Here is a 55,034-nt window from a genome sequence, read left to right as displayed (position 1 = left end):
GGTCGCCGTGCTCGGCAACCACGACCACCACTCCGACAAGCCCGCCGAGATCGCCACGATGCTGAAGGACGCGGGCATCTCGGTGCTGCACGACGACGCCGTGGTGCTCGACGTCAAGGGAGTGCGGCTCGGGGTGGTCGGCGGAAAGGGGTTCGGCGGCGGGTTCGCGGGCAAGTGCGCCAGCGAGTTCGGCGAGCCGGAGATCAAGGCCTTCGTCAACCACACGAAGCGGATCGCCGACCGCTGGAGGGTGGCCCTCAAGGAGCTCCAGGCGGACCGGCGCGTCGTCCTTTCGCACTACTCGCCCGTCAACGACACCCTGGCCGGCGAGCCGCTGGAGATCTACCCGTTCCTGGGCAGCTATCTGCTGGCCGAGGCGGTCGACTCCGAGGGAGCCGACCTGATCCTGCACGGCCACGCGCACATGGGGACCGAGAAGGGCATGACGCCCGGGGGCATCCGGGTGCGCAACGTGGCCCTGCCGGTGCTGGGCCGCGCCTACGGGGTCTACTGCCTCGGCGAGGACGGTGAGGACCCCGACCACTGCTGAGCCCGGCCGCCGGGGCGTACGGCGCCGCAGCACACCGGAACACACGGAACACACGAAGCGGGCCGGGGGTAACCCGGCCCGCTGAGTCTTGTCGTGGGAAATTCGGGGCGACTTTGTGATGCTGGTTTTCCGATCGCATGCGAGCCGTGGCTCGCATCAGACATTGAAGATGCTCACACCCCCGGGACCGACGAGGAAACCGAGGACGATGAGGACGATCCCCCAGAGGAGGTCGCGACGGGCGAGGATCACGTAGATCCCCGCGATGACGAGTACGACTGCGATAATCCAGAGCAGAGTAGCCATAAACGGCAACTGCCCCTAGGAATGGCTAATTAACATCCTTCGTTCGATAAAGATCGGTGATCGGCTGGAGGAACCAGAACCATGCGCTGAGCAGGCCGATGACACCGCCGAAGACCGCCGCCGGCCAGCCGGCGATGACCGTCTCCGTGACGAGGGCCACGGCGCTGGTCATCGAGACCGCCAGTCCGAGGGCCCCGGCGACGCCGAGCTCGTTGGCGCGGTGCAGCATCCTCTCCTTCAACCCGGTCCGGAACAACAACCGGTGCTGGGCGGCGGGAGTGATGAAGCAGACGGAGGCGAGGGCGGCGCTCAACAGGGAGATGAAGAACAACCACCGGCCGAGGGTGTCGACTTTGTTGAAACCCGCGGCGAACGGGAGCGTCAGGAGGAAGGCGAACAGCACCTGCACACCGGTGACCGCGACGCGCAGTCCCTGCAGGAGCTCAGCCAGCTCTCGGTCCACCCGTTCCTTGTGGCTTTCGCCAGGCTGGGGCCCTTCCGTTTGGGCATCCGAAGGCTGAATCATCCAGGTCATTTACCCCCGGTTTAAGGTGATATGCCTGGTGACTAGCAGGCGGATCAGGGGGTAATCCTCCGCTATGGGAAGCCACAGCCACGAGGTCACAGACGCGATTCTGGAGACGTTGAAGCGGGCGAGCACCGCACTGAAAGACGCTGATGTCCGGTTTGCTCTAGCCGGAGGATGCGCCGCGTACGCCCGCGGCGCGGCTCCGTCGTTGCACGACGTGGACTTCGTCCTGCCGCAGGAGGACGTTCCCACGGCCTGGGAGGCACTGCGGGATCTGGGCTTCGAGACGGTCAAACCCCCGGAGGACTGGCTGGTCAAGGCATATGACGATGGCAGGCTGGTCGATCTGATCTTCAGGATCGCCGACAACGAGGTGACCTCGTCCCTGCTGGACCGGGCCGAGCCGCTGAAGGCGTCCGCGGTGATCGTCCCCGTCCTGGAGGCGACGGACCTGGTGATCTCCTGGCTGCTGCCGTTGTCGGAGCACGCCTGCGACTACGGCTCCCTGCTTCCCCAGGTCCGCGCGCTGCGCGAGCAGGTCGACTGGAACCGGGTCGCGGCGGTGAGCCAGTCCTCGCCGTACGCGTTCACCTTCCTGACCCTGCTGGAGCGCCTGGGCGTGGTGGACGGCCCCGTCGACCCCTCGGGGGACCCGTCCTGGCCCTGAGTGGTCCTGGTCCTGAGTGTCCTGGTCCTGATTGAACGACCCGGGTCCGGCCCTCCGAGCGGGCCGGACCCGGGAACGCGGAAGGGCCCCGCCGGGAGGCGGGGCCCTTCCGCGTTCCCGTCGGATCAGTAGGTACCCGGGCCGCCGCCATAGGGGAAGCGGCCGTAGTACTCCCCGACACGGTCACGGTAGGAGGTCTCCTTGAAGGTGGACTCGTCGAATTCCGGCGCGTCCTTGATCTCCTGCTTGGTGCGTGCCACGTAGATCTTCCGCTCCTGCGGGTCGATCTGCGTCACCGTGCTGGCCGGGAGGAGGACCTTCTTGCCGAAGATCCAGGGACCCGTGTCGACCACGAGGTAGCTCTCGCCGACATCGTAGGTCGCCTCGTCGACAGAGCCGATCTTGCCGTCGGTGGCCTCTACGTCGTAGCCGGCGACGTCAAGGCTCTTGTTGGCGTCGTAGACGTCTGAACGGTAAGTCCACAGCTCAGGCTGCATGGTGCTGTCTCCCTTCGGGTTGAGTCTCCGGGGGCCCAACTCCCGTACCCACACAAAAGCGGGTAAACGGAATTTTGCTCATCGATCCGGCGCCGGGCCCCGTAGACGATCACCGAGAGAGGGGCGATTCCCAGGTCAGGAGGCTCTTCGATCACGAAATTTCATCTCATGGACAGACCACTGTCCGGTGTCCGGTAGTCTTGTCGAGGTCAAGCGCCGCTAGCTCAGTTGGTTAGAGCAGCTGACTCTTAATCAGCGGGTCCGGGGTTCGAGTCCCTGGCGGCGCACCGGCACCGGAAAGCCCGGGTCACCACTGGTGGCCCGGGCTTTCCGCGTTTTACGAAGATCTCGCAGTCCTCCGGCGGGGTGACCTGCTCGATGACGAAGCGGAGAACGGTACGGCGGCGCCTGCCGGGCGGGTCGGCCCACCCGCTCGGCCCGCGCTGCCGTACCCGGGGGTCATGACGGCCGGGTCTCTCTCGCGGCGACGATCACGACGGCCCCCAGGAACGCCATGACCAGATTCGCGAAGATCTCGTAGCCCTCCAGGAGGGCGACCCGTTCGACGACGAAGCGGTTGAAGAAGTTGAGGACGGGGCCGAAGAAGGGCTGGACGGCGAGTTGGTCGATGGTCCCGCTGACGCCCTGCACGAGCATGACGATCCCCGCCATCCGAAGGACTGCACGCATGCCGCAACGCTAGTGACCCGCCGGTGCCGCGCGGATCCCTCCCCGGGCCCCTCCGCCTGCGACCGAAGTCCCCGGTATCCCGGTGGGGGAGCGACGAAAGTATGCGCTCCGGCCGACTTCGGTATCGCCTTGCCGCCCGGTGTCCCGGACCCGTTGACGCCCGGCCGGTCGCGTCCTACGGTTCATTACATAAGTAATGAACCGAAGAAGCAGGTGCCATGTTCGACGACCGGAGCCCCATCTATCGGCAGATCGCCGATCGCATCAAGGCCGACGTGCTGAGCGGGGCGTTGCGGGGCGACGAGCAGGTCATGTCGACCAACCAGTACGCCGCCTTCTACCGGATCAACCCGGCCACCGCGGCCAAGGCGTTCCAGCAGCTGGTCGACGAGGGCGTCCTCTACAAGAAGCGAGGTATCGGCATGTTCGTCAGTCCGGCCGCCCCCGACGCGCTGAGGGCGGAGCGGAGAGAGAGGTTCTTCGCCGACGTGGTCGACCCGATGGTGGCCGAGGCCAAGGCCATCGGCATCCCCCTCGGTGACGTCGTCAAGCGGATCGACGAGCTGGAGGGGCGCGGATGAACGTCGAGGTTCGCGATCTAAGGGTGGACTACGGCGAGGTCAGGGCCGTCGACGGCATGACGTTCTCGCTCGACGAGGGGAAGATCTACGGTCTCCTCGGCCGCAACGGGTCGGGCAAGACGACCCTGATGTCGGTGCTGGCCGGCTTCCGCAGGGAGTCCGGCGGCACGGTCCGGGTCGGCGGCCGGCCGGTGTTCGAGAACGGGAAGGTCACCAGCGAGATCTGCCTGATCAGGGACGCGGGCGAGACGATCGACATCGACAAGGTCGACGACGCCCTCTACTTCGCCGAATGGCTGCGCCCGCGCTGGGACGCCGCCTACGCGGACGAGCTGCTGGAGCGCTTCGGCCTGCGGCGGAAGATGAGCGTCAAGGCCATGTCCAAGGGGCAGCGCTCGGCGCTGGGCGTGGTGGTCGGGCTGGCCGGCAGGTCACCGCTGACCATGTTCGACGAGTCCTACCTGGGCATGGACGCGCCCTCCCGCTACGCCTTCTACGACGCGCTGCTCGCCGACTTCATGGCGCACTCGCGCACGATCATCCTCTCCACCCACCTGATCGAGGAGTACAGCTCGCTGTTCGAGGAGGTCATGATCATCGATCGGGGCAGGCTGGTCGTGCAGGAGGAGAGCCAGACCCTGCTGTCGCGCGGCACCGCCGTCACCGGGCCCGCCGACCGCGTCGAGGAGTTCACCGCCGGGCTCACCGTGCTGAACACCAGGCGGCTGGGCCCGACCGCGTCGGCGATGGTCTACGGCGACCTCGACGAGGCCCGGCGCAGGAAGGCACGCGAGACCGGGCTCGAACTCGGCCCGATCGCCATGCAGGACCTGTTCGTCCACCTCACCGAACCCTCCGGGGACGCCGCGCGGGCCGTACCGTCCGAAGACGCCTCCGCCGACCGGTCTGGAGACACCCGATGAGATTCCCCAGCCGTCTGCTCGCCGCCAACCTCTTCTTCGCGGGCATGGTGTGGGCGGCCTTCTACGTGGTCACGACGCTGATCACGGTCGCCATCGCGGTCTTCGGGACGCTCACGCACAGCGTGTGGGAGGGGGCGACGCAGGTGCCCCGCTGGTTCGCGTTGTTCGTCGGCGTCGCCATGATCAGGGAGTTCCTCCCGCTCTACATCGCGCACGGGCAGACCCGCAGGCAGTTCGGCGCGCAGGCGGCGGTGACCATCGCGCTGTACGCGCCGGCCCTGTCCGCCCTGCTCGTCCTGGGTTACCTGCTGGAGACGCTGCTGTACAACGTGGCGGGCTGGCCGCAGGAGCTGGCCCGGGCGCACCTGTTCGCCTCGCCGACCGACGTGCCGCTCGTCTTCCTCGAGTACCTCGTCGAGTTCCTCGCCTGGATCGTCGCGGGGACCTTCATGGCGGCGGCGTTCTACCGCTGGCAGGGCGGCGGGCTGCTCTCGATCCCGCCGGGCGTCGGGCTGATCCTGCTGGGCGAGGCGGCCATCGGCACGGAACTGCAGCTGCCCTTCATCCAGATCCCGCTGGACGTCACCTCTACACCGGCCGTCCTGACGGCCCTGGCGGGCGGGATCGGCTGCTTCCTGCTCGGCCTGGCGATGACCTGGTCGATCATCCGCGACGTCCCGCTCCGCAACAGGCTCGCCTGATCCACGGCGAGCGATCCGACAAGCCACGACACGCTCCCCGCAGGAGGCCGCCGTGCCGGTTCTGGAAGTCACCGGATTGCGCAAGAGCTACAAGGACAGGCTCGCCGTCGACGACGTCGGCTTCGCCGTGGGGGAGGGCGAGACCTACGGGCTGCTCGGCCCGAACGGCGCCGGCAAGACCACGACCATCTCCATGGTGGTGGGGGTCCTGGCCCGCGACGCTGGCGAGGTGCGGATCGACGGGCGGCCGCACGACACCGCGAGCACGTCGACGAAGTCCGTGATCGGCTACGTCCCCCAGGAGCTCGCCCTCTACCCGGACCTGACCGCCAGGGAGAACCTGAGGTTCTTCGCCGGGCTGTACGGCATGCGCGGAGGCGAGGCCCGGCGCAGGATCGAGGAGGTCCTGACGACCGTCGGCCTGGCGGACCGGGCCGGTGAGGCGGTGGGGAAGTACTCGGGCGGCATGTCCCGGCGGCTCAACATCGGCATCGGCCTGCTCAACCGGCCGCGCCTGCTGGTGCTCGACGAGCCCACCGCCGGGGTCGATCCGCAGAGCCGCACCGCCATCCTCGACAACGTGCGGAGCCTGGCCTGCGACGGCATCGCGGTCCTCTACACCACGCACTACATGGAGGAGGCGGAGCGCCTCTGCGACCGGGTGGGGATCATCGACGGCGGCCGGATGCTGGCCGAGGGCAGCCCGCGGGAGCTGGGCGCGCCCGACCTGGAGGCGGCCTTCCTGCAGCTGACCGGCAGAGCGCTGCGGGACTGAGGGGGCCGGGACGATGCGCGCGCTGATACTCATCCTGCTGAAGGACCTGCGGCAGCGGCTGCGGGACGGCACGCTTGTCATCTACGCCGTGGCCCTCCCGCTCGGCCTGGCCTTCCTGCTCAACCTGGTCATGGGCGGGTCCGCGCAGCGGCTCGACGCCCGCTACGGCGTCGTCGGCCTGCCCGCCTTCACCGAGCAGGTACTGCGCCCGATGGAGGCGGCCGGGCACATACGGCTCAGCCGGGTCGCCTCGGCCGAGCAGGGCAGGGAACTGGCCGGGCGCGGCCGGCTGGACGCGGTCTTCGTCGGCGGGCCGGAACCCTCGGCGGCGGCCTCCGAGTCCTCCGAAGCGAGCCGCGACCCCTCCGCCGGGAGCCCGGAGCCGGCCTCCGCGGGGGCCGGGTCGATCGAGGTGATCGGGAGCGTCGACGCGCCCGTCGCCGTGCAGGTCGCCCGGGAGCTCGCCGAGTCCTACGCGGCGGCAGAGCGGGGCGAGCGTCTCGCCCTCTCGGTGGCGGACGCCGGGCCGGAGGCCGTACCGGACCTGCGCGCCCTGCCGGAGCCGATCCAGCTCCGGCAGGACACGTCCCTGTCCGTCAGGCAGCTGGACACCAGGACGTACCACGTCGCGGGCATGGGCGTCTTCTTCCTGTTCTTCACCGTCATGCTCTGCGTGGCCGGCATCTTCGCCGAGCGGGACTCGGGCACGCTGGCCAGGATCATGGCCGCGCCGGTCCCCGGGTCCCTGATCATGGCGGCGAAGCTGGTCGGCGGCGTGCTGACCGGGCTCATCGGGATGGCGGTCCTCATCGTCGTCTCCGGCCCGCTGCTCGGCGCCCGCTGGGGAGATCCCGCAGGCGTCGCGGCACTGGTGACCGCGGTCGTGCTCGCCGCGACCGGGCTGATGGCCGTGGTGGCGACGTTCACCCGCACCGCGGAGCAGGCCGCCAACTGGCAGTCGGTCGTGGCCACCGTGTGCGGCATCGTCGGCGGGGCGTTCTTCTCGGTGGGGCAGCTCGGCGGGCTCGCCGCGTTCGGCGCGGTGACTCCGCACCACTGGTTCATGGAGGGCCTGGCCGACCTGCGCGGCGGCGGCTCGGTGGCGCTCCCCGTCACCGTCCTGCTGGGCTTCGCGGTGGTCGGCATCCCCGTGGCCCTGGCCCGGCTGGGAAGGATGGCCCGCGCATGAAGATCATGTCCATCGCGATGCTCAACCTGCGCCGGGTCTTCAGGGATCGGACGAACATCTTCTTCGTGGCCGTCGTGCCGTTCCTGCTGATCCTGGTGATCGGGCAGCTGTTCGGCGGCGGGGAGCGGCTCCGGCTGGGGGTGGCGGCCGAGGGGACCGGCCCGCTGGCCGGCCGCCTGGTCGCCGCGCTCGGCTCCGGGCCGCGCATCGCCGTGGAGCGGATCGGCGGCGAGGAGGACCTGCGCGTCGCGGTCGAGCGCGGGCGGGTGAACGCGGGGCTGGTGATCCCCGGAAGCTACGACGCCGACCTCGCGGCCGGCCGCCCGGTCCCGCTCGGCTCCCTCATCCGCCCGGACGACCTGAACGCCCAGGACGTCGCCATGTGGACGCGCTCGGTCGTGTCGAAGGAGGCGGCGCTCGTGCGGGCCGCGCAGTTCGGCGCGGCGCGGGGTTCCGGTTCCTTCGACCAGGCCCTGCGGGCGGCGGAGACCTCGCCCGTGCCCGGGATCGGGGTGCGGGTCACCACCGCCGGTGACGCGATCTTCCCCGAGGGGCTCGGGGCGTTCTCGATCGCGGCCCCGCCGCTGCTGCTGATGTTCGTCTTCCTCACCGCGCTGACCGCCGGGGTCGGGCTCGTGGAGACCCGCATGCTGGGGGTGTCGCGGCGGATGTACGCGACCCCGACCCCGGTGCGGACCATCGTGCTCGGCGAGATGCTGGGCAGGATCGTCATCGCGCTGGTCCAGGGAGTGCTGATCATGCTGGGCTCGGCTCTGCTGTTCGGCGTGGAGTGGGGCGACCCGGTGGGCGCGACCGTCCTCCTCCTGGTCTTCTCCCTGGTCGGCGGGGGCGCCGCGATGCTGCTCGGCTCCGTGTTCCGCAGCCCGGGGCCGCCCGGCGCGGTCGCGCTGGTCCTCGGGCTCGGCCTGGCCGGGCTCGGCGGCTCGATGATGCCGCTGGAGTCGTTCGGGGAGACGATGCGCACCCTGGCCCATCTCACCCCGCACGCCTGGGGCTACGAGGGGTTCGCCAGGCTGGTACGGCACGGCGACACGCTGCCGGGCATCCTGCCGCAGCTGGGCGTCCTGTCCGGCTACGCCGCCGTGCTCCTCGCCCTCGGCGCCTGGCGGCTGCGCCGGGCGCTCTGCCAGGCCGCGTAGACCAGGTAGGCGAACCCGGTCAGGATCGCGAGCCGCTGCAGCAGGCCCGCCGGGGCGGGCGACCACACCCCCGCGTGGTCCATCCCGTTGAGGGCGCCCGCGGCCAGCCAGAACGCGATCGTCCCGATCCCGCCGGCCAGGCCGTAGCCGCGGCCGAACCGCCGGGACAGGACGATCGCGGCGGCCGCGACGGAGAAGAACATGATCGGACCGAACACGTCGTGCAGGATCCCGTGCCAGGTGGTGACCGCGGGGCTCCCGCCGGGGTTGTAGAGGCCGGGGTCGATCACGAAGACACCCGCGAGGAACAGCGCGACCCCGGCGACCGCGATCAACCGCGGGCCCCAGCCCGGGACCGTGCGGCGGAGCGTGAGGCCGAAGGCGGTGATCAGCGCGCCGCTGAGCAGGAAGGCGGTGATCTGGATCCAGCCGCGGCCGGACAGCGCCAGCTCGCTGACCCAGTGGCGCATCGGGTCGTACCCCGGCCGGAGTGCGCCTTCGACGAGCCAGACGAGGACGAACAGCACGGGTCCGGCGGTACCGAGGAGGCGTGGCCACATTTATCTTCTCCTAGAAGAATCTGTCTTATGCAGATAATTTATCGGGAAGATTATGCGTCGGTAAGATGACCGCGTGTCAACCCCTGAACCCGCCGGACGCGAGGAGCTCCAGGCGCGTCTGCAGGCCGAGCTGGAGCAGACGATGGCCGCCGGAATCCTGCTCCAGCAGGCCGTGGCCGACCGTCTCGGGCTGAACCTGGCCGACTTCAAGTGCCTGACCGCGCTGAGCGGCATGGACGCGGCCACGGCGGGGGACGTCGCCGCGAGCACGGGGCTGACCACGGGGGCCGCCACACGGATGATCGACCGTCTGGAACGCGGCGGCTGGGTGCGGCGCGAGCAGGACCCCGGCGACCGGCGCAAGGTGATCGTCCGGCCGGTGCCCGAGAGGATGGCGCAGATCGGCCCGCTCTTCGCCGGGATGTCGCAGGCGTGGGCGCAGGCGCTGGCCGAGTACGACGAGGACCAGATCGCGATGATGCTGGACCTCTTCCGGCGCATGCGGCGGGTCGCCGGGCAGCAGGCCGCGATGATCAGAGAGGGCTCTTGAGGTGGGGCCTCCGGCCCGCTGAAGGCCGACGTTCTGTACATGCCCCAGCCGGGCAGGTTCTCGAAGGGTGGGTACGGCGCGAAGGGTGGGTATGGCACGCAGTGCAGCGCAGAAATGCCCTACTTATCCGATACGCGGCTTTTCCCTGGACAAAACCGCCCGGCGGCTACGGTGAGACGGGGGGCACACATTGAGGGCATTCATCTGCGCGGCCGCACTGCTCACGGCAGGGCTCATGACGGGCGGCTGCGGGGGCACGGGCGGGACGGCCTTCACGGCCGCGGCGGTCACGACGGGCACGGCGGGCGCGACGGGGGAGACCCGCGCCTCGGCCGCGGCGGTCACGACGGGGGAGGGCCGCATCCCGGCGGAGGTGAGCGGCGAGCAGTACCGGATCCTGACCGGGCAGTGCCGCTACGCCGACACGGCGGAGCTGCGCGAGCGGTGCGCGCGGGATGTCGGCCGCGACTACCGGGTGGGCGAGCGCGACGACGCGCTGGACTGCCGGACGTACTCCGGAGTCAGCGTCTGCGGGCCGCTCCCGCTCAGCGAGCGGGAGCGGCAGTGCGTCACGGAGGCCGTGGCGGGCGGTATGACCGCACGCCGTGCCGAGGTCGAGTGCTACGTGTTCTCCTGACCCGCGCCGCCCGGCGTCCGGTCGCCGGGGTCAGCCGGCCAGGGCCTTGACCAGGTCGTCGAGCACGACCTGGGCGGCGAGCGGGGCGCCGCGGGTGCTCCAGACGGAGCCGTCGACGGACACCACGTGGTCGTTCTTGACGGCCTTCAGCTCCTTGAAGGCCGGGGTCTCCTTCACCTCGGTGAGGGCCTTCTCGCCGTCGGCGGTGAGGGTGGACAGGAACAGCCACTCGCCGTCGATGTCGGACAGGGCCTCCAGGCTGAGCGGCATGGAGTGGGCGGTGCCGTCCTTGTCCTGCGCCTTGGGGCGGGTGAGGCCGAGGTCGGTGGCGACGAAGCTGGAGAACTGCCGCTTCTCCATCCAGCTCGGGCCCTGCGGGTTCCAGCGCACGATGCTGACCTCGGCGGGCTTGATCCTGGCCTTGGCCTCGGCGACCTTGGCGTCGTAGTCGGCCAGGACCTTCTTGGCCTCGTCCAGCTTGTTCAGCGCGTTGCCGACGCCCATGAACGACAGCTTCCAGTCGTCGGTGGGGGCCATCGTGACCAGGGTCGCCGGGGTGATGGTGCGGAGCTGGTCGAGGATCTGCTTGTCCTGCATGTCGCCGGCGAGGATCAGGTCGGGCTGGACCTCGACGACCTTGTCGATCACGGGCTGCAGGAGGTCGCCGACCACCGGGATGCCCCGCACCTTGTCGGCCAGGTAGGCCGGCGGCTTGTCCAGGCCCTGGCCGTTGGTGATGCCGACGGGGGTGACACCGAGGGCGAGGGCGGCGTCCAGGTCCTCCTGGGTGAGGGTGACCACGCGCTTCGGCTCGGCCGGAATCTTGATCAGGGTGCCGGTGGCGTCCTTCACCTCGCGGGTGGCGGGGGCCGCGGGCTGCGAGGCGGCGGCCGGTGCCACGGACGAGTCTGTGGACGAGGTGCCGCACGCCGCGACGGTCAGGGCGGCGAGAGCGGCGGCGAACAGACCGCCGACCCTGCGGAGGGGGGACATGTGAACTCCTGAACACATTAGGCAAGGCTTACCTACTTTAGGTTAGCCTTACCTTATGTTTACGCAACCCCGGACCTCCCCCCTGGTCTTCGGTCTGTGCGCCGCGGCACTGCTCGGGCTGGCCGCGCTCTCGGTGCTGACCGGAGCCGGCCGGATCGCGCCCGGCCAGGTCGTCGACTATCTGCTGGGCGCCCGGGGTGACGAGCACCTGGAGATGGTGGTCGCCACGCTGCGGCTGCCCCGCACGCTGGCCGCGGTCGCGGTGGGCGCCGCGCTCGGGGTCTCGGGGATGCTGCTGCAGTCGGTCACGCGCAACCCGCTGGCCGAGACGGGCCTGCTCGGCGTGAACTCGGGCGCCGCGCTGGGCGTGGTGGTGGGAATCGTCCACGCCGGAGCGCAGACTGGCGGGGCCTACCTGGTCTGGGCGCTCGGCGGCGCGTTCGCGGCCACCGGTGTCGTGCTGCTGCTCGGCTCGCGTTTCTCCCCGCTCAAGCTGCTGCTGGCGGGCGCGGCGCTGTCGGCCACCCTCACCGGGATCACCTCGGCCCTGCTGGTGGCCGACCCGGTCACCTTCGACCAGTACCGGTTCTGGGTGCTCGGCTCGCTCGCCGGGGTCCCGCTGGAACGCGTCCTGGCCGTCTCCCCGGCGATCCTGGCCGGTCTGGGCATGGCCGCCCTGGCGGCGAGACCGCTGGCCGCGCTCTCGCTCGGCGACGACGTGGCGGTGACCCTCGGCCACCGGCCCGGTCGCGTCCGGATCACGGTGACCGTGGCCGTCACGCTGCTCAGCGCCGCCGCGGTCGCCGTGGCCGGGCCGGTCGGCTTCCTCGGCCTGCTGGCCGGTTACGTGGCCAGGACCGTGCTCGGCGGCGGGATCGGCCCGCAGATCGCGCTGTCCGGCCTGGCCGGGGCCGTGGTCCTGCTCGGCTCCGACGTGCTCGCCCGGGTGGTCATCCGCCCGTACGAGGCCCCCGTCTCACTGCTGATCGCCCTGCTCGGCGCGCCCGTGCTGATCGTGGTCGCGCGCTCCAGGGCGGTGGCCGCCGGGGCGGGGGACCTGATCGCGGAGAAGTCCGCGCGCGGCAGGGGGATCCTGCGGTCTCCGGCGCGGTGGACCGGCGGGTCCGCGCCGCTGCCCTCCGACGCGCTGCCGGTACGGCTCGGCGCCTTCTCGGTCCTGCTCCCCCTGCGCTCCTCCATGGCGGCCGTCGTCCTCGCCGGGCTCGCCGCGGCGGCGGGAGTGGTCGCGATCACCGCCGGGCAGTCGGCCATGACCGCGGGCCAGGCCCTGAACGCGCTGCTCGGGACGGGGGAGGGCGGGCAGATCCTCCTCGTCCAGCAGATCCGCCTGCCCAGGATCGTCGCGGGGCTGACGGCGGGCGCGGCCCTGGGCCTGTCCGGCTGCCTGACCCAGGCCCTGGCCCGCAACCGCCTGGCCACGCCGGACATGCTCGGCATCAACCAGGGCGCGGTCATCGCCATCATGCTCGCCGGGCTGGCCTCGTCCGCGGCGACGCTCTTCGAGCACTGGTGGACCGGCCCGCTCGGGGCGCTGGTCGCGGCCGTTGTCGTCTTCGGCATCTCCGGCGGGATCGGCACCCGGGGCTACCGGTTCATCATCACCGGCCTGGCGATGACCACCCTGGCCGGTGCGCTGGTCCAGTCGCTCCTGGCCTGGCGCGGGCTCAGCGCGGCCACGGCGGTCCACGCCTGGACCGTCGGCAGCCTCACGGGCCGCGGCTACCCGGTGGCGCTGCCGGTCGCCGTGGGCCTGGCCGTCCTGCTGCCCGCCGCGCTGGCCCTCGCCCGGCGGCTGGCCGTACTGCGCTTCGACGAGGACGTCAGCGCCGGGCTCGGGGTGAGCCCGCGGACGACCAGGCTGCTCATCCTGGCGCTGGCCGTCGTCCTGGCCGGGCTGGGGATCGGCATCGGCGGGCCCATCGCGTTCGTCGCCCTGGCCGCCCCCGTCATCGCCGCCCGCCTGTCCGGCCCGGCCCGTCTCCCGCTCATCGGCGCCCCCCTCACCGGCGCCGCGCTCGTCGTGACCGCCGACACGGTCGGCCGGGTCGTCGCCGACGGCGCAGAGATCCCCGCCGGTGTCGTGACGAGCATCCTGGGCGGCCCCTTCCTGCTGTGGACCCTGCTGTCAGACCGGAGGTAGTGAGATGCCCTTCACCCCCCACGCACACGACGCCGGGCCGGCCGGCCCCGCCCGCGCCGGGCAGACGCCGGGCCCGCTGATCGAGCCGTCGCCGACGCCGGGCAGGCACCGGGTGACCTTCCGCTGGCGGGCCGGGTCGGCGGACGAGCGGGCGGTCGTGCTGATCAACACGCTGACCGATCGGGACCGTCACGCGGGCGACATCGGCGGACATGTCATGAGCCGGGTTCCGGGCACCGACCTGCTCCAGCTGACCTACGAGCTCGACGCCGACCTGCGGGCCAGCTACCAGATCCTGCCGTGCACGGAGATCCCCGGCACCGACCGCGACTCCTGGCTGCGCGTCATGATGACGGCGCTCCCCGACCCCGGCAACCCCCTCCGGGTCCCGGGCAGCCACGGCCGCAACCCCTCCTCCCTGCTGGAGCTGCCCGGCGCCCCCGCGCAGCCGTACCGCGACCGGCGGCCCGGCGTCCCCGAGGGCCGGGTCCACGAGGCTGAGGCGGCCGGGCGGCGGGTCTGGGTCTACACGCCCCCCGGGCACGACGCCGGGGCGGACCCGGCCGTGCCGTCCGGGACGCGGCCGGTCGCCTCGCCCGGGGCGTATCCGGTGATGGTCCTGCTGGACGGAGACGTGTGGGCCGGGCGGATCGCGCCGACGATGGACAACCTGATCGCCGAGGGACGGATACCGCCGACGGTCGTGCTGTTGCCCGACGCGGTCGACCGGCCGACCCGGCTGCGGGAGATGGCCTGCCACGAGCCGTTCGTCCGGCACCTGGCCGGGGAGCTGATGCCCTGGGCGGCACGCGGGTGGCGGGTGACGGACGACCCCGCGCTGACCGTCGTCGCCGGGCAGAGCTTCGGCGGGCTCACCGCCTCCTACGCGGCCTTCGTCGCCCCCGAGCGCTTCGGCAACGTGCTGTCGCAGTCGGGCTCCTACTGGTGGAGCGACGAGGACCCGGAGTGGCTGACCCGGCGCTACGAGCGGTCCCCCCGGCTGCCGGTCCGCTTCCACGTCGAGGTCGGCCGGCAGGAGTGGATGTTGCTGGAGGAGAACCGCCGGTTCGCCGAGACCCTCGCGGCCAAGGGCTACGAGGTGACCCTCGCCGAGTACAACGGCGGTCATGATCCGGCCTGCTGGCTCGGCGGTCTCGCCGGCGGGCTCACGAGCCTGGCGGCGGGGTGGCTGTGATGGAGGGCATCGGGGTGCGGGGCGTGACGGAGACGACCGCGGCGGGGGACGCCGGGGTGAAGGCGGCGATCCGTGAGCGGGTCATGGCGCACGCCGAGGTGCTCGTCGGGCTGAGCCACCGCATCCACGCGCGTCCGGAGACCGCCTTCGAGGAGCACCGGGCCGCGGAGTGGACGGCGCGGGTCTTGGGCTCGGCCGGGTTCGAGGTGACCGCGGGGGCCGGCGGGCTGCCGACCGCGTTCTCGGCCTCGTACGGCTCCGGCCCGGTGACCGTGGCGTTCTGCGCCGAGTACGACGCGCTGCCCGGGCTGGGCCACGCCTGCGGGCACAACGTCATCGCCGCGGCCTCCGCCGGGGCGGGCCTGGCGCTGGCGCCGTTCGCCGACGGGCTGGGCCTGACCGTCAAGGTCGTCGGCACCCCCGCCGAGGAACGGGGCGGAGGCAAGGCCCTGCTGCTGGAGGCGGGCGTCTTCGACGGCGTGGACGCGGCGATGATGGTGCACCCGGGGCCGTTCGAGACCGTCAGGTTCCGCTCGTTCGCCCTGGGCACCCTGGACGTGGAGTATCTCGGTCGTCCGGCCCACGCCACCCTCGCCCCGCACGAGGGCCGCAACGCCGCCGACGCGATGACGCTGGCCCAGGTCGCGATCGGGCTGCTGCGCCAGCAGCTCCCGCGTGACTGGCACGTCCACGGCGTGGTCACGGCGGCGGGCGAGGCGCCCAACGTCATCCCGGCCCGCGCCGCGGCGAGCTACGAGATCCGCGCCACCAGGGCGGAGGACCTCGCGGCGCTGCGCGCCCGGGTGGAGGCGTGTTTCCGGGGGGCCGCCGTGGCGTCCGGCTGCGAGCTGAGGCTGACCCGCCCGGAGCCCGACTATCTCGACTTCCGCGACGACGAGGAACTGGCCGGGCTGTACGCGGCCAACGCCGCCGCCCTCGGCCGCCCCGCCCCCGTCGAGCGCGAGCCGTTCGCGATGACCGACATGGCCAATGTCTCCCACGCGGTCCGCGCCATTCATCCGATGCTCGACATCGGCGCCGGCGGGGCCGTACCGCACGATCCCGCCTTCGCCGCGGCGGCGGCCACCCCGGCTGCGGACCGCGCTCTCCTGGAGGCCGCGGTGATCCTGGCCTGGACCGCCGCCGACCTGGCGGGAGGCGGGGACGGCGGGCGGGGAAAGCCGTCATTGTGAAGGGCCGGGAGAGGCCTGTCATTCCGTTTTCCCGGCCCGTGGAAAAGGAGAAAAGCGCCTTTCATCTGCGCCGATGAAGAAAGTCCGTTGAAGATTCAACTTCTGGGTATTTCGACGCGGACGGAGATCCCGGGTGGCGGGTTACATGAAGTCCGTCCGAGAAAATCATGTCCAGAAAAGGACTTCTCCCATGTCGCGTATGCGTCGCAACATCATGATCCTGACGATGGCCGCCTCCGCCGCCACCGCCGGTGCCACCGCCGTTCTGACCAGCCCCGCCCAGGCGGCGGGGGCCACCGTCACGGTGGGGTCGTTCCAGAACATGTCGGTGGTGGGCACGACCGGGAACGACAGCGTCGACATCAACCTGTTCAACGGGAAGATCACCGTCAGCTCCGTGCTGCACTCGGTGACCGCCGGGGCCGGTTGTGTCCAGCAGGGGCCGAGCACGGTCTCCTGCGCCGGGGTCAAGAACATCACCGTCAACGTCAGGGGCGGTGCCGACACCGTCCGCAACAACACGTCGCTGTTCGCCGAGATCTTCGGCTCGGCCGGCGCCGACCGTCTCACCGGCGGTTCCGGCCGTGACGTCCTCGTCGGCGGCAGCGGGAACGACATCCTGACCGGCAACGCCGGCAACGACACCACCGACGGCGGTGCCGACGTCGACACCTGCAGCGGTGAGACCGAGGAGAACTGCGAGATCTAGGGTGCGCCGCCCGGAGCCCCGTCACGCGGGGGCCGGGCGGAGCGTCCCGGCGGGACCGCCCGCCCGTCACCCATGCGGGGGTGACGGGCGGGTTCCGCCTGCCGGCGCGGCCAGGGCGGCGGCCAGCAGGAAGGCCGTGGCGACGAGCATCGCGGCGGGATAGCCGGAGGGGACGGCCAGGGCGCAGACCGCCACGCCCAGCGCGCCGCCGAGCATGCGCAACGACTGGAACAGGGCCATCGCCCGGCCCATGGTCGGCGGGGCGACGGTGGTGAAGGAGGAGATCTGGACCGCCGTCACCGCCTGCCCGAGCACCAGTCCCACCGAGAACATGATCGCTCTGAGCGTCCACGGGCCGGGCTCGGTCAGGGCGAGCGCCGCGAACAGGGCCGCGCCGCCGAGCATGCCGAGCACGATCACCGCGCGCTCGCCCCACCGCGCGCAGGCCCGGTCGACGAGGAAGCCGGCCGCCATGAGCCCCAGCGCCTCAGGGAAGATCACCAGCCCGGCGTCCGCCGCCGAGGCGCCCCGCCCGTCCTGGTACATCAGCGGGAAGACGAACAGCATGCCCATCAGGCCGGCCGCCGACAGGGACGCCGAGACCGTGCCGCGAAGGAAACCGCGCTCGGCCAGCAGCCGCAGGCCCAGCAGGTCCACCAGGCCCCACAGCCCGCGCGGGCCGCTCCCGGCCTGACCGGAACCCGGCGCCGGGCCGTCCACCGGTCCGCCCACGGGGCCGTTTACCAGACCGTCAGCCGGGCCGGTGGTCACGGCCGCGGCCGCGGCCGCGGGCACCGGGCGCAGGACGCCCGCGGTCACCGCGCCCAGCAGGATCACGGCCAGCCCGAAGGGGACGTTGAGCAGGAACGCCCAGCGCCAGGAGAGGTGCTCGGCCAGCAGACCGCCCAGGACCGGGCCGAGCACGGGAGCCAGGGCCGTCGGCACCACGATGTAGCGCGACAGGCTCATGCGCTCCTCGGGCCGGTACGCGGTGAACAGCATCGTCATCCCGGCGGGGGTCAGCACCCCGCCGCCGATGCCCTGCAGCACCCGGAAGCCCACCAGGGACCCCAGGTCCCAGGCCGCCCCGCACAGCGCCGACGCCGCCGTGAACAGCGTCAGCGCGGCGAGGAACACCCGGCCCGCGCCGTACCGGTCGCAGAGCCAGCCGGCCAGCGGCATGGAGACCGACAGGCTCGCCAGGAAGGCCCCCTCCACCAGGTTGCTCGCGGCCGGCGTCACACCGAGGTCGGCGGCGATGACGAACAGCGCCGGGTTGACGATCGTCGCGTCGAGCCCGTTCATGCACATGGCCGTCACGTAGACGACCAGCACCGCCGCTCTGGAGGAGACCCTCACCGGGTCAGGCTGCGCGGGCGCAGGTCGGTCCAGTGGGCCGCGACGTAGGCCAGGCATGCGGCCCGGACGTCGGGGCCGAAGCGGGCCGTCCAGCCGGAGGGGACCTCGGCGAAGGACGGCCAGATCGAGTGCTGCTCCTCGTCGTTGACCAGGACGAGGAACTCGCCGTCGGGATCGTCGAAGGGGTTCACGGGGTGGTCTCCTCGAGTCTGGCCGCGACGATCGCGCCGATCTCGGCGATCGGTCCCGGCCGGGTCATGTCCTTGTGGCTGCACGCCACGTCGTGGTTGTCGATCACGCCGCCGACGTGGGGCCGCCAGGTGTCGGCGGTGAGGGCGTCGTCGATCGTGTCGACGGTGGCGCGGAAGAACAGCACGTCGCCGTCGAACACCCGGGTGTCGAGGCCGCGCACCAGGTGGTTGGTGTTCAGATAGAGATCCCGCAGGGAGCGGAGGGTCTCCACCGTCAGGCCCGCCAGCGGGCTGCCCTCGCGGCGCAGCACCTCGATCGCGTCCTCCAGGGTGGGGGCGGCGTCCGGGGCGAAGCCGCCCATGGTGAGCAGCGCCTCCAGTGCCTCGGCCTCGTCGGAGACCGGCAGGTCCCGCAGCCCCTCGGCCGGGTAGGCGTCCAGGACCGCCAGCAGCGCGACCTCCTGCCCGGCCAGGCGCAGCTGCACGGCCATCTCCTGGGCGATGACGCCGCCGGTGGACCAGCCCAGCAGGTGGTACGGCCCGGCCGGTTGGACCGACCGCAGCTGCTCGACGTAGTCGGCCGCCAGCTCCCGCAGCGAGGCGGGCAGCGGGTCGTGACGGGCCTGCAGGCCGTAGATCGGCCGGTCGGGGACGTGCCGGATCAGGCCGCTGTAGCACCAGCTCAGCCCGCCCGCCGGATGCACGCAGAACAGCGGGGGCCGGGAACCGGACTCGCGCAGCGGCAGCAGCACCGCCAGCGGGTCGGTCCGGGAGCCGCTCTCGGTGAGCGCGGCGAGCCCGGCGGGGGTGGGCGCCTCGAAGAGCGCGCCGATGGTCACCTCGGCGCCGAGCACCTCCTTGACCCGCGAGACCAGCCGTACGGCCAGCAGCGAGTGCCCGCCCAGGTCGAAGAAGCCGTCGTCGGGTCCGACCCTGGGCAGGTCGAGGACCTCGGCGAACAGCTCGCAGAGCGTCTCCTCGCGCGGACCGGCCGGCGGCCGCCCCTCCCCGGCCGCCGCCGCGGGCGCGGGCAGCGCCCCGCGGTCGAGCTTGCCGTTGACGGTGAGCGGCAGCTCCGCCACCTCGACGATCGCCGAGGGCACCATGTAGTCGGGCAGCGACCGGGCCGCGAACCTGCGCAGCCCGGCGGCGTCCGTCACGGCGTCCCCCGGAGCGTCCGGCCCGGTCGCGGCCTGCGGGGTCTCCGCGGGCACGACGTAGCCGACCAGGCGCTTGTCACCGGGCCGGTCCTCGCGGACGATCACCGCGGCCTGGGCCACCGAGGGGTGGACCAGCAGCGCGGCCTCGATCTCGCCGAGCTCGATCCGGAACCCGCGGACCTTGACCTGCTGGTCGGCGCGGCCGACGTAGTCGAGGACGCCGTCCGGCCGCCAGCGGGCCAGGTCGCCCGAGCGGTACATGCGGGAGCCTGGCGGGCCGTAGGGGTCGGCGACGAAGCGCTCGGAGGTCAGCCCGGGACGCCCGAGATAGCCGCGGGCCAGGCCGTCCCCGGCCACGTACATCTCGCCCACCACCCCCGGCGGGACCGGCTGCAGGGCGTCGTCCAGCAGATAGACCCGCAGGTCGGGGATGCCCCGGCCGATCAGGCTGCCCTCCCGGTGGTCCGGGGAGAGCGGCATGTGGGTGACGTGCACGGTCGTCTCGGTGATGCCGTACATGTTGACCAGCAGCGGGGCGTTCGGCGCCGGACCCGGGTGCGAGGAGTACGGCCTGCGGGCGTACCACTCGGCCAGCCGGGACAGCTCCAGCGCCTCCCCGCCGAACACCACGTACCGCAGCGCCAGCTCGCGCCCGTCGTCGGCCGCGACCAGCTGGTAGAAGGCCGAGGGCGTCTGGTTCAGCACGGTGACGCGCTCGCGCTCCAGCAGGGCGAGGAAGTCCTCGGGGGACCTGCTCACCTCGTAGGGCACCACGACCAGGCGCCCGCCGTACAGCAGCGCCCCCCACAGCTCCCACACCGAGAAGTCGAAGGCGTAGGAGTGGAACAGCGTCCACACGTCGTCCGGGCCGAAGCCGAACCAGTGGTCGGTGGCCGACAGCAGCCGGACCACGTTGTGGTGCGAGACCATCACGCCCTTGGGGCGCCCGGTCGAGCCGGAGGTGTAGATGACGTAGGCGGCGTTGCCGGGCTCCAGCGAGCGCTCGGGGTCGTGGTCGAGCCAGTCGTCGAGGTCGGCCAGCCAGCCCTCGTCCACCACGCAGACCGGCCCGGCGTCGGCGACCATGTAGGCGAGCCGGTCGGCCGGGTAGGTGGGGTCCAGCGGCAGGTAGGCCGCGCCCGACTTGACCACCGCCAGCAGCGCGACGACCAGGTCCGCCGAGCGGGGCAGCGACAGCGCCACGACGGCCTCCGGCCGCGCCCCGTGCGCGATGAGCTTGTGCGCCAGCCGGTTGGCCCGCGCGTTCAGCTCGGCGTAGGTGAGGTTCTCCACGGCGATCGCGTACGGCGTGCGCCGCGCCTGGGCCTCGAACAGCTCCGGCAGGGTCGCGCCGGGCTCGCTGACCAGGTCGCCGTTCCAATCCTCGATCAGCGTCCGGCGCTCGGCCTCCTGCAGGATGTCGATCCTGCCGATCGGCGTGGAGGGGTCGGCGACGGCCTGCGACAGCAGCCGGACCAGCCGCCCGGCGACGCCGCGGGCCGTGGCCCGGTCGAACAGGTCGGTGCTGTACTCCAGGAAGCCCGTGCCGGTCGTGTCGAGGTTGAGGGTCAGGTCGAACTTGGCGGTGCCGGTGTGCACGACCTCCACCCCCGGGGCGGGGGCGTCGGTGTGCACCAGCATCACCTGGAACAGCGGGTGCCGGTTGCGGGCCCGCGGCGGGTTGAGGACCTCCACCAGCCGGTCGAACGGCAGGCCCGCGTGGTCGAAGGCGGCCAGGTCGGCGGCCTTGACCCGCTCCAGCAGCTCGGCGAAGGACGGGTCGCCCGAGGTGTCGGCGCGCAGCACGAGCGTGTTGACGAAGAACCCGACGGCGTCGTCCAGCGCGCTGTCCTCGCGGCCCGCGACCGGCGTGCCGATCGGGATGTCCGTACCCGCGCCGAGCCGGGTGAGCAGCGCCGCGAGCGCGGCGTGCAGCACCATGAAGACGCTCGTGCGGCTCGTGCGGGCCAGCCCCTCGACCGCGGCCATGAGCTCGGGCTCCAGCGTGACGGGGACCGTGCCGCCCGCGCCGCTCGACACCGCGGGCCGCGGGCGGTCGGCCGGCAGCTCCAGCCGGTCGGGCAGCCCGGCCAGCGCCGCGGTCCAGTGGCCGAGGTCGGCGTCCGGCAGCTCGCGCTGCCAGAGCGCGTAGTCGGCGTACTGCACCGGCAGCGGCTCGAAGGCGGGGGCCGCGCCCGCCCGGCGGGCCCCGTAGGCGGCCAGCAGGTCGCGCACGAGCGGCCCGGTCGACCAGCCGTCGCCGGCGATGTGGTGCAGGACCATCATCAGCACGTGCTCGCTCGCGCCCAGCCGCAGCAGGTGGGCGCGGAACGGCGGCTCCTGCGCCAGTTCGAACCCGCGCCGCACGATCGTGCGCATTGCCTCGGCCGCGTCGTCGGGCTGCCAGACCGGCAGGGGCACCGGCCCCGGGTCCAGGATGTGCTGGCGGGGCACGCCGTCCCGCTCGGGGAAGACGGTGCGCAGGATCTCGTGCCTGGCCACGACGTCGCCGAGGGCGGCGCGCAGCGCGTCGCGGTCCATCGGCCCGTCCAGCCGGACGGCGAGCGGGATGTTGTAGGTCGGGTTCGGGCCCTCGATCCGGTACAGGAACCACAGCCGGGCCTGCGCGGACGACAGCGGGATCTCCTCGGGCCGGGTACGGCGCCGCAGCGCGGGCCGTACGGCGTGGCCCTCGGGCAGCAGGGCGGCCAGCCCGGCCGGCGTGGGCGCCTCGAAGATCGAGGCGATCGGCACGCGGACCCCGAGGGACTCCCGGACGCGCACCGCCAGCCGCGCCGCGAGCAGCGAGTGCCCGCCCAGCTCGAAGAAGCCGTCGTCGGCGCCGACCCGGGGCAGCCCGAGCACCTCGGCGAAGAGCGCGCACAGCGCGCGCTCCACGGGGCCGTCGGCCTCCCGCCCCGGCCGCGCGGCCACCTGCGGGTCGGGCAGCGCGGCCCGGTCCAGCTTCCCGTTCGGAGTGCGCGGCAGCGCCTCCAGCCAGGTGATCGACGAGGGCACCATCCCGGCGGGCAGCCGGACGGCGGCGAACTCCAGCACTTCGGCGGCCCCGTCCGTCGCGGACGCGGCCGGGAGGGACGCGCCGGAGGCCGTCGCGGGAGCGGGCCCGCCGGGGGTCTCCGCTGCGGGGAGGGAGGCGCCGGGGGTCTCCGCGACCGGGACCGCGTAGGCGGCCAGCCGTTCTCCGCGTACGGCCACGGCCGCGGCGGCGACGCCGGGGTGCTCCTCCAGCACGGCCTCGATCTCGCCGGGCTCGATCCGGACGCCGCGCACCTTGACCTGGTCGTCGGCCCGGCCGAGCAGCTCCAGCCGCCCGTCGGCCGTCCAGCGGGCCCGGTCGCCGGTCCGGTACAGGCGGGAGCCCTCAGGACCGGCCACGAACCGCTCGGCGGTCAGCTCAGGGCGGCCCAGATAGCCCAGGGCCAGCCCGTCCCCGGACAGGTACAGCTCGCCCGCGACGCCGGGCGGGGCCGGCTGCAGGGCGTGGTCGAGCACGTGGGCGCGGGTGCCGGAGGTGGGCCCCTCGGTGCCGTCGCCGAGCCAGGTGTAGGCGTCCACGGCGGCCTCGGTGGGACCGTAGTGGTTGACCGCGAGGGTGCTCTCGCGGAGCCTGCGCCACAGGGGATCCGGTACGGCCTCGCCGCCGACGACCACGATCCTGGGCGGCGCCGCCAGCAGGGCGGGCATCTCCTTCAGGTGGGACGGGGTCAGGTCGAGATAGTCGATCCCGCGCTCGCGGACGTAGGCGGTCAGCGCGTCGGGGTCGCGGTAGGCGTCGTCGCCGAGCAGGTGCAGCTCGTGCCCGCCGATCATCCAGAGCACCGGGTCGAGGGAGGCGTCGAAGGAGAACGACGCGGTGTGCGCGACCCGCAGCCGTTCGCCCGTCGGGAACAGCCGCTCGCGGTGGCTCGCCAGCAGGGCCGCCAGTCCCCGGTGGGTGGCCACCACGCCCTTGGGGCGCCCTGTCGAGCCGGAGGTGTAGATGACGTACGCGGGGTCGTCCGGCCGGGGGAGCGCGAGGGCGTCCGTCTCCCGGGCCCGGTGCCCCCCGCCGGGGCCGGCCGTGTCCCGGGCCCGGTGTCCCTCGCCGGGGGCGTCCGTGTCCCGGGCGCCGCGGGTGCCGGGCGCGGGGATGTCGCCGATGCCGTCGGCGCTCCCGGCGATGTCCCCGGCGTTGCTCTCGGCGGCGATCCACTCCGGGGTGACCACGATCGCCGGACGGGCGTCGGTGAGCATGTACTCCCGCCGCTCGGCGGGGTAGGCGGGGTCGATCGGCAGGAACGCCGCACCGCTCTTCAGCACGGCCAGCAGCGCCACGACCAGGTCGGCCGAGCGGGGCAGCTCCAGCGCCACGATCCGGCCGGGGCCCGCGCCCCGGGTGAGGAGCCGCCGGGCCAGCCGGTCGGCCCGCCCGCCCAGCTCCCCGAAGGTCAGCGACTGCTCCCCGCAGGTCAGCGCGGTCTCGTCGGGCGTCAGCCGGACCCGCTCGTCGAGGACCTCGACCACGCTCGGCGGGACGGACCGATCGGGGGCGGGCCGGGTGGGCCGTGATGCCGGGGGCAGTGATCCCGGGGGCAGGGCCGCCTCGTCGTCCCCGGTGAGCAGGGACAGCCGGCCGATCGGAGTGTCCGGCGGAGTGAGGGCCAGGGACGTCAGGAGCCGGGCCAGCCGGCGGGCGTGGACGGCGAGGTCCTCGCGCGAGTACAGGGCGGCGTTGCCGTCCAGTTCGAGGGTGAGCCGGTCGCCGTCGAGCAGGAGGGCGACGGCCAGGTCGTCGACGGGACCGGCGGCGAGGTTGCGGACCGTGGCCGAGGACCCGGCGAACTTCACGTCGGCGCCGAAGGGCTTGATGTTGAGCAGCGGGCCGAACAGGGCCCGCGAGCTGCCGGACAGGCCGAGGTCGCGGCGCAGGTCCTCGATCCGGTAGCGGGAGTGGCGGCGGGCCTCGGCGACCCGCCGGGCCGCCTGGCTGACCAGGTCGCCGAGCCGGACGTCCGGGCGCACGTCGAGCCGGAGGGGCAGCACGTTGACCGTCAGGCAGGGCACCCGCAGGGCGGCGCCGGAGCGGTTCATCAGCGGCAGGCCGATCAGGACGTCGGCGGTCCCGGTGAGCCGCCCGAGATAGACGGCCAGCCCGGCGGCGGCCACGTCGGCCCAGGTCGCGCGGGCCTGGCGGGCGAGCAGCTCCCAGTGCCCGGTGGCGGGCAGCGCCTCGCGGTGCCGTACGACCTCCCGCGCGGACATCGCCGGCACCCCGGCCAGGCCCGCCGGCTCGGGGGCGCCGGCCATGCGGTCGAGCCAGTAGGCGCGGTCGCGCGCGTGGCGCTCGGAGTCGCGGTAGGCCGCCTCCTCCTCCAGCACGGGCAGCAGGCCGCCGAACGGGCTCGGGCCGGGCGGCAGGCCCTCCACCAGCGCGCTGTAGATCTCCGCCACCCGGTCGACCAGCATCGTCAGCGCGTAGGCGTCGATCAGGATGTGGTGCGCGCGCAGGTACCAGACGAAGTGGTCGCCGGCCAGGCGGATCAGGGCGTGGCCGGACAGCGGGCCGGTCACCACGTCCACCGGGGTCCGCACGTCGGCGCGGATCCACTCCCCGGCCGCGGCCTCGGGGTCGGCCTCGCCGCTCAGGTCGAGGACGGTGACGGAGTCGCGCAGCGAGTCGCACTCCGGCAGGTACTGCGCGGGCTCCTCGGTGAAGCGCAGGCGCAGCGGCTCTGCCTCGGCCAGGCCGCGCCGCAGCGCGCGTTCGAGCACGGCCGGGTCGACGGGACCGCGGATGTCGACGCGGTCGGCGGTGTTGTAGACGGGGTTGTCCGGGTCCAGCCGCTGGGCGAACCAGATCCCCGCCTGCGCCCCGGTGAGCGGGAACGTCTCGGCGGGCGGGCCCGCGAACCCGGCGGGCAGGGGGGCGACGCCCTGCCCGCCGGGTCCGGTCCCCGTCCCGGCGGGCGCGGGGGTCTCGGAGCTCATCCCAGCAGCTCCGCCCAGGCCGCGACGGTGGGCTTCTCCACCAGGTCGGGGAAGCCGATCTCGCGGCCCTCGCGGCGCCAGCGCTCGATGAGCGTCATCACCCTGATCGAGTCCAGCCCGGCGTCGATGAGGTTCTCCTCGAAGCCCAGCTCCTCGGGGTCGACGTAGAGCAGCTCGGCGATCTCGGCGCGCAGCCGTACGGCCGTCTCAGACACCGGCCACCTCCTGGGAGAGCGCCCGGCTGACCTGCCGGGTGGTGACGGTGACCGCGCAGCGCTCGGCGGCGTAGGTGAGCGCCATGCGGTGGTGGTCCAGCGAGAAGTCCGCCACGGCGTCGGCGACCACGAAGGTCTGCACGTCGCGCATGAACGCCTCGCAGGCGGTCATCAGCACGCCGATGTGCGCGTAGATCCCGCAGATGACGAGCTGGTCGCGGCCCTGGGCGGCCATCAGCTCGGCCAGGCCGGTCCGCTGGTAGGCGCTGTAGCGCCACTTGGTGAGCAGCACGTCGCCCGGGCGCGGCGCCAGCTCCTCGACGATCCTGGCCTCCTGCGGGTCGTGGCCGATGCCGCCGCCCCAGAAGTCCAGCAGCAGCCCGCGCTCCTCGGGGCTCTGCCCGCCGGGCTGGGCCGAGTAGACGACGGGCACGCCGAGGTCGGCGCAGTGCTCGCGCAGCGCCAGGACGTTGGACATCAGCTCGACCAGCGGCGACTGCCCGGGGGTGAAGGCGCGCAGGAAGTAGTTCTGCATGTCGTGGACGAGCAGGACGGCACGGCGCGGGTCCGGGCGCCAATCGACCCGGTTGGCGGGCAGGTCGCTCGGCATCGGGTACGGCTGGATCGGGGGGATCGCCATGATCGTCATGTCCTTTCGCGAAGGTGGCGCTTGCTGACCTTGCCGACCGCGGTCTGCGGGAAGGCGTCGACGAACTCGAACCGGTCGGGGATCTTGAACGCGGCGATGCCGCGGTCGCGCAGGAAGGCCCGCAGCTCGCCCTTGGCCGGAGCCTCGCCCTTGCAGATGAGGTAGGCGCAGGAGCGCTCGCCGAGATAGGGGTCGGGGACGGCGACCACGCTCGCGTCGTGGATCGCCGGGTGGGCCAGCAGGTGGTTCTCGATCTCCTCCGCGGCGATCTTGTCGCCGCCCCGGTTGATCTGGTCCTTGGCCCGGCCCTCGACGACGAGGTATCCGTCGGGCCTGCGCCGGACGATGTCGCCGGTCCGGTAGAAGCCGTCGTGGGTGAAGGCGATCTTGTTGTGCTCCTCGGCCCGCCAGTAGCCGCGGATGGTGTACGGCCCGCGGGTCAGCAGGTGGCCGTGGTCGGTCTCGCGGTCGTCGTCGTCCACGATGAGGATCTCGTCGTCGGGCGAGATGGGACGGCCCTGGGTGGAGACGACGACCTCCTCGGGGTCGTCCAGCCGGGTGTAGTTGACCAGTCCCTCCGCCATGCCGAAGACCTGCTGCAGCGTGCAGCCCAGCTCGGGCCCGACCCGCTTGGCCGCCTCCGCGCTGAACTTCGCCCCGCCCACCTGGAGCACCTCCAGGCTGGACAGGTCGTGCCCGGCAGTGGCGGCGGCGTCCAGCCAGACCAGCGCGAGCGGCGGGACCAGGGCGGTGATGGTGACCCGCTCGCGCTCGATCAGCGGGAAGCAGGTGCCGGGGCTGGGGTCGGGCGCCATGACGCTGGCGGCCCCCGCGCTGAGCGCGCCGAACACGCCGGGCGAGCTCATCGGGAAGTTGTGCGCGGCCGGAAGCGCGCACAGGTAGACGCTGTCCGGGGTCAGCTCGCAGATCTCCGCGCTGGCCCGGAAGCTGTAGATGTAGTCGTCGTGGGTCCGGGGGATCAGCTTGGGCAGGCCGGTGCTGCCGCCGGACAGCTGCAGGAACGCCACGTCCCCGGCGGAGGGCTCGGGCAGCTCGATCGGGTCGGCCTCGGGCAGCTGTCCCAGGACGAGCGCGGGGGTGTCCGGGGCCAGGGCGCGGTGCTCCTCGTCGGGGCAGATGTAGGCGGCGGCCTCGGTGAACTCGCAGAAGTAGGAGATCTCCGCGGAGCGGTGCGCCGGCAGCGCGAACACCGGCCAGGCGCCGATGCGGAACAGCGCGAAGCAGACCTGGTAGAACTCGGGCACGTTCGGCAGCTGCGCGACGACGCGGTCGCCGCGCCGGACGCCGAAGGCGTGCAGCCCCGCGGCGAGCCGGTCGGCCCGCTCGTCCAGGTCGCGGAAGCTCCAGCGGGCGCCGGAGGCCCCGTCGACCAGCGCGGGGCGGGAGCCGTACCGGGCGGCCAGGTCGCCCAGCATGCGCCCGAAGGTCTCTCCCCGCCAGTAGCCGGCGGCCCGGTAGCGGGCGGCGACGTCCTCAGGCCAGTGCATCGCCGCTCACCCCCAGCGCGCGCAGCATGGTGCGGAACTTGGCGGAGGTCTCGGCGAGCTCCAGGGCGGGGTCGGAGCCGGTCACGATCCCGGCGCCCGCGTACAGCCGCAGCGTGCGCTCCTCGATCTCGGCGCAGCGGATGGCCACCGCCCACTCGCCGTCGCCGGTCGCGTCGGTCCAGCCGACCATGCCGGTGTAGAAGCCCCGGTCGAACGGCTCCAGCTCCTCGATCGCCTCCCGGGCCGCCTGCCGGGGCGTCCCGCACACGGCGGGGGTGGGGTGCAGCGCGCGGGCGAGGGCGAGGACGGGGACGCCGGGGTCGCGCAGCACGCCGGTGACGCGCGTGGACAGGTGCCACATCGTCTCGGTGGAGGTCAGCTCGGGTGCGGCGGGCACGTGCAGCTCGGCGCAGTACGGCCGCAGCGCCTCGGCCACCGCGTCCACCACCAGACGGTGCTCGTGCAGGTCCTTGGCCGAGGCGGACAGCTCCTCGGCCCTGCGGCGGTCCTCGGCCGGGTCGGCGCTGCGGGCGGCCGAACCGGCCAGCGGGTTGGAGATCACACTCCGGCCCCGGCGGGAGACGAGCAGTTCGGGGCTGGCGCCGACGAGCGCGCGCCCGCCGGGCAGCGGGGCTGCGAAGCAGTGGCCGTGGCCGAGGAGGGGACGCAGCAGGGCGTGCGGGTCGAGGGGGCCGTCGGAGACGAGTTCGAGCGTCCTGGCGAGCACCACCTTGTCGAGGCGACCGGCCGCCATGTCCTCCAGCGCGCGCCGTACCGCCTTGAGGTAGTCGTCGGGGTGCGGGACGGGCCGCACCCGCCAGTTGCCGGGCTCGGAGGTCCCGGCCGGGGCGCCGGGGCCCACCGGTCCCGACCAGGAGGCGGCCTCCGGGACGATCAGGCCGGCCGCGCCGCCGAACCCGACCGCCCCGGCCGCCACCTCGTCCGGGCCCAGCGCCGCGGTCACCCGCTCGGGCAGGGTGCCGAGGTCGCCGCCGAGGACGGCGCGCGTGCCGCGGGTCAGCAGCGTGCCGCCGGATGAGGAGAAGAACACCGACTCGCCGTGTTCGTACCCCGCGAGGGGATCCACAGCGGTTGTCAGCAGTGACATCGAAATCCAATCTCGTCAGGCGCGGAGAGTCGCGCCACCGTCCACCAGGAGGTCGTGCATGGTGATGTGCCGGGCCCGGTCGGAGACCAGGAAGAGCACGGCGTCGGCGATGTCGCGGGGGTCGGCGACGCGGCCGAGGGGGATGCCGACCCGGAAGGCTGCGGGGTCGCCGTCGAGGGTGGCCTCGCGCGCGCCGGCGGGGTCCGTGCCCTCCCACAGGGCGCGCAGCATGGAGGTGTCGGTCGAGCCCGGCGAGACCACGTTGCAGCGGATCCCGTGGCGGGACAGCTCCAGGCCCAGGCACCGGGTGAACATGGACGCGGCCGCCTTGGAGGCGGCGTAGGCGGCCATGCCGATCCTCGGCACCGAGGCGGCGTTGGACCCCACGGTGACGATCGCGCCGCGCCGCCGGGGGGTCATCCGGCGGGCCACCGCCCTGGACACGTGGAAGACGCCGTCGGCGTTGACCGCGAAGGTCTGCCGCCACCGGTCGTCGGCGGTCTCCCCGACCTGGCCGGGCAGCAGCACGCCCGCGACGTTGACGAGGATGTCGACCGGTCCCAGGTCTCGCTCCACGGCCGCGACCGTCTCCTCGACCGCGGCGGGATCCCGCACGTCCAGGGTGTACGGCACCGCGCCCCCGGACGCCGCACCCTCGGGTGCCGTGCCCCCGGACATCGTGCTCCCGGATGCTGTGCCCCCGCTCGCCGGCTGCGGCGTCGTGTCCGTTCCGTCCGCCGGCCGCAGGGCCGTGTCCGCCTCCCGTCCGGTCGTCCACAGGTCGGCGGCGGCGACCCGCGCCCCCGCCGTGGTCAGGGCCTCGCACACCGCCGCCCCGATGCCTCGTGCCGCGCCGGTCACCAGGGCGACCCGGCCTACGATCCCGTCCACTCCTCGCCTTCCGCTCAAATTAGGTAAACCTAAATTAGGTTAGCCTTGCCTAATTTGATACGTCCGCCATGATCTGTCAAGCCGGATCTCTGACAGGTGAGCTCCGGCCCTGGTGAGGGCACGGGTAAGTAACGGGGACCTCCGGCGGCGTGACGTCACCGGCCGGGGCCTTACGGCACACCCGATACGGCTGTCGGAACGCGGGCCGGTGCTCCGGTCTTCAGAGCGGAGAGCGCGTCAAGGGTGGAGATCGTGCACCGAGTCCCGCGCGGGGGAAGCCGGAGGGGACGGCAGGGAGAGGCGTTCCTGCTCCTCCTGGACGATCCGGCGGGCCAGGGACTGCTCGGAGATGTCCACGGCGTCGGGGGTGGCGGCGGCGACGTCGCTGTGGCGGGCGTAGTCGTCGAACAGGCGGGTCTTGGCGCCGAGGATCTCCAGCATGCGCTGGTCGACGCTGTCGGCCACCAGCAGGCGGTGCACCTGGACCTTGCGGACCTGGCCCATGCGGTGGGCCCGGGCCACCGCCTGGCTCTCGATGGTCGGCTTGACCTGGGGCTCGCACAGGATCACGACGGAGGCGGCCTGGAGGTTGAGGCCGATCCCGCCCGCCTGGATCTGGCCGAGCAGCACCGCGTGCCCGGACACGGAGGTGAACTCGTCGATGATCTGCTGCCGCCCGGCGGGGGTGACGTCCCCGGCGATCGGCCCGTGCGCCCGCCCGCCGAGCGCCTGGCCGACGACGGTCAGGACGTCGCGGAAGTGGGAGAAGACCACGACCTTCAGGCCGTTGGCCGCCGCCTCGGCCACGAGCTCGCGCAGCCGCTGCAGCTTGGCCGACTTCTCGGGCACGGCGTAGGCGGCGCGGCGCATCGCCATGAAGTTCCCCGCGGCCACGGCCTCGCGGTAGGCGGCCAGGTCCGCCGCGCTGAACTCCTCCCACTCCTCCACCTCGACCAGGTCGGGCAGCTCGGTGAGGACGTCCTGCTGGTTGCGGCGCAGGTAGACCGGGGCGACGGTGCGCCGGAACGTCCGGGGGCCCGTCAGGGTGTTGTTGCGCTGGACATCGGACAGCAGGCCGGGCCGCAGGTGGTCGACCAGGTTGCGGAACTCCGCGACGCGGTTCTCCATCGGGGTGCCGGTCAGGAAGAGCACCCGGTCGACGCGCCCGCACCAGGCGGCGACGGCGCGGGACCTGCGGGTCTGCGGGTTCTTGACGTAGTGCGCCTCGTCGACCACGACCATCGCGACCGCGACGTCCGCCGGGACCTCCAGGCGGTGCAGGGTGTCGATCGTGGTCACGGCGACGCCGCCGGTGCGGATCCACTCGGCCAGGGCCATGAGGCGGTCGGGGCCGTGCACGGGGTAGGCCCGCAGTCCGCTGCGGTTCTCGATCTCCCGCAGCCAGTTGATCAGGACGCTGGCCGGGCAGGCCACCAGGAAGTGCGTCGCGCCGCGGGCCCGAAGGTGCGCCATGGCCGCGATGGCCTGCACGGTCTTGCCGAGCCCCATCTCGTCGCCCAGGATCACCCGGCGCTGGACGAGCGCGAAACGGGCGCCGAAGGACTGGTAGCCGCGCAGGGAGACCCGCAGATGGGTGTCGTCGAGCTCCTGCGCCTTGACCCGCGAGGCGATGTCGTCGGGCAGGAAGCCCTCGGAGGCGGCGTGGTCGGGCTCGGAGACGGCGATCTCGCCGAGGACGCCGTAGTACTCGGGGGCGCGCAGCTCGAAGTCGATCCACGCCTCGTCCTCGGAGGGCAGGGGGCGCAGCAGGTCCGTGGTGGCCTGGGCGAGGAGCAGTTCGAGCTCGGCCTCCCGCGCCTCGTCGAGCACGGCCCTGATCTGGGAGACGGCCTCGCGGGCCCGCTGCCGGGCCTTCCCGCCGGAGAGCAGCATCCGCAGCCGCCCGCCCGCGGGCCGCGCCTGGGGAAGGAGCGGGAGCAGCCTCTTGCCGAGCGCTCCGGCGCCCTCCCGCGCGCGGGCCAGATCGGGGCCCGCGACCACCAGGCGGTACAGGGCGACCAGCAGCGCGGAGGTCTCGGGGTCGCGCCGGTCGGGGTCGATCCGGACGGCGACGGTCTCCCGCGCGGCCCGCGCGATCTGCCGGGCGGCGGCGTGCACCTGACCGGCGGTGTGCGCCCCGACTCCCGGCAGAAGGTGGAGCTCGTACGGCGTGGCGTCCAGCACGCGCAGGACCGTCCCGTAACCCGCCTGCTCCAGGGCCCCCAGCCGCAGCCGCCCCCCGGTGACGTCCTTCAGCCGCGCGACGGGGATCGAGCCGAGCTCGTCCCGGGCCCGGTTCACCCGCAGCTCCGCCACCGCCTCGCGCACCGCGGCGCGGGCCCGCTCGTCGTCGTCCAGCAACCCGCGGGCCGCGGCCAGCAGCGCGTCGGCCTTCGACAGCAGGGCTCTGACCTGGCGGGGCGCGAGTGGGTCGGTCCTGTGCACGGTCGCGTCCACGCCACACCCCTTCTCCGCCCGCCGGCCGGACATTCGAAAATGTTACCGATCGGGCCCCTGCGAGTGGTGAAACGTGGCGATATGGCCATCACGATCAGGGTCGTCACGACCCGTCGAGCGAGAGGGGGAAGGAGACCGGGCCGCCGGAGGTGCGGACGGTCACCGTACCGCCGGAGCAGGTGATCTCCGGGTCGCCCGCGCCGGGGACGATGAGGGTCAGCACGGCCCGCGCCGGAGGGGAGAGCACCGTCGCCGCCCGCGCCGTCCTGAGGTGCCCGGTCGCGATCTCCCGGTGCTCCACCGCCTGGCCGCCGACCGGCAGGCCCGAGGGGAAGGCGAGCTGGGCCAGGGTCACCCGCCAGTCCCCGTCGGCCAGCACCACCCGGCCGTCGTGCCCGCCGGCCACGGTGAGCGACGGGGCGAAGTGCCACAGGCTGCGCAGCGCCGATCCGGCCGGGACCGCGTCGAGCACGGCCATCAGGTCGGCGCCGTGGCCGACCAGGACGGTGCGGGTGCGGCCGACGCCGTAGGCGTCGTCGGTGAGCCGGTAGCACTGCCGGTCCGCGGCGACGGACGAGCCCACCAGACGCGTCGCCGTACCCTCCCGGAAGCCCGCGCCCACCACGACGGGGACGTTGTGCGCCTCCGGGGAGATCGTCCACTCCCGGTACGGCGTGCGCTCGTAGGAGTGGAAGCCCGCCTCCACCAGGATGCCCCGGCCCTGGGCCCGGTAGGTGACGCCCAGGTGGTCCTCGTGGCCGTGGAGCCTGCGGCCGGGGCCGAACCTGATCGAGTAGTACGCCGAGTCCGGGTCGTCCCAGGCGGTCCTGCCGAAGACGTATCCGGCGTCGAAGACCTTGACGGTGTCCTGCGGGCGCGGCAGGTGCGGCGGGCGGGTGTCGGCCGGGCTGTCGCCGATCGGGACCAGGCGGCCGTCGGGCTGGGTGGCGTGGCAGATGTAGGCCTCCAGCGACCGGCGCCGGGCGGCGAGACCGGGCGGGACCGCGGCCCCGCACCGCTCGATCGTCTCCAGCGCCACGCCGAGCCGCCGGTGGACGTAGAGGCCGTAGCGCGGGGCCTGCTCGTGCAGCACGCCCTGCGCGTCGATGGAGATCTCCGCCGATTCGGCCATCCGCCGGATCGCCAGGTCCCTCCAGGCCGCGTGACCGAGGCGGCAGCCGACGGTCAGCAGCGCGACGTCCTGGTCGAGGCCGTGGTTGTGCCCCTGCCTGTACCGCGCCGGGTCGGCCAGGATCTCGCCGTGCCGTACGAGGCTGTCACGCAGCCAGGCGGCCCGGACGTGCGCGCTGAGGCACACCAGCGCCGGGGCGCGCAGCGCGACCGGGTGCTCGGCCCAGGCCCAGGGACTGACGCCCTTCCCGCCGAGGGGGTTGCTCCGCACCCAGTCCGCGGCGATCGCGGCGGCCCGGTCGAGGAACTCCCGGTTCCCCGTGCGCTCGTACTCCGTCACCAGGCTCACCGTCCAGCGCAGCGCGTGCAGGTTGAGCGCCCAGGACCGGCTCTGGTGCGGGTCTGTCCGCCAGTCGACGTCCCCGGTGCCCAGCTCCACGGGCGGGAGCCCGGCGAACGCGACCCGGCCCCGCATGATCTCGTCCGCCTTGACCGCGGGGAAGCCCCCGGCCACGCAGATCGCGGGTCCGTCGCCGGCCGGGAAAGGAGGTACGGCGGGCCGCCCCGCCCGACCGGTGAGGGGGGCGAGCAGCGTGGCGATGTTTTTGAACAAGCACTTGCTCCAATCGGAGGCGTGGAGGGCTCGGGCGCTCACCGGTCGCGGGCATGGGTCACCCGGGCACGGGGCGCCTGAGGAACGGCGTGCGGGGGGCGGCGGAGGGCCCGTGGAGGTCCGCGCGGACAGATTCGGTCCGGGCGGACCGGAAGATCACCCGGCGAGGGGCCGGGGAAGGGTCCGGAGAGGGGCTGGGGGAGGCGTTACCAGCGGTCCGGGAGGGGCGCGGAAGGCCGGAGAGGGTTCACGGGAGACCGGGAGGGGCCGGTTCGTCGTCCGTCCAGCCCGCCGACAGGACCACCTCGACCCGGTCGCCCGTGCTCCCCGGCAGGCCGGTGAGGGTGGAGGACAGCACCTGGGAGTCCCGGGGATCGATGATCAGCGTCCTGCGCACGGCCCCGCCGGCGCGCAGGTCGAAGGAGAACGCCACCCCCCGGCGGCCCCGCTCGTCGGAGGTCTCGCCCAGATAACGGACGTTCGGCAGGTCCGCCAGGGCCCGGTAGGCCGCCGCCCGCACGGCCGGCGGCGACGGCTTGCTCCACAACAGACCGCTGAGCGCGTCGGCGACCATCCCGTCGAGCGCCCCGGACGCGAGGTCCCCCGGGCCCGCCGTGTCCTCCGGGCCGGCCGTGTTCCCCGGGCCGGCCGTGTTCTTCGGACTCGCCGTGTTCTCCGTGCCCGCCGTGTCCTCCGGGTTCTCCGTGCCGTCGTCCGCGGTCCCGGCCGTCGCGGCCTCCTGACGTACCACCGCGCTCACCCAGTCCCTCAGCGCCGCGGCGTCGGACGGGAGCGCCTGGATCTGCTCGAAGGTCAGCTCGCGGCCCGCCATGCTGAACGGCACCCTGCCGGTCGCCGCCTCGAGCCGTCCCCTCTGCGGGGCCGTCGACAGCACGGACCCCTGGCTCGACCAGGTGGCAGGGGAGCCGTCACGCCGCCAGGCCGCCTCGTCGGCCGCGCTCCGCGGCTGCGCCCCCAGCGTCCGGGAGCCCGACCAGACCCGGCCGTCCCCGGCGACCCACTGCTCGGTGAGGCGCGACTCCACCAGCCAGTAGCGGTTGGCGCCCCGCCCGAGCCGCTCCGGGTGCGTCTCCCGGTACAGCTTCCTGACCCGCCAGTACGCTCCGCCCGCCGCGGGCTCGGACGCGGCCGTGCTCGCCGCCGCGAGCAGGACCGACCGCCCGGAGACCGTCGTGACCGGCGCCCGTGACTCCGGGACCTGCGATCCCGGGAGCTGTGATCCCGGTGCCCGCGACCCGGGGGCCTGCGGTCCCGCGGCCCCGGTCCCCGGCGCCCCGGCAGTTCCCGGGACCACGGCCGCCACCGCCACCGCCACCGCCGCGGCCACTGCGGCGAGCCCGGCCACGGCCGGCGCCCACGGCAGTCGTGGACGGCGCCGCCGCAGGGATCCGGCCTCCACCCGGGCGCGCACCTTGGCCCTCACCCTGGCCTTGAGGAACGGGTCGGCCTGCGGCTCGCCGTACAGTTCGCGGAGGGCCTCGACCTCATCCACGGGCGGCCTCCTCCGGGTCGAGCATCGGGTTGCTGCCGCCCAGCGCGGCGCGCAGCTTCTTCCTGGCCCGGTTCAGCCGGGAGCCGACGGTGCCGTACGGGATGTCCAGGGCCGTGGCGATCTCCTCGTGGCTCAGCCCGGCCAGGGCCACCAGCAGCACCACGTCGCGCTCCCGCCGGTCGAGCCCCGCCACGGCCGCCGCCAGGCTCGGCCGCAGGCTCTCCGCGCTGACCCGCGCGGTGACGCGCTCCTCGTGCCCGGGGGCGTCGGCGTCCGGGCCGTGGCGCCCGAGCGCCCGCAGGGTGCGCACCTCGACGCGGCGGTGCCTGCCGACGAGGTTGGTGGCGATGCCGTACAGCCACGCCCGCACGCTCGCGCGGGCCGGATCGTAGGACGCCCGCTTGCGGAAGGCGGTCAGGAAGGTCTCGGCGACGATGTCCTCCGCGTGGTCGGGCCCGAGCCGCTGGGCGACATAGCGGTGGATCTCCCCGAAGTAGCCGTCGAAGACCGCGCCGAACCGCTCGGGATCGTCGAGCGAGCCGAACCCGGCCATGAAATCCTCCCCGGCCTCCCCGGCCCCCGTGTCCTGCCGGGCCTGCACGCCCTGCCCGGCCCGGGACAGCGCGGTCACGATGGTCTCCCCGTCATGGACACCCTCTCGAAAGCGAACGGCGGTCGTCTCTTATCACCCGATCCGCCGGATCACTTTCACGACGCCCCGCCGCGGCGCCGGGGAGTCGCCGACCCGACCGTTCCGGGCACGGAATGTCGGGCCCGGTGGGATGGGGCTCGCCTAGCGTGGGTGCACGGGAGGACCGAGTGCTGGAACGGCTGAACAGGGCCATGGAGTACATCGAGCAGCATCTCGATGGGCAGATCGAGACGGCCGAGCTGGCGCGGATCGCCGTCACCTCGGAGTACCACTTCCGGCGGCTGTTCTCCGCGCTGGCCGGGATGCCGCTCTCGGAGTACATCCGCCGCAGGCGGCTCACCGTGGCCGGGGCGGAGGTCCTCGCGGGCGAGGAGACGCTGCTCGACATCGCGCTGCGCCACGGCTACGGCTCGGGCGAGGCGTTCGCCCGCGCCTTCCGCGCCGTGCACGGAGTCGGCCCCGGCGAGGCCCGGCGGCGCGGCGCGGCGCTGTACGCCCAGCCGCGGATGTCCTTCCGCCTCATCGTCGAAGGGAGCAGCGGCATGCGATATCGGATCGTGGAGAAAGAGGAGTTCCGCCTGGTGGGCAGGAAGGCACGCGTCCCCCTCGTCCACGAGGGGATGAATCCGGCGATCGTCGCCTTCATCCGGAGCATCGACCAGGAGACCCTGCGGCTCCTGGAGAGCCTCTCCGACCAGGAGCCCCGCGGGATCGTCAACGTGAGCGACAACCTCGCCGGCAGCCGTGCGGAGGGCACGGAGCTGGACTACTACCACGCCGTGGTGACCGGTGCCGAGGTGCCCGAGGGCATGGACAGCCGCGCCGTCCCGGCGGGGACGTGGGCGGTCTTCGAGAGCTCGGGGCCGTTCCCGCAGGCGGTCCAGTACCTCTGGCGGGACGTGTTCACGCAGTGGTTCCCCTCCAACCCGTACCGGAGCAGGCCCGGCCCCGAGATCTCGCGCACGCGGCTCTCGCCGGACGGCAAGGAGGCGGAGTCCGAGATCTGGATCCCGGTGGAGCCCGCCGGGAAGTGATCCCGGACGGGACCGGGCCCGCCGGCGGGGGTCAGGAGCCGCCGCGGTGGACGATGAAGCTCAGGGCGGTGCTCTGGCGGCCCAGGCGGGAGTCGTAGGCCGTGACCCGGATGTGGTCCGCGGGGTGGTCCGCGCGGCAGGCCAGGACCTTCCGGAGGGCGTGGGCGGGATCGTCGAGGTCGAACATCGGCATGCCGTACATCTCCCAGAAGGTGTTGCGCGGCCGGGGATCGTCGGTGTGCTCGACCGCGACCGCGTAGCCCCGGTCCGTCGCGCAGGCCAGCTGGGCGGTGATCTCGTCGTCGGTGAGGTCGGGGAGGTAGGAGAAGGCTCCCTGGGTGATCCGGGGCGGCGGGGCCGCCGGGGAGGGAGGCGTGGGGGAGGTCATCGGACGGGCTCCTCACCGGGGGTGGCGGGGTCGGGGACGTCGGTGGAGGCGTAGTCGAACTCGACCGCTCCCCAGGTGTCGAGGGCGGCGGCCAGCTCGGGGGAGTGCTTGGCGGCCGACCGCAGGATGTCCGGTCCCTCGGCGGCGAGGTCGCGGCCCTCGTTGCGGGCCTTGACCACGGCCTCCAGCGCGACCCGGTTGCCGGTGGCCCCGGCGGCGACCCCCATGGGGTGGCCGATGGTGCCGCCGCCGAACTGCAGGACCACGTCCTCGCCCAGGTGGTGGACGAGCATGTGCATCTGCCCGGCGTGGATGCCGCCGGAGGCGACCGGCATCACCCCGGGCATCGAGCCGTAGTCCTGGTCGAACAGCAGGCCGTCGCCGATGCCGTGGGCGGCGGCCCGGCAGGTGGTGTAGTAGCCGCGGGTGGCCGAGACGTCGCCTTCGAGCTTGCCGACCACGGTCCCGGCGTGGATGTGGTCGACGCCGAGCAGGCGGCACCACTTGGCGACCACCCGGAAGCTCACGCCGTGGTTCTTCTGCCGGGTGTAGGTCGAGTGCCCGGCCCGGTGCAGGTGCAGCAGCACGCCGTTGTCGCGCGCCCACTTCGCCATGGAGCCCATCGCGGTGAACCCCACGGTCAGGTCGATCATGATGATCGGGCTGCCGAGCTCCCTGGCCGTCTCGGCCCGCTCGTACATCTGCTCCATCGTGGCCGCGGTGCAGTTCAGGTAGTGGCCCTTGATCTCGCCGGTGCGCTCCTCGGCTTTGCGCACGGCCTCGCTGACGAACAGGAAGCGGTCGCGCCAGCGCATGAACGGCTGGGAGTTGATGTTCTCGTCGTCCTTGGTGAAGTCGAGGCCGCCGCGCAGCGCCTCGTAGACGACCCTGCCGTAGTTGCGCGCCGACAGGCCCAGCTTCGGCTTGACGGTCGCGCCGAGCAGCGGCCTGCCGTACTTGCCGAGCAGTTCCCGCTCCATCACGATCCCGTGCGGCGGGCCCTGGAAGGTCTTGACGTAGGCCAGCGGGATCCGCATGTCCTCCAGGCGCAGCGCCCTGACCGCCTTGAACCCGAAGACGTTGCCGATGATCGAGGAGGTGAGGTTGGGGATCGAGCCCTCCTCGAACAGGTCGATGTCGTAGGCGACGTAGGCGACGTACTCGTCGTCCCGAACCCGGTCGACCCGGTAGGCCTTGGCCTGGTAGTGCCGGTAGTCGGTCAGCCGGTCGGTCCACACCACCGTCCACGTGGCGGTGGACGACTCGCCCGCGACCGCGGCTGCGGCCTCCTCGGGCGTCACGCCCGGCTGCGGGGTGATGCGGAAGGCGGCCAGGACGTCGGTGTCCTTCGGGACGTAGTCCGGGTCGTAGTAACCCAGCTCGGCGTAGGGGACGACCCCGGTGCTCAAACGGTTGTGTGCCATGCCTTCACGGTCGGCGCGTTCCGTGAAACCGTCTATGGAGAATCCGCCGAGGACCATCAAGGAAAGCCTTGACACTCACCCAGCTGCGCACCTTCCTGGCGGTGGCCGAGACCGGCTCCGTGCGCGCCGCCGCCCAGCGGCTGTACGTCACCCAGTCGGCGGTCTCGGCCGCGCTCGTGGCCCTGCAGAGGTCCCTGGGCCTTCAGCTGGTACGGCCCGCGGGACGCGGGCTGCGGCTCACCGAGGCGGGCGAGGTGTACGCCGGATACGTACGGCGCGTGCTCGGCCTGCTGGAGGAGGCCCGTACGGCCGCCGCGGGCGAGGCCGACCCCGGGCGGGGCCGGGTCAGGGTGGCGGCGGTGACCACTGCGGGCGAGGAACTGCTGCCGTCGTTGCTGGCCGGGTTCCGGGCCCGCCATCCGGGGGCGGGGATCACTCTGGAGGTGGGCAACCGGGAGCGGGTGCACGCCCTGCTGGCCGCGCACGAGGTGGACCTGGTGTTCGGCGGGCGTCCCCCGGAGTCCGGGGCGTTCGAGGGGATCGCGGTGCTCGCCGTACGGCGCAACGAGCTGACGGTGGTCACGTCGGAGGGCACGGCGCCGGAGAACGCCGTGCCGGAGAACCCGGAGAGCGGCGCGGCGGGGAAGCCGGGATCCGGGGGTACGGCGGGCGGCCCCGGGGGCGCGGACCCCGTGCGGTGGCTGGGCCGGCGGACCTGGCTGCTGCGCGAGCCCGGCTCCGGCACCCGGGCCACCACCGAGGCCCTCCTGGAAGGGCTCGGCATCACCCCCCGGACCCTGACGATCGGCTCCAACGCCGCCGTCCGCGCGTCCGTCCGGGCCGGTCTCGGCGTCACCCTCCTGTCCCGCGACGCCATGACCGGGGACATGGTGGAGATCCGCACACCGCTGACGCCGATCCGGCGCGACTGGCACCTGATCGCCCACCGGGGGCCGCTCCCGGCCACCACCCGGCTCCTGGTCGAGCACGTCCGGAGCAGCGGCTGGCGGGCCGCCTCAGCCTGAGGCGGCCCCGGAGGGCCCGGAGCCGTGATCGGGCAGCAGATCGTGCCAGCCGCGTTCGACCGACCGGCGGCACCGTACGGGGTCGTCGCCCGCGTCGGTGAACAGGGCGGTCAGCAGCGGCACGCCGTGGGCGAGCGCCTGGCGGGGCAGCGGGCCGGTCGCGACCAGTGAGGCCAGCCCGTGGCCGACGGTCCAGCTCTGGGTGGCCAGCTCCAGCGGGTCGACGTCGTCGCGGAAGCGGCCGGAGGCCGTGGCCCGTTCGACGCCGCGGACCAGGCAGTGCAGCGTGTCGTCCGCGGCGGCGGCGTCCTCCAGGTCGAACGCGGCGTCGAACATGACCCGGTAGAGATCGGGGACGGCCAGGGCGTTGGACAGGTACGCGGCGCCGAGGGCGGCCAGGTCGCGCACCGGATCCGCCGACGGCGAGACCTCGGCGAGCCGGACCGCCAGGCGGGTGAACCCCTCCTGGCGCACGGCCTTCCACAGGCCGTCCATGCCGCCGAAGTAGGTGTAGACGGCCATGGTCGAGACGCCGGTCCCGGCCACCAGCGAGCGGAGTGTGACCGGCTCCCGGGCGGCGAGCGTCTGCGCGGCCCGGTCGATCAGCAGCGAGCGGACCGCGGGATCCTTCACCCTCACCATGGCGCCACAATACATAACGTTGCTATGTTTTGAGGAGTGCCGAACCGCCTGCGGTGCCCGACCGCCTGCGCCGAACCGAGCCGAACCGAGGAGCGGACATGACCGTGAAGCTGGTCAACCCCGACGGACTGCCGAAGCCCGAGGTCTACCGTCAGCTGTCGATCGCCACCGGGTCCAAACTGGTGTTCCTGGCGGGCCAGGTGGCCCGCGACGCCGAGGGGCGGCCGGTCGGCGGAGGAGACCTGGCCGCCCAGGTCGAGCAGGCCTACCTCAACATCGGCACCGCCCTGGCCGGGATCGGCGCGTCCTTCGACGACGTGGCCAAGCTGACCGTCTACGTCGTCGACTGGACGCCGGACAAGATGCCGCTGCTGGGAGAGGGCGTCGCGCGGGCGGCGGCGAAGATGGGCGTCGACCCGGTCAAGCCGATCACTCTCCTGGGCGTCGCGGCGCTGGGCGAGCCCGACCTGCTGGTCGAGGTCGAGGCCACCGCGGTCGTCGACTGACCAGGACGGCTCGACTGACCAGGACGGCTCGACTGGCCCGGGCCGCCCGACGGTCAGGGGGCGCCCTTCACCGGGATGACGACCCGGAGCAGGGTGCCCGAGCCCCGGTGGCTGTGCACCTCCAGACGCCCGCCGAGCAGCTCGGCGCGCTCGCGCATGCCGCCCAGGCCGTAGCCGGTGGAGGCGGGAGGCCTGGCCGGGCGGGAGGGGTCGAAGCCGACGCCGTCGTCCTCGATCTCCAGCTCGATCTCGTCGTTCCGCACGGCCAGGCTGATCACGGCGGACCGGGCGCCTGAGTGCCTGGCCACGTTGGACAGGGCCTCCTGGGCGACCCGGTAGATCGCGGTCTCGACGTGCTCCGGCAGGCGTACGGGGGTCAGGTCCACCTCGACCGTCAGCTGCGGGAAGGACCGGGCCAGGCTGGCCAGGCTGGCGGGCAGGCCGAGGTCGTCGAGCACCGGGGGACGCAGGCCCTCGATGGCGGACCTGGTCTCGGCCAGCGCGTCCTCGGCCAGCAGCCGCGCCCGCCTGATCTGCTCCACCGCCGCGGCGCTCGACCCGCCTCCTGCGGCGCCCGGCCCGTCCTCCGCCGCCTCCGCGCCTCCCGTGGCTTCCGTGGCTTCCGTGAGCCGGTCCCCCTCCTGCGCGGGCCGCGGTGTGAGCACGTCCAGGGCGGCGGACAGGTGGTAGGACAGGCTGACGATGCGCTGGCTGATCCCGTCGTGGATCTCCCCGGCGAGGCGGCGCCGTTCGGCCTCCTGGGCGAGGACGACGCGCTCGGCGAAGCGCTCCATCGCCTCCTCGCGTTCGGCCAGGCGCCGGTGCAGGCGGGCGTTCTCGATGGTCCCGGCGATCAGGCCGCCCACGGAGTGCAGGAGCTCGACGTCGGCGTAGCTGAACACCCGGCGGGCCCGGGTGTGGACGTTGAGCACGCCGACCAGGTGGCCGGGCCGGGTGGCGATCGGGACCGAGCACATCGAGGTGAAGTCCTCGCCCCGCAGCTCGGGGATGTACTTGTAGCGGGGGTCGGAGAGCTTGTCGTCGTCGATGACCACCGGCCTGCCGTAGGCCGCCACCCAGCCGGCCACGCCCTCGCCCAGGTCCAGCTCGATCCGCCCGGCCAGCTCGTCGAAGGGCGGGGTGGCGCCGCGCAGGACGAGCCGCCGGCCGGTGTCGTCGAGGAGGTGGACGAAGCAGATGTCGGTCTCGGTCGTCTCGGTCACCAGCGCGGCCACGCCCTGGACGATCTCCCCCAGGTCGAGCCCGGTGGAGATCGTCTCGATGATCCGGGAGAGCAGCCTGGCCTCCCGCTCGGGATCCGTCAGCCCGAGGCGGCTCACCGGGGCCCCGCCCCGCACGGGCGTCCCGCTCCCGGGCCGCTCAGCGGAACACCCCCTCGCGCAGGGCGGTGGCCACCGCCGTGACCCGGTCGTTGACGCCGAGCTTGCGGTAGATGCCGCGGGTGTGGCTCTTGACGGTCTCCTCGCTGACCGTCAGGCGGGCCGCGATGCCCTTGTTGGTCAGGCCCGACACCATCAGGGCCAGGACCTCGCTCTCGCGCTGGGTGAGGCCGAGGTGGGCCCCCGGCCAGAACTCCCCGGCGTGCAGGCGGGCGGCCGACAGGGCGATGCGGCCGGCCAGCATCGGGGCGATCAGCACCTCGCCGGCGGCGATCCTGGTCAGAGCGCCGACCAGCTCCGCGCCGGTCACGTCCTTGAGCAGGAACCCGGAGGCGCCGAGCCGCAGGGCCTGGTAGACGTACTGCTCGTCGTCGTAGACGGTCATGAAGACGACCAGGCAGCCGGGCCGGGCGCGCAGGATCCGCGCGCAGGCGTCCAGGCCGCTCTCACCGCGCAGCCGTACGTCGAGCAGGACCAGGTCGGGCTCATGGGCCATGACCGCCTTGACGGCCCCGTCGGTGTCACGGGCCTCCGCGACGATCTGCACCTGGTCCCGGTAGGACCCCAGCATGGCCCGCAGGCCGTCGTGGACCATCTCGTGGTCGTCGACGGTCAGCAGCCGGAGCGGCGGACTCCTCATGCGCCAAAGGTACGAAAAATGCTGGCGTTTAAGGATCCCCCGGTACCTCCCCCGGATGGGGGAGGGCGGTTACCGGATCGCGACATACCGTCCGGGTGACGCCCCCCACCTTGCGGAAGTGAGACAGCCGATGCCTCACAAGCTGATGCGGATGCGCCGGGCAGAGTCGTTGCGGCCCGCCATGCTGGCGATCGCCGGTGACAGCGCGGCGGGGAAGACGACCATCACGCGCGGCCTGACCGAGGCGCTGGGAGCGGACCGGAGCACCGCGGTCTGCGTGGACGACTACCACCGCTACGACCGGGAGGAACGCGGCGGGCTGCCGCTCACCCCGCTCCACCCCGCCTGCAACCACGTGCAGATCATGGAGCAGCACCTGCAGCTGCTGGCCATGGGCCAGCCGATCCTCAAACCCGTCTACGACCACCGCGACGGCTCCCTGGTACGGCCCCGCCTGGTCGAACCGCGCGATCTGGTGATCGTGGAAGGGCTGCTCCCGCTCCACACCAAGCTGGCCAGGGCCTGTTTCGACGTGACGGTCTATCTCGATCCGCCGGAGCCGATCAGGCGCGAGTGGAAGATCACCAGGGACATCCGGCAGCGCGGCTACACGCGGGAGCAGGTGCTGACCGAGCTGGCCAGACGCGAGGCGGACTCGGCGGCCTTCGTCCGCCCCCAGCAGCGCGAGGCGGACATCGTGGTCCGCTTCGAGCGGATCGAGGGCCGCGAGAACCGGTCGCTGTCGGCGACGCTGCTGCTCCGGCCCACGATCCGGCACCCGAACTTCGCCCAGATCCTGTCCAGGGCGACCACCTCGGCGGTCCATCTCAAGCTCACCCGCGACTCCGACGGCGGGCCGGTGGACGCCCTGCACATCCACGGGTACGCCGACCCGCTGGAGGCCGACGTCGTGGCCAAGGCGATCTGGCACGACCTGGGCGTGCCCGAGCCGCTGCCCGTCTGCCTCGGTCTCATGGAGGACGGCTCACGCAACGAACCCCTGCGGATCACCCAGCTCATCCTGCTGCACCACCTGATCCGCGCGGGCGTGTGGCGCCTGCCCGACGAGTGACCCGGCCGGACGGGTGACCGTCCCGATCACCCGGCCCGGTCTCACGCGTCCCAGTCGATCGCCAGCTTCTGAGGGTCCTCCGCGGCGATCCGCACGGGAAGGGAGGTGCCCGGCAGGGTCCGGTGCAGGTGGGCCACGGGCACGCGGTGGCCGATCCGCACCTCGTACGGCGCGCGCCCGTCGTCCGGGGTCACCCGCAGCACGAACCCCACGATCGGGTCGCCGTTGTCGGCGGTCATGCCGTCCATGGAGAAGGTGCCCAGCACCGTGGCGGCGCCCGGCAGGCCCCGGGCGATCAGCTCGGCCGCGGACAGGTGCTCACCGGGCTCCGGGGCGCCGTACCCCGGCGCGCGGCTCCAGTCGACCGCCACCCGGTGCGGGGCGTCCGGGTCGATCCGCACGGACAGCAGGGCGCCGGGCAGCACGGCCCCCACCAGCAGCCGGGGAAGGGTCTCGCGGTGCGCGAGGCGGTAGGGCACCGCGCCGTCGCGGTGCACCTCCAGCTCGAAGGCGACCAGGGGCAGGCCGTTCACGGTCACCCCGGTGTCCGTCATCGAGATCACCACGGCGGTCGCGGAGGTCCCGGAGGCGAGCAGGTCGTCGTTCCCCCGGGCCATCTCCTGCGCCATGCTGAAGACTCCCTTGAGCCCGGGGCCCGCCTGCGCCTCGAACACGGACATCGCCTGGCCGAAGGCCGCGTTGTGGAAGGACCACGCCGCCGCGAACGATCCCGACATCAGCAGGATCATCCCCGAGACGAAGGCCGGCACCGCCCAGCCGGGCATGGGCCACATGGTCATCCCGGTGACCCCCGCGACGAGCAGGGCGGCACCGCCGGCCGAGACGCCCAGACCAATCCTCTTCATCGGTCCCATCGAGGTTCTCCAGTCCCATGTGTACGTCGTGTCATCGTGACGGCGTAAGAGAAGCGGAGATCGCTTTCACGCCGGTTGCATCCGGATTACGGGTGCCTCCGGGGGCGGCACGGTGCGCGCCCGCGGTCGTGGACGACCTGGGATGGCGGGTATCCGGCTGGGTATGGGCCATCACATGACACATGTGGTGGTGGGAGTGGACGGGTCCGCGGACGGCCTGCGGGCCGTGGAGTGGGCGGCGCGCGAGGCCTCGCGCCGGGGCCTTCCCCTGCGTGTGGTGCACGCCGTGTACACATGGCTGCACTCCCCGGCGGAGGCGGGGATCGAGGAGGTGCGGCAGTGGCTGCTGGAGGGCGGGCGCGATCTCGTCGCCCGCTCCGTGGCGCACGCGCGGGAGTGCGCGCCGTACGTGGAGGTCGTGGACGCCGTGATGACCGGCGATCCCGCCGCGGTGCTGATCGCCGAGGCGGAGGCGGCGGAACTGCTCGTCGTCGCCTCGCGGGGCACGGGCCGGATCTCCGGCCTGCTGCTGGGGTCGGTGGCCCTGAAGGTCGTCTCGCGCTCCCCCTGCCCGGTGGTGGTGGTACGCGGGCCGGTGGAGCCGCACAAGACGTTCGACGAGGTGGTCGTCGGGGTGGACGGCTCGCCGGAGAGCACGGGGGCGCTCAGGTTCGCCGCCGCCGAGGCGTCTCTGCGCGGGGCGCGGCTGCGGGCGATCCTGGCGTGGAACCTGGCCACCCCGGCCGCCGAGACGATGCCCGCGCTGCTCACCGAGCTGGGCGAGATCGAGGGGGCCTGGACCCGCATCCTGGACGAGGCGGTGGGCACCGTCACGCTGAGCCACCCGGAGCTGGAGGTCGTCCACCAGGTGGTGAACGGTCATCCGGTGCAGGCGCTCATCGACGCCTCGGAGGCGGCGGATCTGGTCGTCGTCGGGTCGCGGGGCAGGGGCGTGCTCGCCGGGTTCGTCCTGGGCTCGGTGAGCCACGGGGTCCTGCACCACGCCCACTGCCCGGTGGCCGTGGTCGGATCGCGGGTCGACGCCGCCAGGATCGAGGACGAACAGCCCGCCTGACCGCGCCTCCGCGGCCCGCCTGACCGTGCCTCCGGCCTCCGCGGTCCGCCAGGCCGCACGCGGTCGCGCACGGTCACCGGTCAGGTGACGGACCGTGCCACCAGGGCCACGGCCTGCCGCATGGCGTCGCGCACCTCGTCGGGTCCGTCGCCGCGCCGCAGCGCGGTCAGCGAGGCCGCGCCGACCGCGCCCACCACCGCGCCGACCAGGGCCGAGGCGGTGATCGTGTCGAGTCTGTCGGGGAAGGCCCGCTGCAGCGTCCGGGCCAGCTCGGCCTGCGCGGTGAGGTAGCGCTGCAGCAGCCGGGCCTGCAGCACCGGCTCCGAGGCCGCCAGCCGCGCCCGGAGCGTCGCGAGCCCGCTGGGCAGGTCGCGCTCCCAGGTGTCGGCGATCATCCGGTCCATCGCCCGCGTCAGCACCTCGGGCAGCCCTTCCCCGGCGCCGCGCTCGGCGATCGCCTGCAGCGCCAGGTCGACGCGCACGTCGGCGTCGGCCAGGAGCACGTCCTCCTTGGCCTGGAAGTGGAGGAAGAAGGTGCGCGGGGCCACCTCCGCGGCCTCGGCGATCTCGGCCACGGTCACGTGCTCGTAGCCCCTGTCCTGGAACAGGCGTACCGCCGCCTCGATCAGCGCCTGCCGGGTGCGCTGCTTCTTGCGCTCCCGCAGTCCCTGCTTCTCCACCATGCCGGTCAGCTTACTGCACCTTCCGCATGAATGCATATTATGTATTAATGCACTGAGTGCATTCAACGAAGGGTGGTCATCATGGGAAGCCTGGACGGACGCGTCGTCCTCATCACCGGAGCGGGGCGCGGCATCGGGCGGGAGGAGGCGTTGTTCTTCGCCGCCGAGGGCGCCGAGGTCGTCGTCAACGACCCCGGCGTCGCCGTCGACGGAACGGGCGGCGACGCCGGGGTGGCGGCGGAGGTCGTGGAGGAGATCACCGCCCGCGGCGGGCGGGCCGTGGCCAGCACCGACAGCGTCGCCGACTGGGACGGCGCCCGCCGCATGGTGGAGACGGCCCTGCGGGCCTTCGGCGACCTGCACGTCGTGGTCAACAACGCGACCATCGAACGGAACGCGGGCCTGGCCGACCTGTCGGAGGAGGACTTCGACGAGGTCCTGGCCGTCAAGCTGAAGGGCACCTTCGCGGTGACGCGCTGGGCCGCCCGTTACTGGCGCGACCGGTTCCGGGCGGGGGTCCGCGCCGACCGGGCCGTCGTCAACACCTCCTCCGGCTCCGGGCTGCTCAACCCGCTGCCCGCCCAGGCCTCCTACGCGGCGGGCAACGCAGGGATCGCGGCGCTGACCGTCGTGGCCGCCCTCGAGCTGGGCCGGCACGGCGTGCGGGTCAACTGCGTCTCGCCGTCGATGGCCCGTACCAGGCTCACCCTCGGCGTCCCCGGCATGAGCCGGGAACCGTCGGCGACCGGGTTCGACCCCCTGCACCCGGCCGCCGTCGCCCCCGTGGCCGCCTACCTGGCCAGTCCGGCGTGCCCGTTCACCGGCCAGGTGCTGTCGGTGCGGGGAGGCACGGTCGCGGTCAACCACGGCTGGTCCCTCGGCGGCCGCATCCACAAGGACGGACTGTGGAGCGTGGAGGAACTGGCGGAGAAGGTGAAGGAGCTACCGGTGGACGATCCCTTCGACGAGCTCGCCCGTGCCCTGACCGGCGCGCTCGGCACCACCGGACGCGCCGGGCTCCAGGAGATGATCAACGCTCTGCTGGACCGGGAGGCGGGACCCGGCACGGTCTCCGCGTCTGGGAGGCCGTCTGGCGGGTAGCCGGAAGGCATGGCGACCTACGGCTTCCATTCCTCACACGAGCAGATCCATCCGGCCGAGCTGCTGAAGGCGGTTGTCCAGGCCGAGCAGGCGGGCTTCACCGCGGCGATGTCGTCGGACCACTTCTCCCCCTGGAGCGCGCGGCAGGGCCAGTCGGCCTTCGCCTGGTCCTGGCTGGGAGCGGCGATGCAGGCCACGAAGCTGCCGTTCGGCGTGGTCAACGCGCCCGGCCAGCGCTACCACCCGGCGATCATCGCCCAGGCGATCGGCACCCTCGGCGCGATGTTCCCCGACCGGTTCTGGGCCGCCCTGGGCACCGGGGAGGCGAGCAACGAGCACATCACCGGGGACCGCTGGCCGCGCAAGGCCGTACGCACGGCGCGGCTGCGCGAGTGCGTCGACATCATCCGGGCGCTGCTGGCCGGGGAGGAGGTCAGCCACGACGGCCTGGTGACCGTGGACCGGGCCCGGCTGTGGACCCGGCCGCAGACCCCGCCGAAGCTGATCGGGGCGGCGGTCAGCGTCGAGACGGCGCGGTGGTGCGCGGAGTGGGCCGACGGCCTGATCACGGTGAACGCGCCGGTCGAGACGCTGCGCGAGGTCTCCGCCGCCTACCGGGACGCGGGCGGCCGGGGGCGGCTGGCGCTGCAGGTCCACCTGAGCTGGGCCGAGGACGACGACACGGCGACGGCCATCGCCCACGAGCAGTGGCGCAGCAACGTCTTCCGCCCGCCGGTCTGCTGGGACCTCGACACGGCCGAGCTGTTCGACGTGGTCTCCGAGAACGTGCAGCCGTCCGCGGTCACCGAGGTGGTCAACGTCTCCTCCGACCTGGGATGGCACGCCGCCCGGCTGAACGAGTACGCGGAGCTGGGCTTCGAGGAGATCTACCTGCACCACGTCGGCCAGGAGCAGAGCGCGTTCCTCGACGCCTTCGGCGCCAAGGTGCTGCCCCAGCTGCGGTGAGGCCGCCCACCTCCGGCGGGCCGTACGGGACCCGCGACGGCCGGCCGGCGGTCTTCGGTGATCGTTCGAGAATCAGGAAGCGACCTTTCCGCATTGGTTCGTAGCTTTCCTCATATGAACGATGACACCGAGATCCGCCCGTTCCGCATCGCGATCCCCCAGGCCGACCTCCACGACCTGAAGGACCGGCTCGCCCGCACCCGCTGGCCGCAGGGGCCGGCCGGGACCGGGTGGAGCCGGGGCGTGCCGGTGGACTACCTCAAGGGCCTGGCCGAGCGCTGGGCCCACGGGTTCGACTGGCGGGAGCGGGAGGCCGCGCTGAACGAGATCCCGCAGTTCGTCACCACCGTCGACGGCCAGGACATCCACTTCCTGCACGTGCGCTCGCCCGAGCCGGACGCGCTGCCGCTGCTGCTCATCCACGGGTGGCCGAGCTCGCCGGTGGAGTTCCTGAAGGTGCTCGGCCCGCTGTCCGATCCCCGCGCGCACGGCGGCGACCCGGCGGACGCCTTCCACCTGGTCGTCCCGTCCCTGCCGGGCTACGGGTTCTCCACGCCGGTGCGGCAGGCGGGATGGGGCAACCTGTTCCGCGTCGCCGGGGCCTGGGCGGAGCTGATGCGCAGGCTGGACTACGGCCGGTACGCCGTCCAGGGCACCGACGTCGGCTCCGGCGTGGCGGCGATGCTCTCCGTGATCGACGCCGAGCGCGTGACCGGCGTGCACGTGACCGGCACGACGGCGGCGATGCCGTTCGGACCCCCGGTGGAGCTGGACGCGCTGTCCGGGGCCGACCGGGAGCGGGGAGAGCGGTTCAACGCGTTCCGGGCCGGGGGGCTGGGCTACCTGCACCTGCAGTCGACCCGCCCGCAGACGCTGGCCTACTCGCTGAACGACTCGCCGGTCGGCCAGCTCGCCTGGATCGTCGAGAAGTTCCAGGAGTGGACCGACCCCGCGGCGAAGCTGCCGGAGGAGGCGGTCGACATCGACCACCTGCTCACCGCCGTCAGCGTCTTCTGGTTCACCGGCTCGGGCGCCTCCTCGGCCCACGCGACCTACGAGGGCATGCAGGCCTGGCGGGAGATGGCCGCCCGGCACGGGGAGGAGCCGCCCGGCGGCGAGCGGCCGGGGCCGCCGACGGGCGTGGCGGTCTTCGCCGGGGACACCGGCATCCGGAGCCTGATGGACCCGCAGGGCCGGATCGAGCACTGGTCGGAGTACGACCGCGGCGGGCACTTCCCCGCGATGGAGACCCCCGACCTGCTCACCGGGGACATCCGGAAGTTCTTCCGCCGCCACCGCTGACCGGCCCGCCACCGCTGACCGGCCCGCCACCGGTCCGCCGGTCCGGGGCGGGGCCCGTCAGCTCCAGACGATCACGGCCTTCTCCCGCCACAGGTCCAGCACGCTCCGGTCGCCCCGCACGTCGAGGGCCTCGGCGCCCCCGCGGTTCCACAGCATGAGGTACAGCTCTCGCGCGGGTCCGGAGACGACGCAGTCGGCGTCGTGCGCGCCGGAGGTGACGGCCCGGCCGTCCGGCTCCACCCGGATGGTCCAGGCGGTCGGGTGGTCGGTGGCGCGTACGGCCAGGCTGATCGGCGGGTCGGCGACCAGCCGCCCGCGGCGCCGGGGGAGGAAGCCGTCGAAGAGCTCGTCGACGCCGTCGGCGGCGAAGGCGGGGGTGAACGAGGCGACCGCCCGCGCCATGGGGTCGGAGCCCGGGGCCGCGCCCCCGGACGACGCGGCCGCGGCGGCCTCGGCGTCGATCATGTGGATCATGGTCTCGTGGGCCTGACGGCGCGCCCAGAACGCCAGCGGGGAGGGCGCGCGCAGGAAGGCCCAGCACGTCACCCCGGGGTCGGCCTCCCGCAGGGTCCGCACCAGCGCGGCGTGGCCCTCGCGGAACCAGCCGACCAGCCCGGCGTCGTCCGGGGCGGTGAAGAACACCGCCTCCTCCTCGTCGGTGAACGGCTCCGTCCTGCCGGTGGCGACGTAGGCCGCGGCCCAGCGGTGCACGCCGCCGAGGTGTTCCAGCAGGTCCCGTACCCGCCAGCCGGGGCAGGTGGGCACCGGGGCGTCCACCCCGGCCCGCTCGGCCGCCGCGGCCAGCCGTACCCCCGCGTCCTGAAGCGAGGACAGGTGCTCCTTGATCTCCACGGGCGAATTGTCGCAGAGGAGAGCCGCCGGACACAGGGGGAGATGATCGACTTGGAGGGGACGGCTCGCTAGGGTTGGGCGATTTGTTCGGCAAGCCCCTCATGCCCCCGGGAAAGTCCACGTGCGTCTCCTCCACTCCATCCGCCGGCACCGTTCCGCACGGCCCGGGGAACCGGACGGGCGGGGGCGCCGGTTGCGGGTGGCGCTCTACGCCAACGCGGTCCTCCAGACGCCCGGTCTGCTCCGCCTCCCGTCGCCCTGGTGGGTGGACATGGCCTGGGCTCTCGGGTGGCTCGCTCTGGTGGTGCTGTTCCACGGGATGCTGGACGGCGTACCCCGTGCGTTGCGGATCGTCCTGCTCGTGGCCGGGACGGTCGGCGCGGCAGGCGCGCTCGGCGAGGAGGCGTCCGAGGCGTTCGACGCCCAATCCGCCGCGTGGTTCTTCGACGCCGTCGAACTCCAGGGGTGGCCCTGGCTGCTCTGGCTGGTGCTGATCCTCGTGGCCCAGACCCGGGACGGCAGGTGGAGCGGGACCACCGTGTGGTCGGGAGCGGCCTCCGTGGCGGCGCCGTTCGTCGTCGTCCTGCTGCGGTCCGCCGTCGTCTCCGCCTTCGGCATCGCCTATTTCCAGAGCTCCGGTCTCGTCTGGCTCACCGCCGTACCGGACGCCCTGCAAATGGTGTGGCTGGCCCGCTCGGCCCGCGATCTCACGAACCCGCCCGCGCGGGCCGTACCGCGGCGCGAGCGCAGGCCGGTCCGGTTCAGGGTCCCGTTCGGGCGGTGGCTGCTGCCGGTCGCCGCGACGGTCGTGCCGCTCCTGGCGTTCCCGGCGGCCGACCACGCGCGCGGCCCGTTCACCTCCCGGGACGACTGCCTGCGCGCCCAGTCGGCGACCGGGGAGCACGGGGAGGACATCACGCCTCCCCTACCGGAGGAGGAGAAGCACGGCACGCAACGGCTGCTGATCATGGCCTATCCGGGGCGCGGGGACGGCGTCGTCGTCCACCGCCGGAAGACCGAGCCGTGACCGCCACCGGGTCTCCGTACGGCCCGCGCCTCCGCCCGGGGTTCGCGGGGACGGGCGCGGGCCGTACGGGCGTCAGCCGCGGCTGATGCGGACGGCGTCGGCGATCACGTAGCCGGTGCCGGAGGTCTGCCGGCTGACGCCCACGACGTCGTACGCCCCCGCCTTGAGCGAGAACGTCCCGAGGCTGCGCCAGACCCCGCCGCCCGCGCGCTGGTCGACGTAGATCGTCTTGGTCCCGTTCGCGGTCACCACGAGGTACGGCGCCGCGCTGTTGTATCCCGAGTGCGCCGGATAGCGGACCTCGACCCGGTAGGTGCCCGCGCTGGGGATGATCGCCTTGTACCAGGCGGGGTCGGGGGTGGTGGCCGGGGCCGCGAACCGGTAGTCGGGCCCGAGGCGCTGGGCGGAGTAGGTGGAGGTGCCCCAGTTCGCGCTGGCGGTGAACCGGCCGGCGGTGGTGTTGTCCGCGGTGGTCGACCACGTCGGCGTGCTCCCGCCGGTGACGTACTTCATGAACGTGGTCCAGTTCCACTTCGGGCCCGGGTCGGTGTGCGTCGCGCCGGGAACCTGGTTGTGGCCGATGATGTGCGCGCGGTCCTTCGGGATGCCGTACTTGTCGCACAGGTGGCGGGTCAGCGCGGCGGAGGAACGGTACATCGCGTCGGTGAACCACGCGGCGTTGTTGACGTAGCCCTCGTGCTCGATGCCGATGGAGCGGTGGTTGTAGTCCCGGTTGCCCGCGTGCCAGGCGACGTCCTTGTGGCGCACCATCTGGGTGACGGCGCCGTTGGAGGACTTGATCACGTAGTGCGCCGAGACCTTGGCGCCGGGGTTCTGGAACCAGGAGATGGCGCCCGCGTAGGACCCCTGGGTGACGTGGATGATCACCCGGTCGATCTTCCGGCTCGCCGGTCGGTTGGCGACGGTGTAGTTGCTCGACCTCGCCGCCACCCAGGACGCGGACGGGTACTCGGCGCCGGGGGCGGCCATCGCGCCGAGGTCGCGGGCCTGGGCGTACTCACCGCGGTCGGCGGTGACCTGCCGCGGCGCGACCGTAACGCCGCGGGCGCTGAACCCGGTGCCGAGCAGCTCGTAGACGGCGTCGGCGTAGAGGCGGGCGGTCTCGGCGGAGGAGGGGTTGCCGTACCGCGCCACGGCCTCGTACCAGCGGCCGATGTCCTTCCTGGCGGTTTCGTCGAGACCCAGCCCGTCGGCGTGGGCGCGCAGGACCGCCGCTCCGCCGAGGATGTTCGACCCGGTGTCCGCGCGCAGCTTCTCCACCGGCAATCCGGTGATCTCGGCGGCCTTCTCCAGCGCGTGCGTGGTGGGGTTGCTGACCAGGTGCATCATGCCGTAGCCGCCGCTCACGCTGGGCTCGTCGCCGTGGTCGTCGAGACGGGTCTCGGCGTAGGCGAGGGTGGCGAGCAGGTCGCGGGGGATGTCGTACTCGGTCGCGGCGCGCTCGAACGCCGCCGGCAGGGGCGGATCCGGCTCGGCCGCGGCCGGTAGACCGGCCGACGCGAGGAAGGCCGCGAGGGCGCAGGCGACGAGGGCCGCAGGCCGCTTCAGGGCGAACGTCATCGAGGGTCTCCTTGTCCGGGGGGTGAGTGCAGCACGGTAAAGGAGTCCATGGGGCGTATTGGGGTGATTTGCAATCACCGGTATGAAGGAAATTTTCCGATCACTCCGGTACGGATGTTTCGTTCCAATAAGAAAGTCCGCTGTGACCAGGTGCTCTCGGCGGGATCCGGGGATGAAGCCGCGGCGCGGGAGCGGTGCGGGAGTCCGGAGCCGTGACGGAGGCGGTGTATCCTCCCGGGCCGCCGAGCGGCGCCACTGTGCCGAGGCGCCCCGGCGCCGGCCCCGGATCAGGCCGGAGTCGATCTCGGTGATCCGTGAACCGGTGTGGACCGACTACGGCGTCCTGGAGGCGTACGAGCTGACCGACGACGACAGCGACCCCTTCGAGGACGGCCTGCTCGACCGGCTGCACGGGAACGACCTGGCGGCGACTACCGGATCCGCGTCCACCTCGACTGGATGCCCTGGAAGGGCGAGGAGAACCGCACGCAGCGTTTGCTGATCATGGCCTATCCGGGCCGTGGGGCCGACGTCGTCGTCCATCGTGAGAAGACCCGGCCGTGATCGTCCCGGCCCACGGGAAACGCCGCCGGGCGGATTTACTCTGACGCGGTCGGACGACATCGAGAGGTGGCACGACCATGGACGGGACGAGCATGAACGGCGAGCGCGCCGACCTGCTGCGGGCGCTGGCCAGGCACCGGGGCTTCCTGCGTCAGACGGTTCGGGGCCTGACCGACGAGGAGGCGGCGCTGCGCACCACCGCCAGCGAGCTGTGCCTGGGCGGTCTGATCAAGCACGTGGCCGGCACGGAGGCGAAGTGGATGCGCTTCGCGGCCGGGGGCGCCGTGGTTCGAGCCGGGCGCGCGCTGGTCGGTGCGCCGGGTCCTGCTGCACATCATCGCCGAGACCGCCCAGCACGCCGGGCACGCCGACATCATCCGCGAGTCCCTGGACGGCGCCAGGACCATGGGCTGACCGCCCGGGTCCGGGGCGCGCACCGCTTGTGGTGCGCGGGGCCGCTGTGGTTGCGTGATCGGGTTCGGACCGGACCGCCAGACGGAGGTGACGCGGGGTGCCGCACCACAGCAGGCTCTACAAGGTCGTGATCGACGTTCCGGATGAGGTGCACGACAGGGAGGTGGAGTTCTGGCAGGGGGCGAGCGGCGAGACGCTGAAGCAGTTCGACCGCTACAACGAGTACCACGGCGCCCACCTGCACGGGCAGGAGTTCGCGCTGCTGGTCCAGCGGCTGGGGGAGGGGCAGGCCAGGGTCCACCTCGACATCCACACCGACGACCTGGAGGCGGAGGTCGCCCGGCTGGAGCGGCTGGGCGCCGAGCGGGTGCGGAAGGTGGAGGAGCACTGGTGGATCATGCGTGACCCGGCGGGCCTGCCGTTCTGCGTCCTGCCGGATACCAGCGGCACGCTCAACGAGCA

At 73.1% G+C, this 55,034-nt stretch carries 52 protein-coding genes, 1 tRNA gene and 1 pseudogene (1 of these 54 running past the window's edge); 27 read left to right on the top strand and 27 right to left on the bottom strand.

Features of this window, described 5'->3' with window-relative positions; all coding sequences use genetic code 11:
• Window positions 1–550, top strand: partial view of a metallophosphoesterase family protein gene (locus Psi01_RS14695; RefSeq protein WP_204064560.1) — the 3' portion only. It extends 194 nt beyond the left edge of the window; 550 of the gene's 744 nt are visible here — the last part of the coding sequence; the start codon falls outside the window, past its left edge; its stop codon occupies window positions 548–550.
• Between the two features lie 156 nt (window positions 551–706).
• Here the strand turns inward: Psi01_RS14695 and Psi01_RS14690 are convergent, their stop codons facing one another.
• Both Psi01_RS14690 and Psi01_RS14685 read right to left on the bottom strand, forming a co-directional pair.
• Window positions 707–856, bottom strand: coding sequence for a GPGG-motif small membrane protein (locus Psi01_RS14690; RefSeq protein ID WP_175593845.1), 150 nt, complete (start codon window positions 854–856; stop codon window positions 707–709).
• A 25-nt stretch (window positions 857–881) separates the two neighbouring features.
• The gene (locus Psi01_RS14685) at window positions 882–1,391 is read right to left on the bottom strand and encodes a DUF6328 family protein (protein WP_204064559.1); all 510 of its coding nucleotides are present in this window, start codon (window positions 1,389–1,391) and stop codon (window positions 882–884) included.
• A gap of 64 nt (window positions 1,392–1,455) precedes the next feature.
• Between Psi01_RS14685 and Psi01_RS14680 the strand changes: the two genes are divergently transcribed.
• Window positions 1,456–2,052: a nucleotidyltransferase family protein gene (locus Psi01_RS14680; RefSeq protein ID WP_204064558.1), complete on the top strand. Its 597-nt coding sequence runs from the start codon at window positions 1,456–1,458 to the stop codon at window positions 2,050–2,052.
• Between the two features lie 125 nt (window positions 2,053–2,177).
• Here Psi01_RS14680 and Psi01_RS14675 read toward each other — a convergent pair whose 3' ends face one another.
• A complete protein-coding gene (locus tag Psi01_RS14675) occupies window positions 2,178–2,549 on the bottom strand; it encodes a PRC-barrel domain-containing protein (RefSeq protein WP_204064557.1) in 372 nt (123 codons plus the stop codon).
• Window positions 2,550–2,762: 213 nt separating this feature from the next.
• Between Psi01_RS14675 and Psi01_RS14670 the strand changes: the two genes are divergently transcribed.
• A tRNA-Lys gene (locus Psi01_RS14670) sits at window positions 2,763–2,836 on the top strand.
• Window positions 2,837–3,008: 172 nt separating this feature from the next.
• Here Psi01_RS14670 and Psi01_RS14665 read toward each other — a convergent pair.
• Entirely contained in the window at window positions 3,009–3,239 is a 231-nt protein-coding gene (locus Psi01_RS14665) for a hypothetical protein (protein ID WP_204064556.1), read from the bottom strand.
• A 218-nt stretch (window positions 3,240–3,457) separates the two neighbouring features.
• Here Psi01_RS14665 and Psi01_RS14660 point away from each other — a divergent pair, with 218 nt between their 5' ends.
• The 6 genes from Psi01_RS14660 to Psi01_RS14635 are packed head-to-tail and all read left to right on the top strand — an operon-like array spanning window position 3,458 to window position 8,568.
• Window positions 3,458–3,820 carry a GntR family transcriptional regulator gene (locus Psi01_RS14660; RefSeq protein WP_204064555.1) on the top strand — a complete coding sequence of 121 codons (363 nt, stop codon included), beginning with the start codon at window positions 3,458–3,460 and terminating at the stop codon, window positions 3,818–3,820.
• Window positions 3,817–4,743, top strand: a complete 927-nt coding sequence (locus Psi01_RS14655) for an ATP-binding cassette domain-containing protein (protein ID WP_204064554.1) — start codon at window positions 3,817–3,819, stop codon at window positions 4,741–4,743. Before Psi01_RS14660 ends, Psi01_RS14655 begins: the two co-directional genes overlap by 4 nt.
• Entirely contained in the window at window positions 4,740–5,444 is a 705-nt protein-coding gene (locus Psi01_RS14650; protein WP_204064553.1) for a hypothetical protein, read from the top strand. The genes Psi01_RS14655 and Psi01_RS14650 overlap by 4 nt, the downstream gene beginning before the upstream one ends.
• Window positions 5,445–5,496: 52 nt before the next feature.
• Window positions 5,497–6,219 carry an ABC transporter ATP-binding protein gene (locus Psi01_RS14645; protein WP_239127666.1) on the top strand — a complete coding sequence of 241 codons (723 nt, stop codon included), beginning with the start codon at window positions 5,497–5,499 and terminating at the stop codon, window positions 6,217–6,219.
• A 13-nt stretch (window positions 6,220–6,232) separates the two neighbouring features.
• Window positions 6,233–7,408 (top strand): ABC transporter permease, encoded by a 1,176-nt coding sequence (locus Psi01_RS14640; RefSeq protein WP_204064552.1) that lies wholly within the window; start codon window positions 6,233–6,235, stop codon window positions 7,406–7,408.
• The gene (locus Psi01_RS14635; protein WP_204064551.1) at window positions 7,405–8,568 is read left to right on the top strand and encodes an ABC transporter permease; all 1,164 of its coding nucleotides are present in this window, start codon (window positions 7,405–7,407) and stop codon (window positions 8,566–8,568) included. The genes Psi01_RS14640 and Psi01_RS14635 overlap by 4 nt, the downstream gene beginning before the upstream one ends.
• Here Psi01_RS14635 and Psi01_RS14630 read toward each other — a convergent pair.
• Window positions 8,502–9,128 (bottom strand): DUF998 domain-containing protein, encoded by a 627-nt coding sequence (locus tag Psi01_RS14630; protein WP_204064550.1) that lies wholly within the window; start codon window positions 9,126–9,128, stop codon window positions 8,502–8,504. The genes Psi01_RS14635 and Psi01_RS14630 overlap by 67 nt on opposite strands.
• 73 nt (window positions 9,129–9,201) lie before the next feature.
• Between Psi01_RS14630 and Psi01_RS14625 the strand changes: the two genes are divergently transcribed.
• Together Psi01_RS14625 and Psi01_RS43330 are read left to right on the top strand one after the other, a co-directional pair.
• The gene (locus Psi01_RS14625) at window positions 9,202–9,678 is read left to right on the top strand and encodes a MarR family winged helix-turn-helix transcriptional regulator (protein WP_204064549.1); all 477 of its coding nucleotides are present in this window, start codon (window positions 9,202–9,204) and stop codon (window positions 9,676–9,678) included.
• Between the two features lie 190 nt (window positions 9,679–9,868).
• Entirely contained in the window at window positions 9,869–10,315 is a 447-nt protein-coding gene (locus tag Psi01_RS43330) for a hypothetical protein (RefSeq protein WP_239127664.1), read from the top strand.
• A gap of 30 nt (window positions 10,316–10,345) precedes the next feature.
• Here the strand turns inward: Psi01_RS43330 and Psi01_RS14615 are convergent, their stop codons facing one another.
• Window positions 10,346–11,308 carry an ABC transporter substrate-binding protein gene (locus Psi01_RS14615; protein WP_204064548.1) on the bottom strand — a complete coding sequence of 321 codons (963 nt, stop codon included), beginning with the start codon at window positions 11,306–11,308 and terminating at the stop codon, window positions 10,346–10,348.
• 55 nt (window positions 11,309–11,363) lie between these two features.
• Here Psi01_RS14615 and Psi01_RS14610 point away from each other — a divergent pair, with 55 nt between their 5' ends.
• The 4 genes from Psi01_RS14610 to Psi01_RS14595 all read left to right on the top strand — a co-directional run bounded on the left by Psi01_RS14610 (window position 11,364) and on the right by Psi01_RS14595 (window position 16,566).
• Complete coding sequence (locus Psi01_RS14610) at window positions 11,364–13,469, top strand: iron chelate uptake ABC transporter family permease subunit (RefSeq protein WP_204064547.1); 2,106 nt, start codon at window positions 11,364–11,366, stop codon at window positions 13,467–13,469.
• Between the two features lie 4 nt (window positions 13,470–13,473).
• A complete protein-coding gene (fes, locus tag Psi01_RS14605; protein WP_204064546.1) occupies window positions 13,474–14,664 on the top strand; it encodes an enterochelin esterase in 1,191 nt (396 codons plus the stop codon).
• Entirely contained in the window at window positions 14,664–15,857 is a 1,194-nt protein-coding gene (locus Psi01_RS14600; protein WP_204064545.1) for an amidohydrolase, read from the top strand. The genes fes and Psi01_RS14600 overlap by 1 nt, the downstream gene beginning before the upstream one ends.
• Before the next feature lie 190 nt (window positions 15,858–16,047).
• On the top strand, window positions 16,048–16,566 hold the full coding sequence (locus tag Psi01_RS14595) for a calcium-binding protein (RefSeq protein WP_204064544.1): 519 nt from the start codon (window positions 16,048–16,050) through the stop codon (window positions 16,564–16,566).
• Window positions 16,567–16,632: 66 nt separating this feature from the next.
• Here Psi01_RS14595 and Psi01_RS14590 read toward each other — a convergent pair whose 3' ends face one another.
• The 12 genes from Psi01_RS14590 to Psi01_RS14535 form a co-directional block, all read right to left on the bottom strand.
• Window positions 16,633–17,925 carry an MFS transporter gene (locus tag Psi01_RS14590; protein ID WP_204064543.1) on the bottom strand — a complete coding sequence of 431 codons (1,293 nt, stop codon included), beginning with the start codon at window positions 17,923–17,925 and terminating at the stop codon, window positions 16,633–16,635.
• A complete protein-coding gene (locus Psi01_RS14585) occupies window positions 17,922–18,116 on the bottom strand; it encodes an MbtH family protein (protein ID WP_204064542.1) in 195 nt (64 codons plus the stop codon). The genes Psi01_RS14590 and Psi01_RS14585 overlap by 4 nt, the downstream gene beginning before the upstream one ends.
• On the bottom strand, window positions 18,113–25,264 hold the full coding sequence (locus Psi01_RS14580; RefSeq protein WP_204064541.1) for a non-ribosomal peptide synthetase: 7,152 nt from the start codon (window positions 25,262–25,264) through the stop codon (window positions 18,113–18,115). The genes Psi01_RS14585 and Psi01_RS14580 overlap by 4 nt, the downstream gene beginning before the upstream one ends.
• Entirely contained in the window at window positions 25,261–25,479 is a 219-nt protein-coding gene (locus Psi01_RS14575) for a phosphopantetheine-binding protein (RefSeq protein WP_204064540.1), read from the bottom strand. Before Psi01_RS14575 ends, Psi01_RS14580 begins: the two co-directional genes overlap by 4 nt.
• Window positions 25,472–26,119: an isochorismatase family protein gene (locus Psi01_RS14570; RefSeq protein ID WP_204064539.1), complete on the bottom strand. Its 648-nt coding sequence runs from the start codon at window positions 26,117–26,119 to the stop codon at window positions 25,472–25,474. Before Psi01_RS14570 ends, Psi01_RS14575 begins: the two co-directional genes overlap by 8 nt.
• A 5-nt stretch (window positions 26,120–26,124) precedes the next feature.
• Window positions 26,125–27,636: a (2,3-dihydroxybenzoyl)adenylate synthase gene (locus Psi01_RS14565; protein ID WP_204064538.1), complete on the bottom strand. Its 1,512-nt coding sequence runs from the start codon at window positions 27,634–27,636 to the stop codon at window positions 26,125–26,127.
• Complete coding sequence (locus Psi01_RS14560) at window positions 27,623–28,744, bottom strand: isochorismate synthase (protein WP_204064537.1); 1,122 nt, start codon at window positions 28,742–28,744, stop codon at window positions 27,623–27,625. Before Psi01_RS14560 ends, Psi01_RS14565 begins: the two co-directional genes overlap by 14 nt.
• A 15-nt stretch (window positions 28,745–28,759) precedes the next feature.
• Window positions 28,760–29,635, bottom strand: coding sequence for a 2,3-dihydro-2,3-dihydroxybenzoate dehydrogenase (locus Psi01_RS14555; protein WP_204064536.1), 876 nt, complete (start codon window positions 29,633–29,635; stop codon window positions 28,760–28,762).
• A gap of 237 nt (window positions 29,636–29,872) precedes the next feature.
• A complete protein-coding gene (locus Psi01_RS14550) occupies window positions 29,873–32,092 on the bottom strand; it encodes a DEAD/DEAH box helicase (protein WP_239127662.1) in 2,220 nt (739 codons plus the stop codon).
• A 103-nt stretch (window positions 32,093–32,195) separates the two neighbouring features.
• Entirely contained in the window at window positions 32,196–33,836 is a 1,641-nt protein-coding gene (locus Psi01_RS14545) for a heparinase II/III domain-containing protein (protein WP_239127660.1), read from the bottom strand.
• Between the two features lie 247 nt (window positions 33,837–34,083).
• Window positions 34,084–35,349 carry a hypothetical protein gene (locus tag Psi01_RS14540; RefSeq protein WP_204064534.1) on the bottom strand — a complete coding sequence of 422 codons (1,266 nt, stop codon included), beginning with the start codon at window positions 35,347–35,349 and terminating at the stop codon, window positions 34,084–34,086.
• On the bottom strand, window positions 35,342–35,980 hold the full coding sequence (locus Psi01_RS14535) for an RNA polymerase sigma factor (protein ID WP_307819235.1): 639 nt from the start codon (window positions 35,978–35,980) through the stop codon (window positions 35,342–35,344). Before Psi01_RS14535 ends, Psi01_RS14540 begins: the two co-directional genes overlap by 8 nt.
• Before the next feature lie 188 nt (window positions 35,981–36,168).
• Here Psi01_RS14535 and Psi01_RS14530 point away from each other — a divergent pair, with 188 nt between their 5' ends.
• Window positions 36,169–37,035, top strand: a complete 867-nt coding sequence (locus tag Psi01_RS14530) for an AraC family transcriptional regulator (RefSeq protein ID WP_204064533.1) — start codon at window positions 36,169–36,171, stop codon at window positions 37,033–37,035.
• Between the two features lie 31 nt (window positions 37,036–37,066).
• Here Psi01_RS14530 and Psi01_RS14525 read toward each other — a convergent pair whose 3' ends face one another.
• Both Psi01_RS14525 and Psi01_RS14520 read right to left on the bottom strand, forming a co-directional pair.
• Window positions 37,067–37,423 carry a ribulose bisphosphate carboxylase small subunit gene (locus Psi01_RS14525; protein WP_204064532.1) on the bottom strand — a complete coding sequence of 119 codons (357 nt, stop codon included), beginning with the start codon at window positions 37,421–37,423 and terminating at the stop codon, window positions 37,067–37,069.
• The gene (locus Psi01_RS14520; RefSeq protein WP_204064531.1) at window positions 37,420–38,847 is read right to left on the bottom strand and encodes a ribulose-bisphosphate carboxylase large subunit; all 1,428 of its coding nucleotides are present in this window, start codon (window positions 38,845–38,847) and stop codon (window positions 37,420–37,422) included. Before Psi01_RS14520 ends, Psi01_RS14525 begins: the two co-directional genes overlap by 4 nt.
• A 68-nt stretch (window positions 38,848–38,915) precedes the next feature.
• Between Psi01_RS14520 and Psi01_RS14515 the strand changes: the two genes are divergently transcribed.
• A complete protein-coding gene (locus Psi01_RS14515) occupies window positions 38,916–39,872 on the top strand; it encodes a LysR family transcriptional regulator (RefSeq protein WP_204064530.1) in 957 nt (318 codons plus the stop codon).
• Here the strand turns inward: Psi01_RS14515 and Psi01_RS14510 are convergent.
• Window positions 39,864–40,514: a TetR/AcrR family transcriptional regulator gene (locus Psi01_RS14510; RefSeq protein WP_204064529.1), complete on the bottom strand. Its 651-nt coding sequence runs from the start codon at window positions 40,512–40,514 to the stop codon at window positions 39,864–39,866. The genes Psi01_RS14515 and Psi01_RS14510 overlap by 9 nt on opposite strands.
• A 98-nt stretch (window positions 40,515–40,612) precedes the next feature.
• Between Psi01_RS14510 and Psi01_RS14505 the strand changes: the two genes are divergently transcribed.
• Window positions 40,613–41,020 (top strand): RidA family protein, encoded by a 408-nt coding sequence (locus Psi01_RS14505; RefSeq protein WP_204064528.1) that lies wholly within the window; start codon window positions 40,613–40,615, stop codon window positions 41,018–41,020.
• Between the two features lie 53 nt (window positions 41,021–41,073).
• Here Psi01_RS14505 and Psi01_RS14500 read toward each other — a convergent pair whose 3' ends face one another.
• Complete coding sequence (locus tag Psi01_RS14500; RefSeq protein ID WP_239127658.1) at window positions 41,074–42,360, bottom strand: GAF domain-containing sensor histidine kinase; 1,287 nt, start codon at window positions 42,358–42,360, stop codon at window positions 41,074–41,076.
• A 40-nt stretch (window positions 42,361–42,400) separates the two neighbouring features.
• A complete protein-coding gene (locus Psi01_RS14495) occupies window positions 42,401–43,060 on the bottom strand; it encodes a response regulator (protein WP_204064527.1) in 660 nt (219 codons plus the stop codon).
• A gap of 130 nt (window positions 43,061–43,190) precedes the next feature.
• Between Psi01_RS14495 and Psi01_RS14490 the strand changes: the two genes are divergently transcribed.
• Entirely contained in the window at window positions 43,191–44,132 is a 942-nt protein-coding gene (locus Psi01_RS14490; RefSeq protein ID WP_204064526.1) for a phosphoribulokinase, read from the top strand.
• Window positions 44,133–44,173: 41 nt separating this feature from the next.
• On the opposite strand, the gene Psi01_RS14485 is transcribed toward Psi01_RS14490, so the two are convergent.
• Window positions 44,174–44,998, bottom strand: coding sequence for a hypothetical protein (locus Psi01_RS14485; RefSeq protein ID WP_204064525.1), 825 nt, complete (start codon window positions 44,996–44,998; stop codon window positions 44,174–44,176).
• Between the two features lie 184 nt (window positions 44,999–45,182).
• Here Psi01_RS14485 and Psi01_RS14480 point away from each other — a divergent pair, with 184 nt between their 5' ends.
• A complete protein-coding gene (locus Psi01_RS14480) occupies window positions 45,183–46,082 on the top strand; it encodes a universal stress protein (protein WP_204064524.1) in 900 nt (299 codons plus the stop codon).
• Window positions 46,083–46,162: 80 nt separating this feature from the next.
• Here the strand turns inward: Psi01_RS14480 and Psi01_RS14475 are convergent, their stop codons facing one another.
• Window positions 46,163–46,765, bottom strand: coding sequence for a TetR/AcrR family transcriptional regulator (locus Psi01_RS14475; protein ID WP_204064523.1), 603 nt, complete (start codon window positions 46,763–46,765; stop codon window positions 46,163–46,165).
• 81 nt (window positions 46,766–46,846) lie between these two features.
• Here Psi01_RS14475 and Psi01_RS14470 point away from each other — a divergent pair, with 81 nt between their 5' ends.
• The 3 genes from Psi01_RS14470 (at window position 46,847) to Psi01_RS14460 (ending at window position 50,134) form a co-directional block, all read left to right on the top strand.
• Complete coding sequence (locus Psi01_RS14470; protein ID WP_204064522.1) at window positions 46,847–47,866, top strand: SDR family NAD(P)-dependent oxidoreductase; 1,020 nt, start codon at window positions 46,847–46,849, stop codon at window positions 47,864–47,866.
• Between the two features lie 9 nt (window positions 47,867–47,875).
• Window positions 47,876–48,832: a TIGR03885 family FMN-dependent LLM class oxidoreductase gene (locus Psi01_RS14465; RefSeq protein ID WP_204064521.1), complete on the top strand. Its 957-nt coding sequence runs from the start codon at window positions 47,876–47,878 to the stop codon at window positions 48,830–48,832.
• A 114-nt stretch (window positions 48,833–48,946) separates the two neighbouring features.
• Window positions 48,947–50,134 carry an epoxide hydrolase family protein gene (locus tag Psi01_RS14460; RefSeq protein WP_204064520.1) on the top strand — a complete coding sequence of 396 codons (1,188 nt, stop codon included), beginning with the start codon at window positions 48,947–48,949 and terminating at the stop codon, window positions 50,132–50,134.
• 57 nt (window positions 50,135–50,191) lie between these two features.
• Here the strand turns inward: Psi01_RS14460 and Psi01_RS14455 are convergent, their stop codons facing one another.
• The gene (locus Psi01_RS14455; protein ID WP_239127656.1) at window positions 50,192–50,986 is read right to left on the bottom strand and encodes a maleylpyruvate isomerase family mycothiol-dependent enzyme; all 795 of its coding nucleotides are present in this window, start codon (window positions 50,984–50,986) and stop codon (window positions 50,192–50,194) included.
• Window positions 50,987–51,107: 121 nt separating this feature from the next.
• Here Psi01_RS14455 and Psi01_RS14450 point away from each other — a divergent pair, with 121 nt between their 5' ends.
• Window positions 51,108–52,013 carry a hypothetical protein gene (locus Psi01_RS14450; protein ID WP_204064519.1) on the top strand — a complete coding sequence of 302 codons (906 nt, stop codon included), beginning with the start codon at window positions 51,108–51,110 and terminating at the stop codon, window positions 52,011–52,013.
• Window positions 52,014–52,085: 72 nt separating this feature from the next.
• On the opposite strand, the gene Psi01_RS14445 is transcribed toward Psi01_RS14450, so the two are convergent.
• The gene (locus Psi01_RS14445) at window positions 52,086–53,594 is read right to left on the bottom strand and encodes a golvesin C-terminal-like domain-containing protein (RefSeq protein WP_204064518.1); all 1,509 of its coding nucleotides are present in this window, start codon (window positions 53,592–53,594) and stop codon (window positions 52,086–52,088) included.
• Window positions 53,595–53,901: 307 nt separating this feature from the next.
• Here Psi01_RS14445 and Psi01_RS14440 point away from each other — a divergent pair, with 307 nt between their 5' ends.
• The 3 genes and pseudogenes from Psi01_RS14440 to Psi01_RS14430 all read left to right on the top strand — a co-directional run.
• Window positions 53,902–54,096 (top strand): hypothetical protein, encoded by a 195-nt coding sequence (locus tag Psi01_RS14440; protein WP_204064517.1) that lies wholly within the window; start codon window positions 53,902–53,904, stop codon window positions 54,094–54,096.
• A gap of 139 nt (window positions 54,097–54,235) precedes the next feature.
• A pseudogene (locus Psi01_RS14435) lies at window positions 54,236–54,572 on the top strand (mycothiol transferase).
• A gap of 97 nt (window positions 54,573–54,669) precedes the next feature.
• Window positions 54,670–55,034, top strand: a 365-nt coding sequence (locus tag Psi01_RS14430; protein ID WP_204064516.1) for a VOC family protein, incomplete at its 3' end; no start/stop codon positions are given.

This window comes from Paraplanobispora siamensis (assembly GCF_016863175.1).
GTDB lineage: Bacteria > Actinomycetota > Actinomycetes > Streptosporangiales > Streptosporangiaceae > Planobispora > Planobispora siamensis.
Note: the sequence above shows the minus strand (reverse complement) of the source record. Positions and strands in the feature narration are given on the sequence as shown.

What these genes read in the sequence shown, in the direction of transcription:
- Psi01_RS14630 (WP_204064550.1), bottom strand. Translation starts at nt 9,128, where the DNA reads ATGTGGCCACGCCTCCTCGGTACCGCCGGACCCGTGCTGTTCGTCCTC.
- Psi01_RS14495 (WP_204064527.1), bottom strand. Translation starts at nt 43,060, where the DNA reads ATGAGGAGTCCGCCGCTCCGGCTGCTGACCGTCGACGACCACGAGATG.
- Psi01_RS14595 (WP_204064544.1), top strand. Translation starts at nt 16,048, where the DNA reads ATGTCGCGTATGCGTCGCAACATCATGATCCTGACGATGGCCGCCTCC.
- Psi01_RS14600 (WP_204064545.1), top strand. Translation starts at nt 14,664, where the DNA reads ATGGAGGGCATCGGGGTGCGGGGCGTGACGGAGACGACCGCGGCGGGG.
- Psi01_RS14520 (WP_204064531.1), bottom strand. Translation starts at nt 38,847, where the DNA reads ATGGCACACAACCGTTTGAGCACCGGGGTCGTCCCCTACGCCGAGCTG.
- Psi01_RS14665 (WP_204064556.1), bottom strand. Translation starts at nt 3,239, where the DNA reads ATGCGTGCAGTCCTTCGGATGGCGGGGATCGTCATGCTCGTGCAGGGC.
- Psi01_RS14465 (WP_204064521.1), top strand. Translation starts at nt 47,876, where the DNA reads ATGGCGACCTACGGCTTCCATTCCTCACACGAGCAGATCCATCCGGCC.
- Psi01_RS14680 (WP_204064558.1), top strand. Translation starts at nt 1,456, where the DNA reads ATGGGAAGCCACAGCCACGAGGTCACAGACGCGATTCTGGAGACGTTG.
- Psi01_RS14570 (WP_204064539.1), bottom strand. Translation starts at nt 26,119, where the DNA reads ATGGCGATCCCCCCGATCCAGCCGTACCCGATGCCGAGCGACCTGCCC.
- Psi01_RS14475 (WP_204064523.1), bottom strand. Translation starts at nt 46,765, where the DNA reads ATGGTGGAGAAGCAGGGACTGCGGGAGCGCAAGAAGCAGCGCACCCGG.
- Psi01_RS14445 (WP_204064518.1), bottom strand. Translation starts at nt 53,594, where the DNA reads ATGACGTTCGCCCTGAAGCGGCCTGCGGCCCTCGTCGCCTGCGCCCTC.
- Psi01_RS14490 (WP_204064526.1), top strand. Translation starts at nt 43,191, where the DNA reads ATGCCTCACAAGCTGATGCGGATGCGCCGGGCAGAGTCGTTGCGGCCC.
- Psi01_RS14690 (WP_175593845.1), bottom strand. Translation starts at nt 856, where the DNA reads ATGGCTACTCTGCTCTGGATTATCGCAGTCGTACTCGTCATCGCGGGG.
- Psi01_RS14480 (WP_204064524.1), top strand. Translation starts at nt 45,183, where the DNA reads ATGACACATGTGGTGGTGGGAGTGGACGGGTCCGCGGACGGCCTGCGG.
- Psi01_RS14650 (WP_204064553.1), top strand. Translation starts at nt 4,740, where the DNA reads ATGAGATTCCCCAGCCGTCTGCTCGCCGCCAACCTCTTCTTCGCGGGC.
- Psi01_RS14610 (WP_204064547.1), top strand. Translation starts at nt 11,364, where the DNA reads ATGTTTACGCAACCCCGGACCTCCCCCCTGGTCTTCGGTCTGTGCGCC.
- fes (WP_204064546.1), top strand. Translation starts at nt 13,474, where the DNA reads ATGCCCTTCACCCCCCACGCACACGACGCCGGGCCGGCCGGCCCCGCC.
- Psi01_RS14525 (WP_204064532.1), bottom strand. Translation starts at nt 37,423, where the DNA reads ATGACCTCCCCCACGCCTCCCTCCCCGGCGGCCCCGCCGCCCCGGATC.
- Psi01_RS14580 (WP_204064541.1), bottom strand. Translation starts at nt 25,264, where the DNA reads ATGAGCTCCGAGACCCCCGCGCCCGCCGGGACGGGGACCGGACCCGGC.
- Psi01_RS14510 (WP_204064529.1), bottom strand. Translation starts at nt 40,514, where the DNA reads ATGGTGAGGGTGAAGGATCCCGCGGTCCGCTCGCTGCTGATCGACCGG.
- Psi01_RS14485 (WP_204064525.1), bottom strand. Translation starts at nt 44,998, where the DNA reads ATGAAGAGGATTGGTCTGGGCGTCTCGGCCGGCGGTGCCGCCCTGCTC.
- Psi01_RS14640 (WP_204064552.1), top strand. Translation starts at nt 6,233, where the DNA reads ATGCGCGCGCTGATACTCATCCTGCTGAAGGACCTGCGGCAGCGGCTG.
- Psi01_RS14470 (WP_204064522.1), top strand. Translation starts at nt 46,847, where the DNA reads ATGGGAAGCCTGGACGGACGCGTCGTCCTCATCACCGGAGCGGGGCGC.
- Psi01_RS14635 (WP_204064551.1), top strand. Translation starts at nt 7,405, where the DNA reads ATGAAGATCATGTCCATCGCGATGCTCAACCTGCGCCGGGTCTTCAGG.
- Psi01_RS14685 (WP_204064559.1), bottom strand. Translation starts at nt 1,391, where the DNA reads ATGACCTGGATGATTCAGCCTTCGGATGCCCAAACGGAAGGGCCCCAG.
- Psi01_RS14560 (WP_204064537.1), bottom strand. Translation starts at nt 28,744, where the DNA reads ATGTCACTGCTGACAACCGCTGTGGATCCCCTCGCGGGGTACGAACAC.
- Psi01_RS14655 (WP_204064554.1), top strand. Translation starts at nt 3,817, where the DNA reads ATGAACGTCGAGGTTCGCGATCTAAGGGTGGACTACGGCGAGGTCAGG.
- Psi01_RS14505 (WP_204064528.1), top strand. Translation starts at nt 40,613, where the DNA reads ATGACCGTGAAGCTGGTCAACCCCGACGGACTGCCGAAGCCCGAGGTC.
- Psi01_RS14615 (WP_204064548.1), bottom strand. Translation starts at nt 11,308, where the DNA reads ATGTCCCCCCTCCGCAGGGTCGGCGGTCTGTTCGCCGCCGCTCTCGCC.
- Psi01_RS14565 (WP_204064538.1), bottom strand. Translation starts at nt 27,636, where the DNA reads ATGCACTGGCCTGAGGACGTCGCCGCCCGCTACCGGGCCGCCGGCTAC.
- Psi01_RS14675 (WP_204064557.1), bottom strand. Translation starts at nt 2,549, where the DNA reads ATGCAGCCTGAGCTGTGGACTTACCGTTCAGACGTCTACGACGCCAAC.
- Psi01_RS14660 (WP_204064555.1), top strand. Translation starts at nt 3,458, where the DNA reads ATGTTCGACGACCGGAGCCCCATCTATCGGCAGATCGCCGATCGCATC.
- Psi01_RS14460 (WP_204064520.1), top strand. Translation starts at nt 48,947, where the DNA reads ATGAACGATGACACCGAGATCCGCCCGTTCCGCATCGCGATCCCCCAG.